The following is a 54,288-nucleotide window of genomic DNA, read 5'->3' as shown; positions in this document are numbered from 1 at the left end:
CCTTCGGCGACTGAGATCGGACGGCCCGGGCGGCCAGGCCAGAGCTCCGCGACGCCTCAGCGCACCGCCACCGTCGCGCGGTCGCGGCCGGTGAGGTCGGTGGTGCGGGTGGTCTTGGTGGTGTCGACGAGGGTGCTGCCGAGGATGGGGCCGAGGGCGGGGCGGTTGGTGAAGGTGAGTCCCTTCTCGGTCCAGGTGGTGGGGGTGTCGTGGAAGTCGAGGAGGACGGGGGATCCGTTGTCGGTGATGGCGGCGGTGGTGGTGAGGGTGGCGCCGGTGACGGTGCGGCCCTGGAGGGCGCTGAGGTCGAAGCGGAGGTAGCCGACGCGGGTGTAGCTCTGGTCGGTGGTGGTGGAGGCGCTGGTCTTGACGAGCATTCCGGTGATGGCGCCGTAGTTGGTGCCCGCTGATGCTCCGCCCTGGACGTAGGAGTCGGCGGTCGGGTAGAGACGGACCTTCGTCCTGTCGACCACCGTCACCGGAACGCTCGCCGAGCGGATGACGCCGCCCGATTCGACGAGCACGCCGATCATGGCGGTCCCCGCGGTGCGCCCGGTGACCGAACCCGACCGGTCGACCGAGGCGACGGCGGGATCGGAGGAGCCCCAGGTGAGCCTCACCGAGGACGCGGGGAGCGTCCGCCCGTCCGGCCCGGTACCCGTCGCCGAGGCCGCGGCCGTTGCGCCGGCCTGCACCTCGGACGCGGAGATCGCGGCCGTCGCGAACGAGAGGCTCTTGTCCGGCACGTGCACGTGCGCGTCCTCGGTGAAACTGTAGATCCTGACCTCCCGCAGCGCCGTCCAGACGTCCTTCGTGCCGTCCCCGTGACCGACCAGGCGGACGAACCGGGTATCGGAGGGCATCGCCGCAGCGACGGAGGCCCATCCGCCGGTCCCGAGGTAGGACCCGGAGGTACGAGCGGTCCACGTCCGGCCGTCGGGGGAGCTGAGGAGATCGAACTTCGACAGTCGACTGGAGTTGGCGACCCAGGAGAGGTCGAGGCGCTCGACCGCCGTGGCGCGCGCGAGCTGCCACGTGATCGAGTTGTCGCCCCACGTGGACCAGTACGCTCCCTCGGTCCCGTCGAAAGTCACCTCCGGTGACCCCGCCGTCGTCCGGGAGGCGACCGCGCTCTCGATCCGGATCGGCCCCGGTGTGAGGAGGACGCGGTAGGTGGTCGGAGTCCTGCCGGGCTCTGTGATGGTGGTCGAGGCCCAGCCGGGAACGGCGGCGGGCGAGGTCGAGGTGACGACCGATCCGGCCGCGGCCTGCGCGGCGACCACGGGCACCGGGCCGGTCGGGTCGACTGCTGCTGTGTAGGCGACGTCGTCGCCCGCGAAGGACGGGAGGGGGGTGCCGCCCACCGTCACGCCGGTGGCCCGGCTCGTCCCGACCGCATCCAGTGACCACGATGACAGGCCGACGACCGGGGCTGCCGCTGCCACGGGGGCGTCGCCGTGGAGCGGGGAGAACTGCACGGCGATCCGGACGCTGTCGGTCCCGGAGGCCGCGATGGTCAGCTTCCTGTCGGCGAGGTTCGAGCTCTGACCGGCCGGTCGCGGTGAGGTGGCCAGGGGAGCGGCGTCCATGACGGAGAACCGGAAGGAGTCGTCGGTGACGATGCGGGCCAGCATCCGTTGGCCGTCGCGGTAGAGGGTGGCGCTGCGGCCGTCGTCCGAGACGTCGATCAGGGCCTCGGTGTTCATGGACCAGAGCGCCTCGACGGGGCCGGACCGCTCGACCTCGTCCTGCACGAGGAACTGGTCGCGTCCGTCGAAGAGCTTCACGCCCCGCTGCCAGGTGGTGCCGCCCGGGAGAAGGGCGGACAGGTCGCTGACCGCCAGCGACGAGGAGGCGTTGGCGTCCGAGCGGACCATCGTCGACCGCCCGGTCGCGTAGGCGGTCGAGCTTCTGAAGGGGTCGACGAGGAGGGTGCTGTGCGCCTCCTGCCTGTTCCGGTAGTAGGTCCACCGGGACTCGCCCTCGAAGTAGCCGGCGAGGCTGTAGTCGTCCCGTCCGAGGTCGGAGGACCACCTCTCGCCCAGAGCGTCGAGGATGAAGGAGCCGGAGTCCTGGTGCTGGTGCCCGCTCGTGGGGCTGCTGGCCGAGCGGAAGCCGACGGAGGTGCCGTCCGCGTCCCAGGACGATCTCATCGTGCTCACGCCGGCGGCTGCGGAGAAGGAGTCCCTCGACGCCCCGGGGCCGGCCGCGGCGGTCGTGGCGGCTTGGTACCAGATGAGCCGCTGCGCATCGCTGCCGGTCTGCTTGCCGCCGACGGAGAGGAAGTCGGCGTTGTCGAACTTCTTCGCCAGGTACAGCTGCGACGGCGGGTTGAGCTGCGTCGAGTCGCTGTCGCCGAAGTCGTACATCTCCTTCGACGCCCCGAGCATCTGCACGGGGAAGTAGCCCGTCGTGCTGACGCCGGGCGAGGCTGCCAGGCCCCAGTCCGTCCCGGTTGCGACATCGAGTGTGCTCAACGCAGAGGCGAGATACCGCGTCGCGTACTCCCAGTACGTCGGCCCCTCGGCGTACCCGCCGTCGGGCCCGAACTGCGCGAGGCCCCGGCGGAGACTGGGGGTCGCGTAGCCGAGGATCCGATCGGAGAGGCCCGCATTGTCCTGCGCCGTCGCGACTGCACCGGCGATCATCCCTCCGTTCGCCACGATGTTCCAGTTGTTGGTGACGACGGCCCAATTGCCGCCGTACGCATAGGGGCCGGAGGTGTTCGCCGGCGCGGAGTAGACGGGCACGGACGGCTGGAGGCCGAGCCGTTGGATGGCGGAGCTCAGTGTGCTCCGCTGGGAGGGTGTCCAGCGGGCGTAGAGCCAGTCGTAGCCGATGGCCATCCCCTGCGTCATCTCGGCGGTGTCGAGGAAGTGATCCGGATTCCAATCGGCGAACTTCGATGCCGCGTCGAGATCGAGCCAGAGCCGGTCCGCGTAGGCGGGGGACCCGGTCACCAAATAGCTGATGCCCAGAGTCCGGGCGCGCTGGACGAGGGTCTGCGACGTCTCCAGGATGCGGATGCCGTCCGGAGAGCTCCGCTTCAGAACCGGTTCAGTGAGCATCCGGTCGGCCTCCGCGCGGACGCGGTTCCATACGGCGGTGACGGCGGGATCGGACGACACCGACGCTCGCAGATCGACGACCGACTGCTGGTCGAGCTCGAGCCTCGGGTGCGCCGTCGTGACGTCGGCGGCCGTGGGGCCGCTGCCCGCGGCGGCTGCGCTGCCGGCCGGTGACACCGCGCCGAGAACGGCCAGAAGAGCGATGACGGAGGACACCGCGAGCGCCTTGCCGAAGCGGAGGAACCGCCGGCGCGAGGAGGAGGACCGGTTCGGCCGTCGGTGAGAGCGGTCGTGCAGGGGAGTCGCTTCAGGGGCGTCGAGCATGATGGCGCGTCCTCCCGGGATTGCCGATGCGGTGCGCTTGCGACGGTATCCACGGTGAGGAGCGATCGGGCCGGACTGACGAAGCCTCGAGGCCGGTGACCCTCGAAAGGGTAGGAGGAGACGCGGATCGTCCGCTCCGGGGTGCGGGCTCAGCGCTTCCGAGCGCGGAGCAGGAAGACGATCTGGACGATGAGGACGGTGAGCTCGGTGACGACCTCGGCGGCCAGACCCCCGGGCGCGCCGAACGTCCGGGACAGCAGCCAGATGAGCACCGGCCCCGTCGCCGCTCCGACGAGCGCGCTGTTGCGCAGCGCCTTCAGGCGACGGAGAGCGACCAGGCCGAGACCGCCGGTAGCCCGCGACACGCAGGTGATGGCGATGACCCCTCCGCAGAGAGCGGTGATGGGGAGCGGGAGGGTGATCTCGCCGCTGAACAGGATCTGCGACGCGAAGCCCCCGAAGAAGGCGAAGCCGGTTCCGGCGACGAGCCCGAGGACGGCGTTGGCGCCGACGGCGCGCGCGATGCGGCGGAAGCGGTCGGTATCGGATCCGGGCGCCCCGACCCATGCCTGCAGCGCGTTGGGAAAGGCGGCGAGCAGCGCCAGCACCAGGCGCTGGAGCCGCTCCGCGGCGGAGAAGACGACGAGAGCTCCCGGCGAGGCCGCTCCGACGATCGCCACCGGCAGGGCGATGTAGGCCGCGCTGGCCAGTCGTCCCTGGAGGGCGACGTTCTGCGCGCGGACGGCACGGAGGATCCGGCGCGGGCCCAGAGAGCGCAGGAACCCGAGTCGGCTCCCTGCAGCGGACCAGCCGAGGACCGGAGGCACGATCGTACCGACGGCGAGTAGCAGCGGGTAGACCGCCAGCGGCGCTCCCGCGGCACTGATCAGGAGCACGGTGAGCCCGTTGGCGGCCAGTCTGGGCAGAGCGTCGAAAAGCAGGATGTTCCGCGGCTGGCCTGCGCCGATGAAGAACCACGCCGGCGACAGCGTGCTCAGAGCGATTGCGACGGCGATCCACGCGGCCGCGACCGGATCCGCCGGCGCGAGCAGGCCGGTGACGATCACCACGGGGACGACCAGCGGCAGGAAGACGAGGACTTTCGTCGCCGTGGCCAGAGCATAGGTCTGCGATCGAGCCCGCCGCCCCATCCGGGCGATCCGCTGGGGGCCGTTCAGGCCCCAGCCGAGTTCGACGACGACCGCTGCGGCGGACCCGATGGACTGGGCGACGGCGACGGACGCCCACGCCGTCGCTCCGAAGGAGCTGGTGATGGAGGGGATGACGATCAGCGGGCTCAGGGCGCTGATCAGAGGGATCAGGACGAAACCGAGGAGGCGCAGGATCGGCTTCGAGCGCCGCGGACCGTTCGGAGCGGCTCCCCGCATCTACTTCTCCACGAGACCGTGGAGACCCACGATCATCGCGGCGACGTGGGGTCGGCGGCGGGACAGCTCCGCGACCGAGGCGGCGACTCCGCGCGGATCGCGGGCGCTGAGGGCGCCCCGCAGCATCTGCGTGGCGACGAAGTCTCCGTAGGCGCGGGAGTCCAGGGCGTCGCCGTGGCGGGCGAGCCAGGCGGCACTCGCGCGCCAGTCCGCCGTCTTCGAGATCGAGGCGGCGGAACCCTGCTGGACGTGCACGAGAGCGAGGGGGACGTAGGTCATCCGCGCGTCGGCCGCAGCCCACCGCGCGACGAGGTCCCAGTCCTGATGCTTCTTCATCGAGGGGTCCCACGGGTGCTCGTCCAGGAGGCGCCTGCTCGCGAGCAGGGAGCTCGTCTGGATGTACCCCGTGCCGTGCTTGAGGCTCGGACGGGCGACGAGATAGGACGCGACGGACTGACCCGCCGCGAGCTCGCGCGTCGGCAGTCGGCGCACGCCGTCGCCCGACTCGTGGAAGTAGGTGGCGGTGTAGCAGAGATCGGCCGAGGACTCGGAGAGCGCCTTCACCTGGCGAGCGAGCTTCTCCGGCTCCCACCAGTCGTCGTCGTCGAGGAACGCGACGTACGAGGTCTCGGCCGCTCGGGCTCCGGTGCTGCGGGCGTTCGCCCCGCCGGTTCTGCCCGCCGTCACCAGGAGGACCTCGTCCTCGAGAAGACTCCGTACGTGGTTCTCGCGGGAGGGGTCGTCGAGGACGACGACCGTCCGGCCTCCAGCGCCCGTCTGTCCGCGCACCGACTGCAGAGCGCGGGCGAGCGCAGGCCTGCCGAGGGTCGGGACGACGGTGGTCACGTCGCGGGTGGTGAGGCTCATCGGGTCCCCGCTCCGCGGAGCGTGTTGCGGAGGATCAGTCCGGCCAGCGCGAACGGCTCCACGAAGTACCGGGTGCAGAGGCGCCGCGGATCGTGCAGGAACCTCCACGCCCACTCCAGGCCGACCGAGCCGAGCCAGCGCGGACTCAGCTCGACAGCGCCTGCGATGTAGTCGACGGCCCCGCCCACGGTGGCGATGTACGCGTCGGGGAGGTCGTCCCAGTGCTCGTCCAGGAATCGCTCCTGCTTCGGCATCCCGAGGCCGACGATGAGGAGGGTCGGCGCGTGGCTGCGGATCGCGTCGACCACCGACTCCTCGTCCTCCCGTGCGAAGTACCCGGACATCCCGGCGACGTCGTCGACGGCACGCGCCCTGCTCCAGGCGCTGACGGCCGCGGCGTTGATCTCCTCGGTGCCGCCGAGGATGAAGACCCGGCGGCCGGGCGAGCGCGTGTCGGACCAGAGCGCGTGGATCCAATCGGTCGACCCGATGCGCTCCTCGGTCGTGACCCGGCGCTTCAGGGAGGCCAGGGCCAGGACGGGCCACCCGTCGATCACCGCGATGTCGCTGCGCTCGTAGAACCTGCGGAACCAGGCGTGCTTGAGGTGGAGGTAGCTGCTGTGCAGATTGTGGTTGAGGATCAGCGTCGGCCCGGAGGGCTCGCTCGACACGAGGTCGGCGACTCCCGCAGCGGTCATCGGAGTGACCTTCACGGAGAGAAGGGGGACCTGGACGGCTGCCGGTCGTTCATGCACGGTGGGTGCTCTTTCTGATCAGTGCCTTCTGGACAGCGGTGTCGAGAGTGTCGGCTGTTGCTTCGGGGGAGAGAAGAGTGGTGAACCTCGCCTGGAGCGCTGCTCCCAGCTGCTCCTTGTCGGCGGTTCTGATCGCTGCGAGGACGCCGACGGGATCCGACCAGTCGGTGACCGGCAGGAAGGCTCCGGCCGCGAACTCCTCGATCGGCGGGGTCGGCGTCGCCGCCACGGCAGTCCCGAACACGGCCGCGTCCACGAGCTTCGCGGGGAGCTGGTAGAGCGCTGCCGGGCTGCGGATGTCCATGGGGAGGACGAGCACGTCCACGTCCGCGTAGATCTCGGACAGCGGTGTCGTTGGAGGCCGCATGACCCACTGCGCCGCCACATCGGAGGGCGGCGTCCATGACTGGGCGAAGGTGACGATGCCGACGTCCGGATCGGCCCGCAGCAGGGCGTTCAGAGTGTCCGCGCCCTTGTAGCTGCGGACGGTCCCGATGAAGCCCAGAGTCAGACGGCCGTCGGTGGAGGGCCCGCGCGGCCGATCACGCGTCGTCGACACCCGGGTGTGGGGGATGACCGCGGACGCGTCACCGAGATCGAAGCGCTCGGCGTACACCCCGCGGAGTCCCGCGCTCGAGAAGGTGACGAGGCCGGCGTCGCGCGCGATCCTGGCCTGGCTCCGGCGGAGCCGGGACGGAGCCTTCCGGCGCAGCGGATTCGCCTTCGCCCGGTTGAGGAGGGACTCGGATCGGAAGGCCTCCATGATCGAGACGTCGTCGTCGTCGAAATCCGCGACCACGACGGTGTTCGGGATGCGGGAGAGGCGCCGAGCCAGACGCGGCAGGGGGTCCGTCCCCTTCGAGAACCAGACGATGGTCCTCCGCTCCGACGCTGACGCGCGGACGTCCCGCTCGATGCGCGCCAGATCCCTCCGACCGAAAGGAACGACCTCCGCAGGGAACTGTCCCGCTCCGGCCCAGAGCTCCCCGTCCTCGAAGGCGAGAACCCGCACGCGTCCGAGCTCAGCCGCGGTGAGCGCCATGCTCAGCGCACGGCCCAGGGAGTTCGTCTTCGTCGAATCGCCGATGACGAAGGTCTCGGTGTCGATGATCTCAGGCATGTGAGCTCCGATCGGCTGGTCTGGTGCGGTCTGGTCGGGCAAGGGGGAGCGTGCTGTCACCGCGAGGAGCGGGGGAAGGTCCTCACGCGGGTGCGGTCCCCTCCGCGCTGAGGACTCGGCGTCCCCCGCCGCGTCGGAGGCGGTTCCGCTTCGCGGGGCGGAGCCGGGCGGGCGAGCGCGATCAGGTCCGGCGGCAGCGTCAGCGAGATCACGAAGACGCTCACTGAGACGACCCACGTCATCAGGTCGAAGGAGAAGGCCATCGCGAGCATCACGGCGACCTGGGCCCGGCCGAGGCGGTCGGAGCCGATCCACGCGCCCCCCATCGCCAGCACCATGAGGGCGAGCCCGATGCCACCGCTGATCGCGAGCGTCCAGATGAAGTGGTTGTCGATGACCAGGAAGCCGTCCTGCTGCAGCAGGCCCTGCGCGAAGATGCTCAGCTCCGAGAAGAAGCCGCTGCCGATCGCTCCGGTGGGAGAGCCGCGGTGCAGGAGCTGATCCGCGCTCGCCCATCCTTCGAGGCGGTGGCCGAAGGAGTCCGAGGTGGCCGCCTGAGTCGCGACGGCCGAGAGCCCGAAGTCGCCGAGGAAGATCGCGACTCCCGCTCCCATGACGATCAGGACGTTCTTCACCCGCGTCCGGGTGTTGGGAGCGAAGAAGAGGTAGACGACGAAGCCGATGGCCGCTGCGACGAATGCACTGCGCGTCCCCGAGAGGACGAGGCCGGCGACCGCCGCACCGAGCGAGACGAGCCGGACCGTTCGGGACAGCTTCGACCCGAGAGCGAGGATCAGGAAGAAGCCGAACATCACGATGAGCGAGAAGATGATCGGGTGGCCGGTCGTGCCCTGGATCCGGATCAGGCCGGGGAGGAACGGGTTGTACCGGATGACGGGAAGACCCGCCGTGGTGAGGTTGCGGTAGCCCCAGACCGGCTCGGGCAGGACGGTGAGCTCGGCGATGCCGACGGCGACCTGCACGAGGACGGTGAGCGCCGTCCAGCGCAGCAGCGGCACCAGGTCCTGCTCGCCGAGGCGGGACACGACTGGGAACAGCAGCAGCGGCACCGCGATGAGGGCGAGGACGGTCGCCGGGGAGCTCGAGGAGATCAGGAGGCTCACCCCGGTCGTCCACACGAACCAGGCGAGCAGGAGGAGCCGCGTGCGTTTCCTCGGCCGCGTCCGCTCGCCGAACGCCCAGGCCAGGATGAGGAACACCGCGGCGACGCCCGTCGAGGCGTAGCGGACGGCGTCCGGAGCGGAGGTGCTCGCGCCGAGGCCGAGGACGAAGATCGAGAGGCCGACGGCGTAGCCGCGGAGACCGACGGCGCGCCGCGGGAATGTGACGACAAGGAACAGCAGAGCGAGGGCGGCGGCGACGATCAGCATGCGGCACGCCCCGTCCCCCGGAGTCCGGCGGCGCGCGGATTCCGGTGACGGAGGCAGGGCGATCCGGCCGAGGCCACTGGTCCCCGGTTCCGCGCAGCGGCCGACCTCGAGTACGGTCCGGTCACGCTGTCCGCACCGCGTACTTCTCCTCGGTGGCGGCCTTTGCGGGGCGCCACCAGTCCTCGTTGGCGCGGTACCAGTCGATGGTGGCGGCGAGTCCGGCGTCGAAGTCGGTGTAGCGGGGGCGCCAGTCGAGTTCGGTGCGCAGGCGGGTGGAGTCGATGGCGTAGCGGAGGTCGTGTCCGGCGCGGTCGGTGACGTGGTCGAAGGCGTCCTCGGGTTGTCCGAAGGCGGTGAGGATGCGGGTGACGACGTCGAGGTTGCTCTTCTCGCCGTCGGCGCCGATGAGGTAGGTCTCGCCGATCTCGCCGCGGTCGATGATGGCCCAGACGCCGGTGTTGTGGTCGTCGACGTGGATCCAGTCGCGGACGTTGGCGCCGGTGCCGTAGAGCTTGGGGCGGATGCCGTCGATGGCGTTGGTGATCTGGCGGGGGATGAACTTCTCGACGTGCTGGTAGGGGCCGTAGTTGTTGGAGCAGTTGGAGATCGTGGCGCGCACGCCGAAGGAGCGCACCCAGGCGCGCACGAGGAGGTCGCTGGCGGCTTTGGTCGAGGAGTAAGGGCTGGAGGGGTTGTAGGGGGTGTGCTCGGTGAAGCGCGCGGGGTCCTCGAGCTCGAGGTCGCCGTACACCTCGTCCGTCGAGATGTGGTGGTACCGCACGTCGTGCGCGCGCACCGCCTCGAGCAGGGCGGCGGTCCCGAGGATGTTCGTCGCCAGAAACGGCGCCGGATCCTCCAGCGAGTTGTCATTGTGCGACTCCGCGGCGAAGTGCACCACCAGGTCCGACTCCCGGACCAGCCGGTCGACGAGCGGGGCGTCGGCGACGTCGCCCTCGACGAAGGTGATCCGGTCCGACACCGGCGCCACCGAGCGGAGGTCGCCGGCGTAGGTGAGCTTGTCGAGCACGGTGATCCGGACGTCGGGGCGCTCGCGCAGGGTGAGGTGGACGAAGTTGCTGCCGATGAAGCCGGCACCGCCGGTGACGAGGATCCGCACGAGTGCTCCTACTGGTTCGAGGAAGGGACGAAAGGCGTCGGACGCCCGGGTCGCGGTCGACGACACGGGCGGACTCCGGTGGGCGCTCAGACGGAGGATGATCCCCGCGCGAGAGCGGGCAGCTGCTGGAGGTAGGCGCCGTATCCGCTCTTGACCAGCGGTGCGGCGAGCTCGGCGAGGCGGGTGTCGTCGATCCAGGAGTTGCGCCAGGCGATCTCCTCGATGCAGCCGATCTTGAACCCCTGCCTCTGCTCGATCACGCGCACGAACTCCGTCGCCTCGATCATGGAATCGAAGGTCCCGGTGTCGAGCCAGGCCGTTCCCCGATCGAGCACCTGGACAGTGAGAGCACCGGCCTCGAGATACCGCTCGTTGACCGTCGATATCTCCAGTTCGCCGCGCGCGGACGGCTTGATGCTCTTGGCTATCCCGATTACGGAGTTGTCGTAGAAGTAGAGGCCGGGAACAGCGAAGGTGCTCTTCGGAGAAGAGGGCTTCTCCTCGATGGAGACGGCTCGGAAGTGCTCGTCGAACTCGACGACTCCGTAGGCGCGCGGGTCGGCGACCTGGTAGGCGAAGATGACGGCGCCCTCGATCGTGGTGTTCGCCGCGAGGGCGGTGCCCAGGGCGGTGCCGTGGAAGATGTTGTCGCCCAGGACCAGGGCGACGGACTCGTCGCCGATGAACTCCTCGCCGATCAGGAACGCCTGCGCGAGCCCGTCGGGGGAGGGCTGCACGGCGTACTCGATCCGCATGCCCAGGCTCGACCCGTCGCCCAGCAGTGCGCGGAACTGGTCGTTGTACTCGGGGGTCGTGATCACGAGGACCTCGTCGATCCCGGCCATCATCAGCGTCGACAGCGGGTAGTAGATCATCGGCTTGTCGTAGATCGGCATCAACTGCTTCGAGATGCCCTTGGTGATCGGCCACAACCGCGACCCCGAACCACCCGCGAGGATGATGCCCCTCACAGATGAAGCCCTCTCGACACAGGAGCGGCGGACGCACGGAGCGGTTCCTGAGCGGAGCAGGTCCCGCCGGCGGCGGCGGCCGGAGGAGAGGAGATGAGCACGGGCGTAACCGTAGCAAGGTCACGTTTCGCCGAAATCACAGGAGGCCCCGTCAGGCCCTTTTTCGGCCTCTGGAGCGTCCCCCGGAGAGGGTAGCTGGAGAAGGAGAATGAGTCACCGACGGTTGCTCTGCCTCTCCGCGTCTCATTCCTGCTTCTGTGGGGAGTGCTTCTCCTCTCTCATTCCTGAGCGGAGTACTTCTCCTCGGTGGCGGCCTTCGCGGGGCGCCACCAGTCCTCGTTGGCGCGGTACCAGTCGATGGTGGCGGCGAGTCCGGCGTCGAAGTCGGTGTAGCGGGGGCGCCAGTCGAGTTCGGTGCGCAGGCGGGTGGAGTCGATGGCGTAGCGGAGGTCGTGTCCGGCGCGGTCGGTGACGTGGTCGAAGGCGTCCTCGGGTTGTCCGAAGGCGGTGAGGATGCGGGTGACGACGTCGAGGTTGCTCTTCTCGCCGTCGGCGCCGATGAGGTAGGTCTCGCCGATCTCGCCGCGGTCGATGATGGCCCAGACGCCGGTGTTGTGGTCGTCGACGTGGATCCAGTCGCGGACGTTGGCGCCGGTGCCGTAGAGCTTGGGGCGGATGCCGTCGATGGCGTTGGTGATCTGGCGGGGGATGAACTTCTCGACGTGCTGGTAGGGGCCGTAGTTGTTGGAGCAGTTGGAGATCGTGGCGCGCACGCCGAAGGAGCGCACCCAGGCGCGCACGAGGAGGTCGCTGGCGGCCTTGGTCGAGGAGTAGGGGCTGGAGGGGTTGTAGGGGGTGTGCTCGGTGAAGCGCGCGGGGTCCTCGAGCTCGAGGTCGCCGTACACCTCGTCCGTCGAGATGTGGTGGTACCGCACGTCGTGCGCGCGCACCGCCTGCAGGAGCGCGAAGGTGCCGATGACGTTCGTCGCGAGGAAGGGCGTCGGGTCGTGCAGCGAGTTGTCGTTGTGCGACTCCGCGGCGAAGTGGACCACCAGATCCGCATCGGCGACCAGCCGGTCCACCAGCTCGGAGTCTGCGACGTCGCCCTCGACCAGCCGCACGCGGTCGGCGACGGGGGCGAGGGAGTCGCGGCTGCCCGCATAGGTGAGCTTGTCGAGCACGGTGATCCGCGCGTCGGGACGCTCGCGCAGGGTCAGGTGGACGAAGTTGCTGCCGATGAAGCCGGCACCGCCGGTGACGAGGATCCGCACGGGTTCTCCTGGAGGTCGGGAAGGTCGGGGGAGGCCGGGCTCAGCGGCCCGCGTTCACGCCTTCGAGGCTGAGCAGGCGGTGGAGGTAGGCGCCGTAGCCGCTCTTGACCAGCGGTGCGGCGAGCTCGGCGAGGCGGGTGTCGTCGATCCAGGAGTTGCGCCAGGCGATCTCCTCGATGCAGCCGATCTTGAATCCCTGCCTCTGCTCGATCACGCGCACGAACTCGGTCGCCTCGATCATGGAATCGAAGGTCCCGGTGTCGAGCCAGGCCGTTCCCCGATCGAGCACCTGGACGTTCAGCCGCCCCGCCTCGAGGTAGCGCTCGTTGATCGTCGAGATCTCGAGCTCGCCGCGGGCCGAGGGCGTGATCGTCTTCGCGATCGCCACGACGTCGTTGTCGTAGAAGTAGAGGCCGGGCACGGCGTAGTTGCTCCGCGGCTGCTCGGGCTTCTCCTCGATGGAGACGGCTCGGAAGTGCTCGTCGAACTCGACGACTCCGTAGGCGCGCGGGTCGGCGACCTGGTAGGCGAAGATGACGGCGCCCTCGATCGTGGTGTTCGCCGCGAGGGCGGTGCCCAGGGCGGTGCCGTGGAAGATGTTGTCACCCAGGACCAGGGCGACCGACTCGTCGCCGATGAACTCCTCGCCGATCAGGAACGCCTGCGCGAGCCCGTCGGGGGAGGGCTGCACGGCGTACTCGATCCGCATGCCCAGGCTCGACCCGTCGCCCAGCAGGGCGCGGAACTGGTCGTTGTACTCGGGGGTCGTGATCACGAGGACCTCGTCGATCCCGGCCATCATCAGCGTCGACAGCGGGTAGTAGATCATCGGCTTGTCGTAGATCGGCATCAGCTGCTTCGAGATGCCCTTGGTGATCGGCCACAACCGCGACCCCGAACCACCCGCGAGGACGATGCCCCTCATCGGAGCAGCCCCGGGTGAGGAGCGGCGGCGGGGGTCCGCTGCACCGCCGAGGGGAGCGTGAAGATCTGCGGGGAGAGGGTCACGGAGCCGACTCTATCGGCGGCGCCTCGGTGCCTCCGCATGCCGGTGCAGCGGGCGCGGAACCCGTGGCGGGGACTGACGGTCGAGCGACCGCTGCCGACGCGATCCGACTCCGTGAGCGGCGCGCACGCCGCCTCCGCGTCCGTATCGCGCCTCCCACTCGGAGGCCGCCGGGCACGGGGATAACTTCTCCGACGTCCGCGGCTCCGCCTGCCGCGACGGAGAGAGGTACCGCCCTGTGCACGAGGTCATCGACCAGCGGGACTCCGCGCTCCTTACGTCTCCCGGTCCCTGCCGCCGATTCCCCCTGACGGGGGGAGTCCGCCCGTGCTGACCATCGGGATCGTCGCCCTCGATGCCTGGCACGCGGCTCCGCTCGAGCGCGCCTGGCGCCGCCAGGGACACCGCGTGGTCGTGGTGACCGGTGACCCGGAGGGGTTCAGCGGGGCGGAGCTCCGCACCAGCGTGCTCGCCCGCTTCCTCGAGCCCGCCGGCCGGAGGGGCGCCGGGTCCGTCGGGCTCGCCGTCGTCACGCGCCGGGCCCGCCGACTGCTCGCCCCGGAGCGGCCCGACCTCGTGGTGGCTCTCCCGGGGACGGCCGTGGAGCTCGCCGGGCTCGCTCCGACGACCGTCCTCCTGGCCGACGACCTCCCGGCGCTCCCGCGCCTCCGGTTCGAGGAGGAGCGCCGCGGTGCTGTCGTCGTCACCCCGACGGAGCGGCTCGCGTCCGCCCTCGCGGGAACGGTCGTGCCCCTGGGCCTGCCGGACGCGTCGTTCCCGACACCGTCCGCCCCCGACGGGCCCCTCCGCTTCGCCGCCGTGGGAGCATTCGGTCTCGACCGGGGCGCCGAGCGGCTCGATCTCCTCGCCCGGCTGGACGGCACCGAGTACGTCACCGTGATCGACGACGGCGGCGGCATCGCCGACGACCTCGCGTCGGGGCTGCGCTCCGTCGGCGAGCAGGACCGCGACGGCGTCGTCGAGGTGCTCCGCCACTCCCACGTGTACGCCCACCTGACGCCGTCGACGACCGGCGCGGCCGCCGGACTCGACGCGCTGGCGAGCGGGCTGCCGGTCCTCGCGATCGAGTCGAGCGTCCTGGCCGATCTCTGCGCGGCGGGGGCGGGCGTGGTCCTCTCCGACGACGCGACGCGCGAGGAGTACGAGGACGCCCTCCATCGGCTCCGGCGCGAGTGGACGGCTCTCTCCCGGGGAGCCGCCGAGCTCGCGCGGGAGCGCCCGTGGTCCGTCGCGGCCGAGGAGATCCTCGCCCTCGCGGAGGGACGCGTCCGTGTCGCCTGAACCGGTCCCGGCTGTCGGCGCCTCCGCCGACGCGATGCTGCCGAACGCCGTCGCCCTGCGCCTGGCCGCCGTGCTGGTGCAGTACACCCTGCGGACGCACGGCGTCCGCAGCCTCGTGGTGAAGGGCGAGGGTCTGCACCGCCAGGGGATCCGCGCGCCGATGACGTCGGCCGACGTCGACCTCTGGGTCGACCCCGAGCGCTTCGACGAGGCTCTCGGGCTGCTCGCCTCGATGGGCTGGCGCCGCCGCGCCGAGGCTCTCAGCTGGACGCTCTTCGTCGACCACTCGATCACGCTCGTCCACCCCTCGTGGCCGTGCGACGTCGACGTCCACCGCTCCTTCCCGGGTGCCTTCGACGAGGAGCGGATCGTCTTCGACCGCCTCTGGGCGGCCGCCGAGGATCTGCCGCTGAGCGACGAGACCCTGCGGATCCCCGGACGCGCGCACCACCTCGTGCTGCACGCCCTGCATCAGCTGCGCAGCGCGCGCTCCGCTTCGGCGACCACGGCGCTGGCGGTTCTGAAGGCGCACGGCGCCGGCCTTCCGAGCGAGGAGCGCGAGGCGATCCGCGACGCGGCCGTCGAGCTCGGCGCGCAGACGCCGATGACGGAGCTCCTCACCTCCTGGGGAGTCCCCTCCGCGCCCGAGGAGCGCTACCGGCACGCCCAGACTCTCTGGGACGTGCGCCGAAGCTCCGACCGGCACACCTTCAACTGGCTGCACGCCGTGGCGTCCGCTCCCTGGCGCCTGAAGGGGGGCCTGCTGCTGAGAGCCGCCTTCCCCACCCGCGCGGATCTCGAGGCGAGCCATCCCGAGGCGACGACGGTCCGGCGTCGGCTCCGGCTCAGGGGGGAGCGGACCCTGCGGGCGCTCCGAGGCCTCCCCTCCGCCCTCACCGGTTTCGCCCGGGTGGCGCTGAGCGGCCGCAGCGAGGAGCAGGGCCCGGCGTCCTCGTTCGAGGCGATCGCGGAGGCCACGGCGCCGGCGAGCGACCTCCCGGCCTCGTCCGACCCCGCGGCGAGCGCCGTGCATCCGGTGGAGGCCTCCGCGGAGGCGCAGGGGGGCAGCGCGCCGCCGGCCCAGCGCTTCGCCGTCGAGCGCACGGACGGTCAGGTCTACGTGCTCGACCTGTCCCGCCCGTCGGTGCCCCCGATCGTGCTCTCGCTGAGCGCCGCCTCGGTCTTCGAGGCCGTGATCAGGCAGCGCCGGCCCCGGGACGAGGTCGTCGACCTCCTCGCCGATCACTACGACGTCGACCCCGGGACGATGGGCCGCGACGTCGACGCCGTCCTGGCCGAACTCGACGTCCGCTTCCCGGGCGCGGTTCCCGACGGGGCGCTCTCATGAGGGCAGCCCGTTCCCGTTCCCTGCGGATCCTGCACGTCCTCGACTCCTTCGAGGACGGGGGCGCGCAGCGTGTGGCCCTCTCCCTGGGTGCGTGGAGCCGCGAGCACGGCTGCGAGACCGCCTACTGGGGGCGTCCCGGGCCGCTCAGCGACCGCGCCGCGCAGGAGTCGCCCGTCTTCGTGGTGCCGAGACCCGGACAGGGCTTCGCGGCCGATCTGCGCGAGCTCGCACTCGCCGTCCGCCGGTTCCGCCCGCACGTCCTGCACGCCCACCAGCGCCGCGAGGCTCTGCTGGCCCTCCTCGTCGGCGCCGCGCTCGGTGTCCCCGTGGTCGAGCATGCGCACACCGAGCTGCCCGGGATCGACAGGCGAGCGCTCTCCTTCCGCTCCCGGCGGGTGTTCGCCGTCTCCGCCTCCGTGGGGCGGATGGTCGTCGAGGGCTACGGCCGCCCGCAGGAGCGCGTCGTGGTCACCGGCAACGCCCCGGCGAACGTCACCGCGGAGCCCGCGAGCGCGCCGGAACTCGCCGAGCCGGTCGTCCGCGTCCTCGGCATCGGGCGGCTCGCGGAGCAGAAGGACCCGGTCCGCTTCCTCGCGGTCGTCGAGGCCCTCGCCCGGGTCCGCCCCGTCACCGGCACCTGGCTCGGCGACGGTCCGATGCTGCCGGTGCTGCGCGAGCGAGCCCGGGGAGCCGGAGTGGTCGACTTCGCCGGTCCGTCGGCGGACGTGACCGGAGCGCTGGACGCGGCGCACCTCCTCCTGTCCACCTCGCGGTGGGAGGGGACTCCGCTCGTGATGCTGGAGGCGATGGCCCGCCGTCGCCCGGTCGTGGCGACCGACGTCGGCGGTGTGGGCGAGCTGCTCGCCGACGGCCGGGGCCTCCTGCTCCTCGCCGACGCCGACGGGGAGCGGATCGCCGAGCTCCTCGCCGCCGCTCTGGAGCGACCCGAGGGGCTCCTGATGCAGGCTGACCGCGCGAAGGCGTGGGTGGACGAGGCCGCCTCGCCCGACGCCGTCTTCGGACCCGTCGTCGCCGCCTACCGCGAGCTCGGGGGCCGACGGTGAGCGGGGGCGTGCACTCGGTGACCGTCGTGGCTCCCTGCTACAACGCGATCGCCCGGCTCGACGGCTTCCTCGCGCGGCTCGCACTCACTCTCGGACCGGGGATGCGGGTCGTCCTCGTCGACGACGCGTCCTCGGACGGCACGGCGGAGGTGCTCGAGAAGTGGGCCGAGGGACGCGAGGACGCCCGGGTCCTGCTCCTCGAGCAGAACGGCGGCGTCGCTGCCGCCCGGAACCGCGCCCTCGACGGCATCGACTCCGAGTTCGTCTGGTTCGTGGACGTCGACGACGAATGGGACACGGAGATCCTCCGGACCCTCACCGCCGAGGCCGAGCGGACGGCGGCCGACGTCGTCGTCTGCCGGGCGCTCTACCGCACCCGGCAGTCGACCTCCGGACGCGTGATCGACGGGCTCGACCGGCGCGAACTGGTCTCGTCCGAACTCGCTCTCGAGCGGATGGCGTCCGGGCGCCTGCACGGCTTCCTCTGGAACAAGCTCTTCCGCCGCGCCGTCCTGCAGGAGGAGCTCTTCCCGCGCTTGAGCTCCCAGTCCGACTTCGTCGGTGTGCTGCGGGCGGTCCAGGCGTCGGAACGGGTGCTCTTCGTGCCGGAGATCCTCTACTCCTACATCCACACGGCGTCCTCGATCACCCGTCGGCGCGACCCGGACCTCCGGAACCTCCTGGTCTGTGCCGAGGAGATGCGCGCGGCGCTCGCCCGTACGTTCGAGGAGGTGCCGCGCCCGCTGTCGGACTGGTTCACGACCTGGTTCTACGCCGTCCCCGTCGCGCTCACCCCGATCCGCCAGAACTCCGACCCGGCGCTCGTCGAGACCGGCGTCCGGCTCGGGTCCGAGGCGCTGCGCGACGTCCGCGTGCTCCGCTCCGCGCGGTCGCCGCGGCTGCTCGTCCTGGGGCTGGTGCTCAAGCACGTCCCCGCCGCCTTCACGGCGCTCAGCCGGATCCTCTACGCCGTGCACGACACCCGCCGCCGGCTCTCCGATCGGAGGAGCACCCGGTGGACGACGTGACCGTCCCCGTGCAGGCGGCCGCGACCGGACCCTTCCGCACACCAGCTCCGTTCCCTCCCTCCCGCGCCTACCCCCGAGGAGCACCGGCATGACCTCCTACATCACCGGCCGCATCGAGCGGATGCCGGCCAGCATCACCACGCTCGACGAGGCGGCGGAGGCCGTGCTCGAGCTGTCCCGGAGAGGCCGCGACGAGCTGGTCGTCACGCCGAACACCGACCACTTCGTGCGCTGGAAGCACTCCGGCGAGTTCCGGCGGTACTACGGCCGGGCGTCCCTCGTGGTGCTCGACGGGGCGCCTCTGGTCTGGCTGGCCCGCTCGTACGGCCACCGCACGGCGAGCCGCGTGACGGGCATCGACCTCTTCACCGAGGTCTGCCGCCGCGCGGCGCTCGAGGGTGCGCCGGTCGCTCTCATCGGCGGACGCCCCGGAGTCGGCGATCGCGCAGCCGCCGAGCTGCAGCAGCGCTTCGCCGGGCTCCAGGTTCCGGTCGTCGTCTCGCCGGAGCCGGCCGAGCTCGCGGACGACGCCTACCTCGCCCGCCTCTCCTCGACTCTGCGCACGGCCGACGTCCGCATCGTCGCGCTCTGCCTCGGCTCCCCCAAGCAGGAGGAGGTTCGCGAGCGCCTGCTCGCCGTCGGCGGCACGGGAGCGGTGTGCCTCGGCGTCGGCGCCGCCGTGGACTTCCTCGCCGGCGAGATCCCGCGGGCGCCGCTCGTGGTGCAGCGCCTCGGCCTCGAGTGGGCGCACCGGCTCAGCCGGGAGCCCGGCAGGCTCTGGCGGCGCTATCTGGGCGACGCCGTGCGGGTGCTGCCGAGCGTGGTCGCGGCCCTCCGCTACCGGGTGCGCCGTGCCGTCCGCTGAGCACGCGGGCGGCGTCGCCGGCGAGAGGCCGCTGGTCCTGGTCTGGAAGCGCGCGTGGCTGCAGGACTCCGAGACGTTCGTCCGCAATCAGATGCACGGACTCGAGCGCTGGCGCGCCCTCGGAGTGGGCCTCGAGCGCATCGGCTCGGGCGTCCTCCACGACCGCACGGACATCGTCCTGCACGATCCGATCACCCCTCGCGGGCGGCGGTCCCTCCTCCTGCGGTGGTTCGGAGTATCACGACGGCTCGACGCGATCGTCGATGAGCACCGGCCCGCCCTCATCCATGCGCACTTCCTCATCGACGCCGTCTCCATCGCGCGGTACGCACGGAGGAGGCGCCTCCCGCTCGTCGTGACGGGGCACGGCTACGACGTGACCAGCTGGCCGCTCGCGACCGGAGCTCCGCGCCTGCTCCGACCCCTCGCCCGAGCTCACCGCGCCCTCGAGGCCCGCACCGTCTTCCGTACCGCGCACGCGGTGATCGGCGTGTCCCGCTTCATCACCGACGGGCTCCTGCGCCTGGGGGCGGACCCGCGGCGCACCGGAGTGGGCTACATCGGCGTCCCGACCTCCCGCCCCGAGGCCGCACCGGCTGCGGAGCGCGCGGGAATCGTCTTCGTCGGACGCCTCACCGACAAGAAGGGCGTTCCGGATCTGCTCGAGGCGGTCGCCGCCCTCCCCGGACCGATCCGCGACGTCCCCCTGACCGTCGTCGGCGACGGCCACCTGCGGGAGGCGCTCGTCGAGCAGGCGGCGCGGCTGGGCCTGCAGGTGACCTTCACCGGCTCCCTGCCCCCCGCCGAGGTCGCCCGCATCCTCGCCGGCGCCGCTGTCTTCTGCGCACCGTCTCGGACCGCGGCGACAGGCGACTCCGAGGGCTTCGGCATGGTCTTCCTCGAGGCCGCGCTCGCAGGCGTCCCTGTCGTCTCGTACCGCCACGGCGGCGTCCCGGAGGCGGTCCAGGACGGCGTCACCGGGCTGCTCGTCCCGGAGGGGGACGTGCCCGGCCTGACCGGGGCGCTCGCCGCCCTGCTCCGGGACCCGGACCGCGCGACGCGGATGGGCGCGGAGGGGCGGGAGCGCGTGCTCGCCTCGTTCGACCTCGCCGAGCGGATCCGCGACCTCGAGGACCTCTACGACCGGGCGGCCGGCCGATCGATGCCGACGACGACGGACGGAGATCGCGGATGAGCCGCGCCGAGCACCGCGCCGACGATCCGCGACCGGGCCTCCGTCCGGCCTCCGCCGGGCGGGAGAGGTGAGCCTGCGCCGGAGCACCGTCGACGCGACCGCCTGGACGGCGGTCTCGTTCGCCGTCGCGCTCGTCGTGCAGCTCGGGCAGTTCGCGCTCCTGGCGAGACTGCTGGACCCCTCCGAGATGGGGATCATCGCGATCGTCGCCCTGCTCAACGCGTTCGTCGACATCTTCCTCGGCATGGGGGTCGCCCAGGCGATCATCCAGCGCCGGCGGGCGACCAGCTTCGAGCTCTCGTCGGTCTTCTGGCTCAACCTCTCCGTCGGGCTCCTGGTCACCGTCGCCGTCCTCCTGGGCGCCGCACCGATCGCCTCCCTGCTCGGGTCCGCCGCCGCGGCGCCGGTCCTCACCGTCGCCTCGCTCGTGTTCGTGGGCAGCGCAGCCGGGCAGGTGCCGAGAGCGGTGCTCGAGAAGGGGATCCGGTTCCGAGCGGTCGCCGTGTCCGAGACGATCGCTCTCGTCGGCGGCTTCGCCGTGACGGTCTGCCTCGCGGTCTCTGGAGCAGGGGCGCTCTCCTACGCGTGGGGGCTCGTCGCGACCGCGGCTCTGCGCTCCGTGCTCGCCCTCGTGCAGGCTCGGCGCTGGTTCCGACTGCGATTCCGGTTCCGGATCCGCGAGACCGCCCGCTTCCTCTCCTTCGGCGTCTTCCAGACCCTCGACGGCATCGTCAACTACCTGGGCTCGAACGCCGGCTCGCTCGCGATCGGCCGCCTGCTCGGACCGGCCCAGCTGGGCGGGTACACCCTGGGATACAACCTCGCCGTGAACCTCCCCGCGAGGGTCAACCCGATCGTGACGCGGGTGATGTTCCCGGTGTTCTCCTCGATCCAGCACGACCGTGAGCGCGTCGCGCGGAACCACCTCCGCGTCACCGCGGTGCTCAGCATGGCGAGCATCCCGCCGCTGATGCTGGTGGCGCTGCGCTCCGAGGAGATCGTGCGACTGTTCTACGGACCCGGCTGGGGCTGGATCGCGGGCATGACGAGCGCACTGACGGTGGTGGGCGCGGTGCGGGCGATCGGCAATCCGGTCGGCTTCATCCTGATGGCGATGGACCGGGTGCGGTTCGGGCTGGTCGTGAACATCGTGAAGACCGCGATCACGGTCCCGATGATCGTCGGCGGGGGAGTGCTGTTCGGACTCGACGGCTTGATCGGCGGGCTGCTGCTCTCGAGCGCTCTCGGCTTCGCCGTCACCTGCGCCGTGCTGCGGGTGGTGCTCGGAGTGCGCCTCGGTGCGTTCCTGCGCGCGTGCGCGGCGGGGCCGCTGCTCGCCGCGCCGATGGCGATCGTGCTGCTTCTGCTCCGCATCCTCCCCGAGGGCGCGCCCCTGCGGCTGCTCCCGGTGGAGCTGGCGCTCGCGGGCCTCGTGCTGGGAGCGACCGCCCTCCTGGCGCCGGGGCGCGACATCGCCGAGGCGCGATCGCTCGTCCTGTCACGACTGCCCGCCCGGTTCCGGCCCGGCGCCGCCGCCCCGGTCGAGGTCGCCGTGGTGCTGGCCGCCGAGGAGCGCTTCGACGGCAGCGGGGGAGCCGTGGCGACCTGGGTCCGCGAGACGGTGTCCCGGTCCTCGCTCCGGATCGCCGTGCACGCGCCGTGGTCGTCGGCGTCACCGGGCGTGGACGTCAGGCCCCATCGTCTGTACCGGCGGATCTACGCGGTCCAGCGGCGCGCGGCACTCCTCCTGGCGCATAGGCGCGACAGCGACCCGGGCTCCGAGCTGCGCCGGCTGTCCTTCGGCGGGCGCTTCTGGCTGCTGGTGCTCGCTCCGTCGCTGCGCCGTGTCCCGACGGTCTGGATCCACAACCGCCCCCGCTACGCCGTGCGCCTGCGCCGCCTGGGCTACCGGGGGCGGATCGTCACACACCTGCACAACGACCTGCTCGATCACCTGCCGCCCGATCCCGCCGCGGCCCGGCGCTACCTCGACGCGGTCGACGAGTGGATCTTCTGCAGCGAGTTCCTGCGCGCCCGAGCGGTCGACCGGTACGGCCTGATCACCACAACCGTCCTGTACAACGGGGTCGTCCCTCCGCCCGAGGTCCCGCCGGAGCCGCTCGGCGGGACTGCGGAGGCGGTCTTCGCCGGGCGACTGGTGGCCGAGAAGGGAGCCCGCGAGGCCGTCGAGATCGTGAGGCGGATGCGGACCGAGCACGGCGCCGATCTGCGACTGGTCATCGCCGGCGCATCGGGCCTCGGGGACGACGCGACGCCCACCCCGTACGTCCGAGCGCTCGACGAGGCGGTCGCCACCCTGCCCGGCGCCGTGCGCCGGCTCCCGTTCCTCCGGCACGAGGACCTGCTGGAGCTGTTCGGCTCCTCGGCACTCCTGCTCTACCCCTGCCGCTGGAACGAGCCGTTCGGGATGGTGGTGGTGGAGGCGCTCTCGCGGGGGATCCCCGTCGTGACGGTCGAGCGCGGAGGCCTCCCCGAGATCCTGCGCACCTCCGACGGAGTGGTCGACGGATCCGTCCTCGTCCCGCCGGGCACGGAGGAGGAGGTCGCGGACGCCGTCCTCGCGGAGCTCCCCGCCCTCATCGCCTCGCTGCGCGATCCCCGGCGACGCGCGGAGGTCGCTGCGGCGTCGCGGCGCCGAGCGGCGGACTTCGGCTGGCCGGGCATCGCCCGCCGCGCGGACGAGCTGCTGGCAGACCCCCGTGGCTGAGGCGCGGGGCCGCCGCGCGCACGCGGATCGACGTTCCGCGCCAAGCCCGTCGAGGCTCGTGCCGCGCGATTAGTGTCGGCGCGACATGCCACCTGCATCCCCTCTCCCGCCCGCGTCCGCCGACGCCACCGCCTCTCCCGTGCTGCTCGATCCGCCTCCCGCCTCGGACCGGCGCCCGCGGACGACCCTCCCGCCGCGAGAGGTCGGCCCGTCGTCCCGGAATCGGCGCGCCGCTCCTCCGCTCCGCCAGACGGAGGCCGCCACCGGCACCTCCGCGGAACGGCTCTGACATGGGCCGCCACGCCGACGACGCCCTCCTCCGCCGCCGGACCGCCTCTCATCCCTCCGTCATCGCCGCGACCCGCGTCACCGACGCTCCGAAGACCCGCGGGCTGCCGTCGCGCGCGTCGGCGGATCCCGCTCAGCGGCGGCACGAGCGGATCGTCCTCGTCTTCCTCGCGGTGCTCCTGGCGCTGAGCGTCGTGCAGCTCTACACCCTGGGCCCCGTCACCGCTCCGGTCGCCTGGAGCCTGCTCTTCCTCCCGTACTCCGTCGCGCGGCTGCGCGGCGGGCGGATCGACCGGTTCGTGGTCGTGGTCCTCCTCGTGATCGCCGGCACCCTCTTCGCGCTCACCTACTCCGGAGCACGCGCGGCCGCGCTGCGCGACGTGGTCTCCGTCGTCTCCTTCCTCACTCCGTACCTGGCCGTCCGCGGGCTCGGCGACGGCGCCTGGCGTGTCGTCGGCCGCGCCCTCGGCTGGGCGGCGCCCGTGTTCCTCCTCCAGGTGACGCTCACGATCCTCTTCCAGCTCGATCCCGTGCAGGAGACCGCCTACCTCCGGTGGCCGGACGCGGTGCTGTTCTCCGACATCTACGTGCGGGACATCTTCACGACGTCCTTCAACAACGTCCTGCAGGAGAAGTCGGGAGGGTTCTTCCTCAACGGCAACATCGCCTCGATGTACATGGCCACGACCGGCGCGCTGGCCTTCGCCGTCTGGAGACGGCAGCGGGGGAGGCTCCTCCTGCTCGTCGCCGTCGCCGGGCTGGTCGGCGCCCTCTTCACGCTGTCCAAGACCGCGATCGTCCTCGCGATCGTCCTGCCCCTGCTGGTCGCCGCGATCCGCGGACTCAAGGGACGCAGCCTCGGTCCGGTCGCCTGGATGATCACCATCCCCTCCGGGATCACGGCCGTGTACGCCGTCGCCGTGTCCTTTCCGCAGCTGGCGGAGGCGGGCCTGCTCACGCTCGGGGCCCGCGGCGACTTCCTGCGCCTGGCTGCGAGTGCGTTCCCCGACAACTGGCTGCTGGGGCTGGGGTACGGCGGATGGCAGGAGCTGTGGCTGGCGCGCGGGTCGCAGTTCACCCAGCACAGCGAGCCGCGCCCGCCTCACAACCTCCTCGTCACCGCGTGGACCAACGGCGGGCTCCTGATCGCGCTCCCCGTCCTCGCGTTCCTCCTCCTCGCCACCGTCGCCGTCGTGCGCCTGCTCCTCCGGGTCGCCCGGAACGAGGCCGTCGCCGTCGGGGCGCTCGCCGTCGCCGTCCTCTGGACGTTCCTGCACGGGATGGCCGACAACACCACCTGGTTCGGCGATCAGCACTCGCTCGCGACGCTCGCCGTCTCCGTGGCGCTCGTGGGCGTCCTGTCGGCGGAGGTCCCCGCGCCGGGCCGAGTGCCTCACGGAAGCGCTCCGGCGGCCTCGGCCGGCACGGGTCGGGCGCCGCTGCGACGGCCGCCGAGCCCCGGCCTCGGGCGGCGCTGACGCGACCGCCGCGCCGCAGCCGGTCCGGACACGGACCGCGCCGGTATCATCGACCCGTTATGGCACGCATCTACGACTGCTCCGTCGACACGGACCTCCTGACCGGCACCCGTCTCGCGCGGACGGCCATCGGCCGCGGCGAGCTCGTGGTGATCCCCACCGACACCGTCTACGGCGTCGCAGCCAACGCGTTCGACGCCGCCGCGGTCCAGCGCCTGCTCGACGCGAAGGGACGGACGAGGCAGTCGCCGCCGCCCGTCCTGATCGGGGACGTGGCCGCCCTCGACGCCCTCGCCGAGAACGTGCCGGAGGCGGTGCGCGACCTCGCGCGAGAGTTCTGGCCCGGCGGGCTCACCATCGTCCTGCACGCCCAGCCCTCCCTGGTCTGGGACCTGGGCGAGACGCGCGGGACCGTGGCGCTGCGCATGCCGGACAACCCGGTGACGATCGAGCTCCTCGCCGAGACCGGTCCGCTGGCGGTCTCCTCCGCCAACCGCACGGGGCAGCCCTCGGCCACGACCGCACAGGAGGCGTTCGACCAGCTCGGCGACTCCGTCGACGTCTATCTCGACGCCGGCGCCGCCGGATCGCGCTACAGCGACCGCCCCGCGGGCGCCAGCGAGTCCTCGACGATCGTCGATGCGACAGCGCTGAGCTTCGAGGGCGGCACCCTGCGCATCCTGCGCCAGGGAGTCGTGTCGGCCGAGCGGATCCGCGAGGTCGTCGGCGACCTGCTGCCGGATCCGGACGCGCCCCGCGCCGAGACGTCGGAGCCCGACGCCTCCACGGTCGGCGCGGCGCAGGCCGGGGACCAGCAGGAGCCCGCCGAGACCGCGACCGGCAGCGACCCGTACGCCTTCGAGCGGACCCCGACAGCGCGCCCCGACTGGGCCTCCGGTGCCCGCCTGCAGGACGACTCCGCTCCCGTCGATTCCGCCGATGCGCCGGACACGGGTTCGTCGAGCACGAACGCGCCGACGCCCAACACCGGCACCGGCGCCGCCCGCACCGACTCCGCTCCGGGTGAGTAACCGGTGATCACCTTCGCCCTCGTCTCGCTCGCGGTCGCGCTCGTGACCGGAGCGCTGTCGTGGGTCATCTGGAAGCTGAGCCTGAAGTACCGGCTCTACCCGAAGATCCGCGTCAGGGACATGCACACGCGGCCGACCCCCCGCCTGGGCGGCATCGCGATGTTCATCGGGATCCTCGTCGGCTTCGGCATCGCCTCCCAGCTGCCCTACTTCCGGCTGGTGTTCGCCAATCCCGAGCCGATCCTCGCGATCCTCGGCGCGAGCCTGCTCATCGTCCTCATCGGCGTCGCCGACGACATCTGGGACCTGGACTGGACCACGAAGCTGGCCGGTCAGCTGATCGCCGCCGGCCTGATCGCCTGGAAGGGCGTGCAGATCGTCTCCCTGCCGATCGGCGGCCTGACCGTCGGCTCGCCGTGGATGTCGCTGATCATCACCGTGCTCGCGATCGTCCTGGTCACCAACGCTCTCAACTTCATCGACGGCCTCGACGGCCTCGTGGCGGGCGTCGCCCTGATCTCCAACGGGGTCTTCTTCCTCTACAGCTACCTGCTGGTGCAGCAGACCTCGCCCACCGACTACTTCAACCTGGCCTCGCTCATCGCGGTCCTGCTCGTCGGCGCCTGCGCCGGATTCCTCCCCATCAACTGGCGTCCGGCGCGGATGTTCATGGGCGACAGCGGCGCACTGCTGATCGGGATGCTGATGGCCACCTCCGCGATCGCGGTCACCGGCCAGATCGACCCGGCCCAGCTCGCGGCGAAGGAGCTCCTGCCCGCGTTCATCCCGATCATCCTGCCGTTCGCGATCCTCGTGGTGCCGCTGATGGACTTCGGCCTCGCCGTGATCAGGCGCCTGCGCGCGGGAAAGTCGCCGTTCAGCGCCGACCGGAAGCACCTGCACCACCGCCTGCTCGACATGGGGCACTCCCACCTGCACGCCGTGCTGATCTTCTACGCGTGGACCGCCGTCGTCGCCGTCAGCTGCCTGCTGATGTTCGTGGTCGACGTGCTGTGGGTCCCGCTCGTCTTCCTCGGAGCCGGTCTGCTGGTCTGCACCGTCGTGACGCTCGCCCCGCTCAGCCGCCGCAAGCGGCTCGAGGCGGCGGCGCAGTCCGCGGAGGCCTCACCCGTCCTCGACCCCCTCGACCGCGCGTCCTCGACGGAGCTGCTCCGTCCGCCGGCCGGACTCCCGATCGACCGGGACACGACAGCGCCAACCACGGCGCGGAAGGAAGCATCATGACCGGAGCCTCCCCGGCCACCCCCCGTCCGCAGCCCGCGTCCGTACCCGTCCTGCGCCGCGCGCTGGTCGTGGGCGGCCTCTTCGTGCTCGCCCTGGCCGTTCTCGGCACCGTCGTCGGCGGGATCGCCGCCGGGGGAGAGGGCGCCATCGGAGCCCTCCTCGGCGCGATCGTCGGCGGCGTGATGGTGCTCCTCACCGCCGCGAGCATCCTCGTCGCCAACCGCCTCGACATCGGCGGGTTCTTCGCCGTCGTCCTCGGCACGTGGCTCGCCAAGTTCGTGCTGTTCGTGATCGCCGCCCTGGTCCTACGCGACCAGCCGTGGCTGAACAGCACCGCGATGTTCGTCACGATCATCGTCGCCGTCCTGGGGTCCCTGGTGATCGACGTCCTGGTCGTCTCGCGCTCGCGCATGCCGAACGTCAGCGACATCGCCCGATGAGGACGAGCCGAACGGTTCCTGAGAGGACCACGATTCGGCTCTCAGGCCGTTCTGTTGCTACAGTAGGGACGAATCCCGCAGGCGAACGTGTCCTCAGATCGTCTCATCGTTGATGGAGGTCGTCGAGCACGATCGCCGTCCGAGCGGAAAACCCCACCTTTCGTCGTCGCGAGAGCGTTGCGTCCGAATGATTCGATTCGGTCGGCTGCAACGTGCCACGCCCCGAATTCCAGGAGCTAGCGCTGTTTGCTAACGCTGTGACCCTGTTGGTCTCGTCCTCGACCGGTGAGAGTGACTTCCACACCCCGTCGATCTCCGAGTTCTTCCCGCCCGGTTTCCTCTTCGAGGGAACCCCTTTCGAGATCAACCGCGTCATGCTGGTCCGCTTCATCGCGGTCATCGCACTGATGCTGTTCTTCTGGCTCGGGACGCGCAAGCTGCGTCTCGTCCCCGGCCGCTTCCAGAACGTCGTCGAGCTCGCGTTCGACTTCGTCCGCGTCACCATCGCCAAGGACATCCTCGGCGAGAAGGACGCGCGCCGGTTCCTCCCGATCCTCGTGACGATCTTCTTCGCGATCATCTCGATGAACCTGACCGGCATCGTCCCGTTCCTGAACATCGCGGGGACCTCCGTGGTGGGCATGCCGCTCTTCCTCGGCCTGGTCGCCTACGTGACGTTCATCTACGCGGGCATCAAGGACCGGGGGATGGGCTTCTTCAAGAACGCCCTGTTCCCGCCCGGAGCGCCGTTCCTGATCTACTTCATCCTCACGCCGATCGAGCTGCTGCAGACGTTCATCATCCGTCCGCTCTCGCTCGCACTGCGGCTCGTGATGAACATGATCGTCGGCCACCTCCTGCTGGTGCTGTGCTTCTCGGCCACGCAGTTCTTCCTCTTCAGCTCCCAGATCGACCCGGGCTTCAAGCTCTTCGGCGTCGTGACCTTCGCCTTCGGCGGTGCGTTCACGCTCTTCGAGCTCCTCGTCGCCGTGCTGCAGGCCTACATCTTCACCCTCCTCGCTGCGGTCTACATCCAGTTGGCCGTCGCCGAGGAGCACTGACCCCACTACTCACGGGCTCCCGCCCGTTCTCACGATCACCCCACTGAAAGGACCCACTCGTGGACTCAGTCACCGTTCTCGCCGAACTCACCGGCAACATCGCGACGGTCGGTTACGGCCTCGCAGCGATCGGCCCCGGCATCGGTGTCGGCATCGTCGCGGGCAAGACCGTCGAGGCCATGGCGCGCCAGCCCGAGATGGCCGGCCGCCTCCAGACCACGATGTTCCTCGGCATCGCGTTCACCGAGGTGCTCGCGCTCATCGGCCTCGCCACCTACTTCATCTTCGCGGCGTAGTCGTGTTCAGCACCGCTGTGAACATCGCTGCGGAAGAAGGTGACGTCCCCGCGGTCATTCTGATCCCGGAGTTCTACGACTTCTTCTGGTCGGGGGTGATCTTCCTCATCCTGCTGTTCTTCTTCTGGAGGCTGGTCCTGCCGCGCCTGCAGAAGATGCTCGACGCGCGCTCCGCCGCGATCGAGGGGAACATCGCGAAGGCCGACGAGGCCCAGCGACAGGCCGAGGCCGCCCTCGAGAAGTACACCGCCCAGCTGGCCGAGGCCCGCGCCGAGGCCGGAGTGATCCGTGAGAAGGCGAACGCCGACGGCAACGCGATCGTGGCGGCGAAGAAGGAGCAGGCGCAGGTCGAGGCCGAGCGCATCCTCCACAACGCGCACGCTCAGATCGAGGCGGACCGTCAGGCCGCCGTGGTCTCGCTCCGCTCCGAAGTCGGAACCCTCGCCATCGACCTCGCCTCCGGCGTGATCGGCGAGAGCCTCAACGACGACGCGAAGGCGTCCGCGATCGTGGACCGCTTCCTCGCCGACCTCGAGGCCTCGGAGAAGGCGAACAACTGATGGGCAGCGCGTCCAGGCAGGCACTCGCATCGGCGAAGGCGGAGCTCTCCGCCCTCGCCGGTCAGGCGTCCCTCGACACGGCCCAGCAGCTCTTCGAGGCCGCACGGGTCATCGACGGCCAGGCGCAGCTGCGCGCGGCCCTCGCCGACCCGAGCGCCGACTCGAGCAGCAAGCAGGCTCTCGTCGCCCGCGTGTTCGGTCCCTTCGGCGAGCCGGCCAAGCGCCTGCTCACCGTGATCGTCGGCCACCGCTGGTCGAGCCCGAGCGACATGGTCGCCGGGGTCGAGGAGGTCGGGGTCCGCGCGATCGCGTCGTCCGCTCCGGAGGGCGTCAACCTCGAGAAGGAGCTCCACTCCTTCGGCGAGGTCGTCGCCTCCGACGCCCAGCTCGAGCTCGCGCTCGGCAGCAAGCTCGCCGCCGCCGACTCGAAGGTCGCGCTCGTGCAGCGCCTCCTCGAGGGCAAGGCCGCGGCCGAGACGCTGGCGATCCTCCGGCAGCTGATCGTGCACCCGCGCGGTCGCCGCATCCCGGAGCTCGTCCGCTTCGCAGCAGGCGTGGTCGCCGACCAGGGCGGGTTCATCCTCGCCACGGTCTCGGTCGCCGCACCGATCGCCCCCGAGCAGCTCGACCGGCTCCGCTCGGCGCTCACGCGCCAGTACAGCCGACCGGTCTCCGTCAACGTCGTGGTCGATCCCTCCCTCCTGGGCGGGATGCGCCTGCACGTCGGCGACGAGGTCATCGACGGAACCGTCTCCGCACGGCTGTCCGACCTGAAGCTCCAGCTCGCGTCCTGACGGGCGCACGTATCCTCAGAGGGCACTGCCCTCGACCCCCGCACCATCCAGGTCAGGCCCCGACGACCTCTTCGGCTCGCACGGACCCAACGAATAGGAATTCCCATGGCAGATATCACCATCAGCCCGGATGAGATCCGCGACGCGCTGAAGGACTTCGTCTCGTCGTACGAGCCGGGCAAGGCCTCCACCACCGAGGTCGGCTACGTCATCGACGCCGCCGACGGCATCGCCCACGTCGAGGGCCTCCCCGGCGTCATGGCCAACGAGCTCATCCGCTTCTCCAACGGTGTCCTGGGCCTGGCCCAGAACCTCGACGAGAACGAGATCGGCGTCGTCGTCCTCGGCGAGTTCTCCGGCATCGAGGAGGGCATGGAGGTCACCCGCACCGGCGAGGTCCTCTCGGTCCCCGTCGGCGACGGCTACCTCGGCCGCGTCGTCGACCCGCTCGGCAACCCGATCGACGGACTCGGCGAGATCGTCTCCGAGGGCCGCCGCGCCCTCGAGCTCCAGGCTCCCGGCGTCATGTCGCGCAAGTCGGTCCACGAGCCGCTGCAGACCGGCATCAAGGCCATCGACGCGATGATCCCGGTCGGCCGCGGCCAGCGCCAGCTCATCATCGGCGACCGCCAGACCGGCAAGACGGCCATCGCGATCGACACGATCATCAATCAGAAGGCCAACTGGGAGTCGGGCGACACGAACAAGCAGGTCCGCTGCATCTACGTCGCCATCGGCCAGAAGGGCTCGACCATCGCCTCGGTGAAGGGCGCGCTCGAGGACGCCGGAGCGATGGAGTACACGACCATCGTCGCGTCCCCCGCCTCCGACCCCGCCGGCTTCAAGTACCTCGCCCCCTACACCGGCTCGGCCATCGGCCAGCACTGGATGTACGGCGGCAAGCACGTCCTGATCATCTTCGACGACCTGTCGAAGCAGGCCGAGGCCTACCGCGCCGTGTCGCTCCTCCTGCGCCGCCCGCCGGGCCGCGAGGCGTACCCGGGTGACGTCTTCTACCTGCACTCCCGTCTGCTGGAGCGCTGCGCGAAGCTGTCCGACGAGCTCGGCGCCGGCTCGATGACCGGTCTCCCGATCATCGAGACCAAGGCCAACGACGTCTCGGCCTACATCCCGACCAACGTGATCTCGATCACCGACGGCCAGATCTTCCTCCAGTCCGACCTCTTCAACGCCAACCAGCGTCCCGCGGTCGACGTGGGCATCTCGGTCTCGCGGGTCGGCGGCGACGCGCAGGTCAAGTCGATCAAGAAGGTCTCCGGCACGCTGAAGCTCGAGCTGGCGCAGTACCGCTCGCTCGAGGCCTTCGCGATGTTCGCCTCCGACCTCGACGCCGCCTCGCGCCGTCAGCTCGCCCGCGGCGCCCGCCTGACCGAGCTGCTCAAGCAGCCGCAGTACTCGCCGTACCCCGTCGAGGAGCAGGTCGTCTCGATCTGGGCCGGAACGAACGGCAAGCTCGACGAGGTCCCGGTCCCCGACGTGCTGCGCTTCGAGCGCGAGCTCCTGGACTACCTGGGCCGCAACACCCAGGTGCTGAACACCCTCCGCGACACCAACGTGCTCTCCGACGACACCGTCGCCGAGCTCAACCGTGCCGTCGACGGCTTCAAGCTGGAGTTCCAGACCGGTGAGGGCAAGCCGCTCGCCTCGGTCGGGCGCGAGGAGCACCAGGCCATCGCGGCCGACGAGGTCGGCCAGGAGAAGATCGTCAAGGGCCGTCGCTGACCAGCGGCACCCCGTCGATTCGCCACTTTTAGGACAACAGGAGACACATGGGAGCGCAACTCCGGGTCTACCGGTCGAAGATCCGCTCGGCCCAGACGACCAAGAAGATCACTCGGGCCATGGAGCTGATCTCGGCCTCGCGCATCCAGAAGGCGCAGAACCGCGTCGCTGCCGCGGCGCCGTACTCGAACGCGATCACGCGCGCCGTGTCCGCTGTCGCGACCTACTCGAACGTGGAGCACCCGCTCACGACCGAGCGCGAGAAGCTGGACACGGCCGCGATCGTGATCTTCACCTCCGACCGCGGCCTCGCCGGCGCGTTCTCCTCGAGCGTGCTCAAGGAGGCCGAGGAGCTGGCCGCGCTGCTGCGCAGCGAGGGCAAGGAGGTCGTCTTCTACCTGGTCGGCCGCAAGGCGAACGCGTACTTCTCGTTCCGGAAGCGGGCCAGCGTCCGCGTCTGGACGGGCGGCACCGACCAGCCCGTGTTCGAGACGGCGAAGGAGATCGCGGACGCGGTCGTCGAGTCGTACAACCTCGATGACGAGGAGGGCGGCGTGGACGAGATCCACCTCGTCTACAACCGCTTCGTCAGCATGGTCACCCAGCAGCCGACCGTCGTCCGGCTGCTGCCGCTCGAGGTCGTCGAGGGCGCCGAGGAGCAGAACAGCGAGCTGTACCCGCTCTACGAGTTCGAGCCCGACCCCGAGACGGTCCTCGACCGCCTCCTGCCCGTGTATGTCGAGAGCCGCATCTTCAACGCGATGCTGCAGTCGGCGGCCTCGGAGCACGCGGCACGCCAGAAGGCCATGAAGTCGGCGAGCGACAACGCGGACACGCTGATCAAGACCTACACGCGTCTCGCCAACAACGCCCGCCAGACCGAGATCACGCAGCAGATCGCCGAGATCGTCGGCGGCGCCGACGCCCTGTCCTCCTCCAAGTAAGAGGGCTCCGCTCCACACAGTTTCGACTCCGCCCTCCGGGAGCGGTGAGACCACAGAAGGAAGTAGCAATGACACTGACCGCACCTGAGGCGGCGACCGGGACGTCGGGCGGGGCCATCGGCCGCATCGCCCGCGTCACCGGCCCCGTCGTTGACATCGAGTTCCCCCACGACGCGATCCCCGAGGTCTATAACGCGCTCTACACGCACGTCGAGGTCGAGGGCGTCTCGAGCAAGCTGACCTTCGAGGTCGCGCAGCACCTGGGCGACGACCTCGTCCGGGCCATCTCCCTGAACCCCACCGACGGACTCGTCCGCGGCCAGGAGGTCCACGACACCGGCCTGCCGATCTCGGTCCCGGTCGGCGACGTGACCAAGGGCAAGGTCTTCAACGTGATCGGCGAGGTGCTCAACGCCGACGCCGACGGGAAGATCAACGGAGAGTCGTTCGAGATCACCGAGCGCTGGCCGATCCACCGCAAGCCCCCGCAGTTCGACCAGCTCGAGTCCAAGACCGAGCTGTTCGAGACCGGCATCAAGGTCATCGACCTGCTCACTCCGTACGTGCAGGGCGGCAAGATCGGCCTGTTCGGCGGCGCGGGCGTCGGCAAGACCGTCCTCATCCAGGAGATGATCCAGCGCGTCGCGCAGGACCACGGTGGAGTGTCCGTGTTCGCCGGTGTCGGCGAGCGCACCCGTGAGGGCAACGACCTCATCGCCGAGATGGAGGAGGCGGGCGTCTTCGACAAGACCGCTCTCGTCTTCGGCCAGATGGACGAGCCGCCGGGAACGCGTCTGCGCGTCGCCCTGTCGGCCCTGACCATGGCGGAGTACTTCCGCGATGTGCAGAAGCAGGACGTGCTGCTCTTCATCGACAACATCTTCCGCTTCACGCAGGCCGGCTCGGAGGTGTCGACCCTGCTGGGCCGCATGCCCTCCGCGGTGGGCTACCAGCCGAACCTCGCCGACGAGATGGGTGTGCTCCAGGAGCGCATCACCTCGACGCGCGGACACTCGATCACCTCGCTGCAGGCGATCTACGTCCCCGCCGACGACTACACCGACCCGGCGCCGGCGACCACCTTCGCCCACCTCGACGCGACCACCGAGCTCTCCCGTGAGATCGCGTCGAAGGGCCTCTACCCGGCCGTCGACCCGCTCACGTCCACCTCGCGCATCCTCGACCCCCGCTACCTGGGCGCCGACCACTACCGCGTGGCGACGAACGTGAAGCAGATCCTGCAGAAGAACAAGGAGCTGCAGGAGATCATCGCGATCCTCGGTGTCGACGAGCTGTCGGAGGAGGACAAGATCACGGTGTCGCGTGCGCGCCGGATCCAGCAGTTCCTCTCGCAGAACACCTACATGGCGAAGAAGTTCACCGGTGTCGAGGGATCGACCGTCCCGCTGAAGGACACGATCGAGTCGTTCGACGCGATCACCAAGGGCGAGTTCGACCACGTGGCCGAGCAGGCGTTCTTCAACGTCGGCTCGATCTCGGACGTCGAGGAGAAGTGGACCCAGATCCAGAAGGAGAACGGCTGATCATGGCCGGGACCCTGAAGGTCAGCGTCGTGTCCGCGAACGCCGAGGTGTGGTCCGGAGAGGCGAAGCAGCTCACGGCTCGCACGGTCGAGGGCGAGATCGGCATCCTCGCCGGCCACGAGCCGATGCTCGCGATCCTCGCCACCGGCGAGGTGCGCGTCACGGCCCTGGACGGCACGCGTCTCACCGCGCAGGCCGACGACGGCTTCCTGTCCGTCGAGAACGACGTGGTGACCGTGGTCGCCCGTCAGGCATCGCTGGTCTAGTACACCGCCGCTCACCGCGGCACGGAGGGGCCGGACGATCATCGCGATCGTCCGGCCCCTTCGTCGTGCCGCCCGTCCCTCTTCTCCGAAGGAGTCCTGTGCACGTCCTGCTGCCACCGTCCGAGACGAAGCGCGACGGCGGCGACGAGCCGTTCGTGCTCGAGTCGCTCGCCTTCCCCGAGCTCCACCCGAAGCGGCGCGAGCTGGCGGAGGCGCTGATCGCGCTGGCCGGGGACCGCGAGCTCTCTGCCCGGGCGCTGAAGCTCGGTCCGCGTCAGTTCGGCGAGATCGATCGCAACGCGGGGCTCGCGACCGCGGCAGGTCTCCCCGCGGTCGACCGCTTCGACGGGGTGCTCTTCGATGCGCTCGACGCGCGCAGCCTCGATTCCGGTGCACGGGAGGTGCTCGGTCGGACGGCGATCGTGCAGTCCGCGCTCTGGGGGCCGATCCGCGCCCTCGACCTGATCCCTGCATACCGTCTGTCCCACGACTCCCGTATGCCGGGGAGGCCGCTCAAGCGCTGGTGGGCGGCGGAGGCCGGGCGGGTGCTGAGCGCGCTCGACGGGCTTGTCCTCGATCTGCGGAGCGAGGCGTACGCGGCGCTCGGACCGGTTCCTGCGGGCGAGGGGCGGTTCTTCGTCCGCGTCCGCTCGCGCGGGGCCGACGGCGCCCTCCGGTCGCTGAACCACTTCAACAAGCAGGGCAAGGGGCGCTTCGTCAGGGCGCTGGCGGAGGACCGGGTGGCGACGGAGTCGCTCGGCGAGCTCTCGGCGTGGGCGGCCGGGCGCGGGTTCCTGCTCGCCGAAAATCGGCACACGGGAGAGCTCGACCTCGTCGTGCCGGAGTCGTAGGCGTCAGCGTCGGCGCCAGCAGCCGGTGAGGTGGTCATCGACGACTCCGGCCGACTGCATCAGCGCGTACGCGGTGGTCGGTCCGACGAAGCGGAGCCCGGCGGCCTTCAGCGCTCGCGCGAGCGCCGTCGACCCGGGCGTCGTCGCAGGGACGTCGGCGGCACGGACCACCCGGTCCTCGACGTCTGGATCGTGGAAGGACCACACGAGCTCGTCGAGCGCGCCCTCGCCTCTCTGCTCGAGGAGCGCGAGCACGGCCCGGGCGTTGTCCCGGGTGGCGATGATCTTCGCGCGGTTCCGGATGATGCCGCTGTCCTCCATCAGCCGCTCGACATCGGTGTCGTCGTACCGGGCGACCCGGGCCGGATCGAAGCCGTCGAAGGCCTCGCGGAACCTCGGCCGCTTGCGGAGGATCGTGATCCAGGAGAGGCCGGACTGGAACGCCTCGAGGGAGATCTTCTCGAACAGCAGACGATCTCCGTGCAGCGGGCTGCCCCATTCCTCGTCGTGGTAGCGGCGGTACTCCGGATCCGCGCCGCTCCAGGCGCAGCGGACCAGGCCGTCCTCTCCTTCCACGAGTCCGTCGGCCGTGCTCATCGGTGGGGGATCCCCTCGTGATCGAGAAGCCAGGCTTTCGTGGCGACGCCCTCGCCCGCGCTGAAGCCGGTGATCCGTCCGTCGCTCGCGAGGACGCGGTGGCAGCCCACGATGATCGGCACCGGGTTCGCACCGACCGCTCCGCCGATCGGCCGGCCCGCTCGGGGGCGACCGGCGGCCGTGCCCAGTGCGCCGTAGGAGGTGATCTCCCCGAAGCCCAGAGCCTGGAGCCGCTGCCAGATCTCGAGCTGGAAGGGCGTGCCGCGCAGAGCGACCGGCAGATCGAAAGAGCGGCGGGTCCCGTCGAAGTACTCGTCCAGCTGCTCGACGGCCCGCAGGAGTACCGGGAGGTCCGACTCCGGGAGGTGCTCGTGCGGGAGCAGACCGGCCTGCTCGATGGCGAGCGAGACGATCGCATCGCCGTCGCTGCCCACCTCGATGCGGCCGAGGGGGCTCGTCGTCCGTCGGACGTGAAGGGGAGTCGTTCTCATGCGTCGAGAGTATCCGCGGGACTCCCCACCGACCGGCGGGAATCGGACACCGGTGCAGAACTCGGCCGATCGGTCCCCGTGGAGGGATTCCTGGCCGGAGGGCGCCATCCGTGCGACTGCGATTCGGTGTCGATGGGATCTCTCCCTCCACAGGCGGCGGTCTCGAGATCCTTCCGATGATCCCGGAGGACCGTCGCTCCCGCCGGGTGCGGTGGTCGGCAGGATCGCAGCATGACCTCCTCAGCGCTCTTCCCCTACCCCGCTCCCGCCTCGCGTGTCCCGGCCTCTCCCGACGACGCCGCACTGTTCCATGCCGCTCACGGGTCCCGGCGGGGCGCGGCCGAGGCGAGCCTCGTGCTCGTCCCGTTCCGGGCCGGCGCGCCGAGCGGCTCGCTCCGCTTCGAGCTGTCGGGGGCGGATCCATCCCTGGTTGCGCGGGCCTGCCTCGGTGCGCTCGGGCGGTTCGGGCGGGTGCAGCGAGCACTCGCGCTGGTGCATCCCGGCGAGGCGGGTCCGGAGTCGTGCGAGGGACTCGTCGCCGCCCTCGAGGAGCGTGCGCGACGGCTCCCCGGCCTCGCCCTCCGCGTCGCCGTGCTCCCGTCGTCCGGCCGCGACGACGGGCTCGAGGCCGGCGACCGGGACGACCCGCGAGCGGTGGCCGCCGCGGTCGACCGTCTCCTCGACCGCCACCCGCGGGCCGAACTGCCCGACGTGCTGTTGCACGGCGTCGACGACCTCGTCCGGCGAGCTCTCACCGGTCCCGATCCCGAGGTCCGGCCTGCGGGCCTGGCTGCGCTCGTCGTGGCCGTGCAGCGCAGCCGCGGTGCGGACCGCGTGCTGCGGTCGGCGCGGAGCGGTGACCCCGGCGCTGCGGAAGCGCTCGCTCCGCTGCTCCGCCGTGCCGCCGTCGTCGCACCCGCGAGTGAGCGAGCCGGAGTGCTCGTCCTCCTCGCCCGGATCCTGGCCGGTGAGGGCCGTGCCGACGAGGCCGGACGGCTCGCCGACGAGGCCGTCGCTCTCGATCCGCACCACGCAGGTGCGCGCCGAGTCGCGGCCGCACTCGCCGCCGATCGGCGGGAGCGCGCCGCGTGAGGGCGCTAGAGCCGCGACCAGGCCTCGGTGAGAACGCTCCGGAGGATCTGCTCGATCTCGTCGAACTCGCGCGGGCCGATGGTGAGCGGCGGCGCGAGCTGGACGACGGGATCGCCGCGGTCGTCCGCCCGGCAGTACAGCCCCGCGTCGAAGAGCCCCTTCGAGAGGAATCCGCGCAGCAGCCGCTCCGACTCGTCCCCGTCGAACGTCTCCTTCGTCGCCTTGTCCTTCACCAGCTCGATGCCGAAGAAGTAGCCGTCGCCCCGGACGTCGCCGACGATCGGCAGGTCGAGCAGCTTCTCGAGCGTGGACCGGAAGACGGGCGAGTTCTCGCGCACGCGCTCGTTCAGGCCCTCCTCCTCGAAGATGTCGAGGTTCTCGAGCGCGACCGCGGCCGAGACGGGGTGGCCGCCGAAGGTGTAGCCGTGCGGGAAGACGACCTGACCGTGGCGGAAGGGCTCGTAGATCCGATCGCTGACGATCGTCGCGCCGATGGGGGAGTAGCCGCTGGTCATCCCCTTCGCGCAGGTGATCATGTCCGGCACGTAGCCGTACTCGTCGCAGGCGAACATGTGCCCGATGCGGCCGAACGCGCAGATCACCTCATCGGACACCAGCAGCACGTCGTGCTTGTCGCAGATCTCGCGGACCCTCTGGAAGTACCCGCGAGGGGGCGGGAAGCAGCCGCCCGAGTTCTGCACGGGCTCCAGGAACACGGCGGCCACCGTGTCCGGCCCCTCGAACTCGATCATCTCCTCAATGCGGTTCGCCGCCCACAGGCCGAACGCCTCCAGGTCGTCGCCGTGCTCGGGAGCCCGGTAGAAGTTGGTGTTGGGGACGCGGAAGCCGCCCGGCACCAGCGGCTCGAACATCGACTTCATCCCGGGGATGCCCGTGATCGCGAGCGCTCCCTGGGGAGTGCCGTGATACGCGACCGAGCGCGAGACGACCTTGTGCTTGCCCGGCTTGCCCTGCAGCTTCCAGTAGTGCTTGGCGAGCTTGAAAGCCGTCTCCACCGCCTCGCCGCCGCCGGTCGAGAAGAAGACCCGGTTGAGGTCGCCCGGCGCGTGGTCGGCGAGCCGGTCGGCCAGCTCGATCGCCGAGGGGGTCGCGTAGGACCAGAGCGGGAAGAAGGAGAGCTCGGACGCCTGCTTCGCCGCGGCCTCCGCCAGTCGGCGCCGCCCGTGTCCCGCATTGACGACGAAGAGGCCGGACAGGCCGTCGAAGTACTTGCGCCCGGTGCTGTCCCAGATGTGGTGTCCCTCGCCGCGAGTGATGATCGGCACGCCTGCGCCGGAGTCCATCGTCGACTGACGGGTGAAGTGCATCCAGAGGTGGTCCTTCGCCTTCTTCTGCAGGGAGGCGTCGTCGATCCCCCCTGGCGCGTCGGTCCCGCGGACGGGATCGCCCGACTCGAGACCGGAGGTCGAGAAGGCTGTCTCGGTGGTCATCTTTTACCGCGTTCCCCAGTTGTAGAACTGCTTGTGGAGCTTCAGATAGACGAAGGTCTCGGTCGAGAGCACGCCGGGAAGCGACCGGATCTCCTGGTTGAGCAGGGCGATCAGATCGTCATCGTTCTCGCACACGACCTCGGCGAGGATGTCGAAGGAGCCGGCCGTCAGCACGACGTAGTCGACGGCGGGGATGGAGGCGAGCCGGTCCGCGACGTCGCGGGTGTCGCCGGTGACGCGCACACCGATCATCGCCTGGCGGTAGAAGCCGAGCTGCATCGGATCCGTCACCGCGACGATCTGCATGACGCCCGACTCGGTGAGCTTCTGCACCCGCTGCCGGACGGCCGCCTCGCTCAGGCCCACGGCCTTGCCGATCTCGGCGTACGAGCGCCGACCGTCGGCCTGCAGCTGCTCGATGATCGCCTTCGACACCTCGTCGAGCTGGACAGGACGCTGAGAGGGTGGGCGAGTCGGGGCCATGCGGCGATTCTGGCAGTCCACGAGTGCCCGGGCAAGTGGATCCGCACGTCGGAGCTCGCTCCGGCATCGGATCCGGTGGTCGGAGCGTCGACCCGTCTGCGCGACGGACATCGGGCGACAGCGATGGCGGCCGGCTCGGCGGAGGGCCGTCAGCGACTACCATCGGGGGGCGGCAGGGCACCCCTGGAGCCGGCGGTCACGGGCCGACGGACCGGACGGCCGCGGGCCACGGGGATGCGAGGAGCAGCGATGACGCAGATCGGCCGCAGCCGCGCGTCCGTCACCGTCCCCGTCTCCGCCTGGAGCTCCGACGCGCCCTCGGCCGAAGTCACCCTCGGGTGGGCCGCGCGCACCGAGACCGGCCACGTGCGCAGCGCGAACGAGGACAGCTACCTCGCCAAGAGCCCGCTCTTCGCTGTCGCCGACGGGATGGGCGGGCACGCGGCAGGAGAGGTCGCCAGCGACGCGGTCGTGTCGCGCCTGTCCACCGCGGCGCTCGGCGCGACCGTCGGAGCGGAGGAGATCGACCGGGCGCTTCGGGAGGCGGTCGGGGACATCGCCCGGCAGTCGCACACGGCCGACGTCGGCACCGGGACCACGGTCACCGGGATCGCGCTCACGGTGGTCGGGGGAGAGCCCTACTGGTCCGTCTTCAACATCGGCGACTCGCGCGTGTACCTGAGCGTCGCCGGGACCCTCGTGCAGCTCACCGTGGACCACTCCATCGTCCAGGAGCTGGTCGACGCGGGCCTGATCTCCCGCGACGAGGCCGACGTGCATCCGCACAGCAACGTGATCACTCGCGCGGTCGGCTTCCACGAGGCGCCCGTCCCCGACTACCGGCTCGTGCCCGTCCTCGCCGGATCGCGTCTGCTGATCTGCTCGGACGGACTCACGAAGGAGCTGACCGATGCCGGCGTCGGCCACCTGCTCACCGGCACCGGCTCCGCTCAGGAGGCGGCCGACGCCCTGGTCGACGCCGCACTGGACAACGGCGGGCGCGACAACGTCACCGTGATCGTCGTCGACGTCCTCGCGGTCACCGGCGACGAGGAGGCCGGCGCACCGGTCTGACGAGCAGCGCTCCGGCACGGGACGGCCGCGGTGGCGGTGCCGCCGGACCGCCCGCACGCGCCGAACGGCCGTACGACGGTCCTGCGCCTGCCGGTTCGCGTCGGGTTCGGCCGGCTCGGGGCTCCCCGCGCCGGCGCTGGGTACGATGGTGAGCGGAAGGGCGTTCTCGGTGATCTGCAGCACGTGTGGCTCCAACCTCGCTCCCGGGGCGATCCTCTGCGGCGAGTGCGGTTCGTCGGTGGCGGCGCATGCCACGACGGGTGCGTCCCGCCCCTCGTCCTCCGGCGACACGACGGTCCTCGACCCGTCCCGCCGTGCCTGGCTGCCGGGCCTGGCCCCCGGCCGGCACCGGCGTCCCGCCCCCGGCGCACCGATGGCGCCGCCCTCGCAGGGGCTCGTGCGCCTCAGCTTCGCGACCGGGCAGCACGCGATCGTGACCGGCAACGGCCTGATCGGACGCCAGCCGCTCCCGGACCCCAACGAGACGTTCCGGCACATCCTCGCGATCCCGGATCCGTCGCGATCCCTCTCCAAGACCCACCTCGAGTTCGGCTTCGACGAGGGCGGGCTCTGGGTCAGGGACCGCTGGTCGGCCAACGGGTCCGTGCTGGTCGCACCGACCCAGGCGCCGCTCCCGCTCGAGGCCGGCCGCCGCTACCGCGCGAAGCTCGGCAGCCGGATCCTGCTCTCCTCGGTCGAGATGGCGGTCGAGCGCGTCGACGGGTCCGCCGGCGGCTCGGGACGCCCGCCCCTCACCCGCTGACGGCACGGCCTCCGGGGACCGAATCGGCGGTCGACACGGCCTCCGGGTGCGGAATTCGTGACGATCATGTTTCCGGATGAGCGTTCTCCTCCGTTCGCCGTGACAGGCGGATGAGCGCTGTGCCAGTATTTCCCCACGTTCGGCCCCCGAGGCACGAGCCCCGACGCAGTCAGGAGCCCCCGCCATGACCCGTCCCCTCCCGAGGGATCCCGTCCTCCGCCGGGCCGTCGCCGCGGCACGCTCGCACGAGCGCGAGCGCCGGGCGGTCCTCTCGCGTCGGGCGGTCCTCGGCGGGATCGGCCTCGGAGCGGGTGCCCTCGCCCTGGCCGCCTGCGCCCCGCAGACCCGTGCCGCTCCGACCGCCGCCGCCGACGGATCGGCCGGCGACCCGCGCCTGGTGTGGGACAACTGGCCCGCCTACATGGACGAGGACGACGACGGGAACCACCCCACGCTCCAGGGCTTCGAGGAGCAGACGGGCATCGCGGTGACCTACAACGTCGCCGTCGACGACAACAACTCGTACTACGGCAAGGTGAAGGATCAGCTCGCGCTCGGGCAGTACATCGGCGCCGACACGGTCTGCCTGACGGAGTGGATGGTCTCGCGCCTGGTGCGCCGCGGCTACGTGCAGGAGCTCGACCACGCGAACATCCCGAACATCGCCAACCTCACCCCCTCGCTGGCGAACCCCGACTTCGATCCGGGCCGCCGGCTCTCCCTCCCGTACCAGGCGGGGTTCTCGGGCATCTGCTGGAACAGGGAGAAGCTGCCGAAGGGCCTCTCGAGCATCGAGGATCTGTGGGATCCGTCGCTCCGCGGCCGCGTCGGCGTGCTGAGCGAGATGCGCGACACGATCGGGCTCATCATGCTCGCTCAGGGGACGGACATCGCCGGCTCCTGGGGCGACGACGAGTACATGAACGCGATCGACGTCTTCCGCGAGCAGGTCGACGCCGGACAGATCCGCAACATCAAGGGGAACGCGTACCTCAACGACCTGCAGAACGAGGACACCCTCGCAGCGATCTGCTGGTCCGGCGACATCACCCTGATCAACGCCGAGGCCGGCGACAAGTGGGAGTTCGCCTTCCCCGACTCGGGCGGCGCACTCTGGAACGACACCTTCGTGGTCCCGATGGGCTCCGAGCGCAAGGCCAACGCCGAAGCCCTGATGAATTACTACTACGAGCCCGAGGTCGCCGCCGAGGTGGCCGCCTGGGTCAACTACATCACCCCCGTGGATGGAGCGAAGGACGTCATGGAGAGCATCGATCCGGAGCTGGCCGAGAACCAGCTGATCTTCCCCGACGAGGACACGCTCGCGCAGGCGCACGTGTTCCGGACCCTGACCGCCGCGGAGGAGAAGGAGTACCAGGCCGAGTTCCAGAAGGTGCTCCTGGGCATCTGATGGCGATCGGGACCTTCGCCGAGAGCGGCGCCGACCTCCAGCTGGTCGGGATCAGCAAGCAGTACCCGGGCTTCACGGCCATCGACTCCCTGGACCTCACCATCCCGGCGGGCTCCTTCTTCGCCCTGCTGGGCCCCTCGGGCTGCGGCAAGACGACGACGCTGCGCCTGGTCGCCGGGCTCGAGGAGCCCTCCGCCGGCCGGATCCTCATCGGCGGGCGGGACGTCACCGAGACGAAGACGTACCAGCGGCCCGTCAACACCGTGTTCCAGTCGTACGCGCTGTTCCCGCACATGTCGATCCTCGAGAACGTCGCCTTCGGCCTGAAGCGGCGGAGGATCGCCGACCCCGTCGGCAAGGCGCACGAGGCGCTCCGCCTGGTCGAGCTCGACCACCTCGCCCAGCGCCGCCCCGCGCAGCTCTCCGGTGGTCAGCAGCAGCGGGTCGCCCTCGCGCGCGCCCTCGTCAACCGGCCCGCCCTGCTCCTGCTCGACGAGCCGCTCGGCGCCCTCGACCTCAAGCTCCGCCGGCAGATGCAGCTGGAGCTCAAGTCGATCCAGGAGGAGGTGGGCCTCACCTTCCTCCACGTCACGCACGACCAGGAGGAGGCCATGACGATGGCCGACACCGTCGCGGTGATGAACAAGGGCAGGATCGAGCAGATGGGCGCGCCGGAGGAGCTCTACGAGCTCCCGCGCACCGCGTTCGTCGCGAACTTCCTCGGCCAGTCCAACCTCTTCACGGGTGAGGTGGTCGGCAGCACCGACCGCGCACTCACCGTCGACGCGGGCGGGCACCGGATCGTCGTGCCTGTCGCCCGCTGCGCCCGCACGAGCGGGGAGATCACGGTCGGCGTCCGCCCCGAGAAGCTCCTGCTGCTGACGCAGGAGCCGCCGGCGGACTCCGGCCGGAACGTGCTCGGGCCCGGTCGCGTGGTCGACGTCTCCTTCAGCGGGGTCAGCACCCAGTACACGATCCGGATGCCGGGCCTGGGCCCGGTGGTCGTCTTCGCGCAGAACATGGTCTTCGGGCCGGTCGTCGGCGAGGGAGCGGAGGTGTGGGTCGGCTTCAGCACCGAGCACGGCTTCGGACTCGCGGACGAACCGGGCTCGGTCCCGCGCTTCGAGGCGGACGACTCCACCAGCGCCATCGCCGTGCAGCGCCGGGGGCTCCTGGCCGGTCGCAGCGGGGGAGCGTAGGCATGGCCTTCGCCGCCTTCGCCACGGGGCAGGCGGATCCTCAGGACGCTCCGGTCCGCCGGCGGTCGACGATCGCGCTGGTCCTGCTGCTGCCGGGCATCGCCTACATGCTGCTGTTCTTCCTGGCACCGCTGATCTCGCTCGTGCTCACCTCGTTCCAGGCCGAGGTGCCGGACGGGGACATCGGCGAGTACGCCCCCGGGTTCGCCTGGCAGAACTACCTCGTGGTGATGGGCGACTACTGGCCGCACGTGCTCCGCTCCTTCGGCTACGCGCTGATCGCGACGGTGCTCGCGCTGGTGATCAGCTACCCGCTGGCCTACTTCATCGGAGTGAAGGCGCGGCCCTGGCCGCTGCTGCAGAACCTGCTCCTCACGCTGGTGATCGCGCCCTTCTTCATCAGCTTCCTGCTCCGGACGCTGGCGTGGAAGCAGATCCTCGCGGACGAGAGCCCGCTCGTGCAGGCGCTCAAGGCCGTGGCGGTCCTGCCGAGCGACGGCCACCTCACGGGGACGCCGATCGCCGTGATCTTCGGCATCACCTACAACTTCATCCCGTTCATGACGCTGCCGCTGTACACGACGCTCGAGCGCCTCGACGTGCGCTTCCTGGAGGCGGGGTCGGATCTCTACGCGCACCCCGCCTCCGTGTTCTGGAGCGTGACGGTCCCCCTGTCGATGCCGGGCATCGTCTCGGGCACGCTGCTGACGTTCATCCCCGCGGCGGGCGACTACATCAACGCGAGCCGGGACTTCCTCGGCTCGTCGCAGACCTCGATGGTGGGCAACGCGATCGAGGCGAACTTCCTCACGCTCGAGAACTACCCGGCGGCCGCCGCGCTCTCGATCGTGCTGATGGCCGTGATCCTGGTCATCGTCGGCTTCTACGTGAAGCGCAGTGGAACGGAGGACCTCCTGTGACCGCGACGGCCGACCGTCCGCTCGCGAGCGCCCAGGAGGCGCTCGGCGCGCCGCCCCCCGCCCCGGTCCGGGGCCGCCGCCGCTTCCGCGGCCTCGGGCTCGGCGTCTACACGGCGCTGGCGCTGCTCTTCCTGCTCATCCCGATCGGGTACACCTTCGTCTTCTCCTTCAACGACTCGGGGAAGAGCAACCTCGCCTGGCGCGGTTTCACCCTCGACAAGTGGGTGTCGGCCTGGACCAGTGAAGAGGTGATGACCGCCTTCGGGAACAGCCTGCTGGTCGGTGTGATCGCCACCGTGCTGGCCACTGCGCTCGGCACCATGATCGCGATCGCGCTCGTGCGGTTCCGCTTCCGGTTCCGGTCGGCGATCAGCCTGCTGCTGTTCCTCCCCATGGCGACTCCGGAGGTGGTGCTCGGAGCCGGCCTCGCCGCCCAGTTCCTCAGCGTGGGCGCCGAGAAGGGGCTGGTCACGATCGTGCTGGCGCACACGATGTTCTGCATCAGCTTCGTCGTGGTCACCGTGAAGGCGCGGGTGGCGAGCCTGGACCCGAAGCTGGAAGAGGCGGGACGCGACCTCTACGCGTCGCCGAACCAGGTCTTCTGGCGGATCACCTTCCCGCTGCTGCTGCCCGGCATCCTCGCCGCGGCGCTGCTCTCGTTCGCGCTGAGCTTCGACGACTTCATCATCACGAACTTCAACTCCGGATCGGTCACCACGTTCCCGAAGTACATCTACATCGCGGCGGCGCGCGGCATCCCGGCGGAGGCGAACGTCATCGCGTCGGCGGTGTTCGTCCTGGCGATCCTCGTGGTGGTGATCACGCAGGTCTCCGCGGCGGCCCGGGCGAAGCGCCTCGCGCGCGAGCAGTAGCTCAGGGCGTGCCGGGAGGTGCGGTCAGACGTAGGAGGCACGGATCGCGCCGACCGGGCGGCCGCCGCCCGACACGACCGGGTTCAGCCGCACCAGCACGTCGTTCGCCGCGGTCCGGTCCACCGCGTCCGCCTCGACCAGGAGCTTCAGCGCGACCACTGTCGCGGCGCGGAGGCTCCCGTCGAGGATCTTCAGGGCGACGGTGGTGCCGTCGGGCGAGGCCATCACGAGCACGCCCTCGGCGCCGAGCTTGGCGACCAGGCCCAGGCGCTCGATCACGACGGTGTTGTCCCGGCCCGGGCCGTCGATCGCCCACGCGTTCTCGAGGATCGCGGCCGTGAGGACGCCGGCCTGGCGGTAGAGGCCGAACGGTGAGGCGGGGGAGGAGGACACGATCCGCGAGACGCCCTTCGCCAGCGCGGTCAGAGGAAGGGCGTGCACGGGAGCTCCGCAGCCGTCGATCCCCGAGGCCACGACGCGCTCGCCGGTGAGGCGCTCGATCGTGTCGACGATGTGCTGCTGCAGCGGGTGCGTCCGCTCGAGGTAGTCCTCGGTGCTCCAGCCGTTCTGCACGCAGGCCAGCAGCATCGCCGCGTGCTTGCCCGAGCAGTTCATGTAGAGCGGGTCCGGAGTCGCGCCCGCCCGCAGCAGCTGAGCGCGGGTCCCGGAGTCGCCGGGCCAGTCGGCCGGGCACTGCAGGGCGGTGTGGTCCAGGCCGGCGCGGAAGAGCAGGTTCTGCACCAGCGCCACGTGCTGGGGGATGCCGGCGTGGCTCGCGGTGGCGATGACCGCCTCCGCGCCGTTCAGCTCGACTCCGGCGGTCATCACCGCGAGGGCCTGGAACGGCTTGAGGCAGGAGCGGGGGAAGACGGGAGCCGTCGGGGTGCCGAGGCTGCGGGCGACGCGGCCCTCGGAGTCGAGGAGGACGGCGGAGCCGGCGTGGCGCGACTCGACGAACCCGGATCGCTCGACGACGGCCAGCTCGACGGACTCGGCGACGGTGAAGGTTCCTGCTGGCATCCCCCCATCCTGCCCGATGCGCCGACCGGTCCCGCGCTCCCGGAGACGCCGAAGGCCACCGGGGAGCGCCTCGGCGCCCGCGGTGGCCTTCGGAGGATCGCGCTTAGAGGGTGGCGAACGCGTCAGCGATGACCGACACGGCGTCGTCGAGCAGCTCGTCGGTGAGGGCGAGGCTCGGCAGGAAGCGGACCACGTTGCCGTAGGTGCCGGCGCTCAGCACGAGGACCCCGTGCTGGGCGGCGTAGTCGATGATCGCCTGGACCGCGACGGCGTTCGGCTCCTTCGTGGTGCCGGCGGTGCCGGGCTGCACGAGCTCCATCGCCATCATCGCGCCGATGCCGCGGACGTCGCCGATGATGTCGTAGCGCTCCTGCAGGCCTCGCAGCGCCGCGCCCAGGCGTGCGCCGATCCGGTCGGCCTCGGCGAGGAGGCCCTCGCGCTCGATGCGCTCGAAGACCGCGACGGCGGCGGCGGCGGCGACGGGGTTCCCGCCGAAGGTGCCGCCCAGTCCGCCGGCCTGCGCCGAGTCCATGATCTCGGCGCGGCCCGTCACGCCCGCGAGCGGCAGGCCGCCGGCGATGCCCTTGGCCGAGAGGACGAGGTCGGGGACGAGGCCGAGGTGCTCGCTGGCGAACCAGGCGCCGGTGCGGGCCATGCCCGACTGGATCTCGTCGGCGACGAAGACGATGCCGTTGGCCGTGCACCACTCCTGCAGTGCCGGGAGGAAGCCGTCGGCGGGGACCATGAAGCCGCCCTCGCCCTGGATGGGCTCGGCGACGAGGCAGGCCAGGGCGGACGCGCCGACGGTCTTCTCGAGGTACGAGATCGCGCGCTGGGCGGCCTCGGCTCCCGACAGGCCGTCGTGGTACGGGTACGAGCTCGGCGCACGGTGGACGTCGCTGGCGAAGGGTCCGAAGCCCAGGCCGTAGGGCAGCGCCTTGAAGTTCATGGCCATCGTGAGGTTCGTGCGTCCGTGGTACGCGTGGTCGAGCACCGCGACGCCGGGGCGGCCGGTGTGCTTGCGCGCGATCTTGACGGCGTTCTCGACCGCCTCGGCACCGGAGTTGACCAGGACGGTCTTCTTGGCGAAGTCGCCGGGGGTGTGCTGGGCCAGCAGCTCCGCGACGCGGATGTAGGGCTCGTACGGAGTGACGGTGAAGAGGGTGTGCGTGAGGCGCGCGAGCTGCTCCGCGGCGGCCGCGACGACGGAGTCGTCGGTGTGCCCGATCGTCGTGACGCCGATGCCGGCTCCGAGGTCGATGAAGCTGTTGCCGTCGACGTCGACCAGGATCGCGCCGTGCGCGCGGTCGATGTAGACGGGGAGCGCGGTGCCGACGCCGGTGGGCACGACGGCGAGGCGGCGCTCGTGCAGGGCCCGGGATCGCGGCCCGGGGATCTCGGTCGCGACGCGCCGCTCCTGGGGGACTGCGGACGTGGGAACCTGGGGGGCGAGCGTGTCTGTCATGGTCCTCGGAGTCTACCCGCGGGGGTTCCGCGTCCAGAGGTCCAGACCGGCGCGACCGGCCTGATCCACCGCCGTCGAGGAGGAGCCCGATGAAGTCCGAGCACGAGTACGCGGTGTCCGTCGTCTGGGAGGGCGACCGGGGCACCGGCACGAGCGGCTACCGCGAGTACGGGCGCCAGCTGACCGTCACGGCGGAGGGCCCGGCGCCCATCCTCGCCTCGGCCGACACGCCCTTCCGGGGCGACGCCGACCGCTGGAACCCGGAGCAGCTGCTCCTCGCGGCGCTCGCGCAGTGCCACCTCCTCTCCTACCTGCACGTGGCGGTCAAGAACGGAGTCGTCGTCACCGGCTACACGGACGACGCGGTGGGCTCGATGCTGCAGGAGGGGGAGAGCGGCCGCTTCACCTCGGTGACCCTCCGGCCGCGCGTCACTGTCGCCGAGGAGTCGATGGTGGCGATCGCCCAGACGCTGCACGCCGAGGCCTCCCGGCTCTGCTTCATCGCCAACTCGGTGAACTTCCCCGTCGCCCACGAGCCGGAGGCGTCCGCGCGCTGAGGCTCAGCGGCGCTCGTGCGGGAGCGCCCGGCGGATGCGCTCGACCGTGGTCGTCGGCGGCGACTCGTTGTACGCACCGGCGAGCTCCTGCCCGGAGAGCGCGTGGACGGCCGCCATCACCTCGTCGGTGGCGTGGCGTCGGGCGCGGCCGGAGTCGGCGGAGCCGTGCCGCGAGAGGTCCAGCGGAGCCCCGAAGCGGACCGTGATCCGGTGCAGGCGCGGCACCCTCGTGCCCACCGGCTGGAGCTCCTGCGTGCCGATCATGCCGACGGGGACCACCGGCGCGCCCGTGGTGAGGGCGAGCCATGCCACTCCGGTGCGGCCCTTGTAGAGGCGCCCATCGCGGGAGCGGGTGCCCTCGGGGTAGACGGCGAACGCCTCGTCCCGCTCGAGGATCGCCCGGCCGAGGTCCAGCGCCTCCTGAGCGGCCTGGCCGGCGCCGCGCTCGACCGCGACGGCTCCGACGCTCGTGAAGAACGCGCGCGAGAGGGCGCCCCGCACGCCGGTCCCCGTGAAGTAGTCCGACTTGGCCAGGAACTGCACCGGCCGCGGGGCGAGCAGCGTCAGCACCGGGGAGTCGATGAACGAGAGGTGGTTGGCCGCCAGGATCACGCGTCCCTCGGCCGGGACGTTGTCGCGCCCCTCCACGATCGGCCGGTAGACCAGCCGGCCGACGCCGCCGATGGACAGGCGCGCCAGACGCGCGGAGAGGCCGATCCCCGGGGGAGTCGGCCTCTCGTGGTCGTCGTCGATCCGCATTCCGACGAAGCTACCGGGGCGTCCATGCCGCTCCGGTCATGCGGCGGATCAGCCGAACTGGGCGAGCGCCTCCTCGATGACCGTCGCGGCGTCGTCGATGAGCTCCTCGCTGATGACCACGCTCGGCATGATCCGCAGCACGCTGTCCCAGCTGCCCGCGTCGAGGACGATCACGCCGTTCGTGGTGGCGTGCTTCAGGATCGCCGTGAGCGCCTCCGGGTACTGCTTCTTCGTGCCCGGGTGGACGAGCTCGACGCCCCACATCGCGCCCTTGCCGCGGACCTCGCCCACGACCGCGAAGCGCTCGGCCCAGTCGCCGATCCGCGCCTGCAGCAGGCGCTCGACCCGCTGCGCCTCCTCCAGCAGGCCCTCGGACTCGATCGCCTCGAACGTCGCGAGCGCCGCGGCGGTGGAGACGGGGTTGCCGCCGAACGTGCCGCCGATGCCGCCGGGCTGCACGGCGTCCATGATCTCGGCGCGGCCGGTGACGGCGGCGAGCGGGAAGCCGCCGGCGATGCCCTTGGCCGTCGTGATGAGGTCCGGGACCACGCCGTGGTGCTCGATGGAGTACCAGGTGCCGGTGCGGGCGATGCCGGCCTGGATCTCGTCCGCGACGAAGACGATGCCGTTCTCGGTGCAGAACTCGGACAGGCGGCGGAAGTAGCCCGGCGCCGGGATGATGATGCCGCCGTCGCCCTGGATCGGCTCGACGAAGAGCGCGGCCAGCTCCTGCGCGCCGATGTGGGTGGTGATGTAGTCGATGGTGCGCTCGGCCGCCTCCTCGCCCGTCATGCCCTCGGGGTCGCGGAACGGGTAGCTGATCGGGAGGCTGTAGATCTCTCCCGGGAAGGGGCCCATGCCCGCGCGCTCCGGCCAGGGGCGGTAGGTCATCGCCATCGTGAGGTTGGTGCGGCCGTGGAAGGCGTGGTCGAGCGTCGCGATGGCGCGGCGGCCGGTGAACTTCCGCGCGATCTTGACGGCGTTCTCGACCGCCTCCGCGCCGGAGTTGACCAGGATCGAGTGCTTCTCGAAGTCCCCGGGGGTGATCTCGGCGAGCTTCTCGGCGACCCGGACGTAGTTCTCGTACGGAGTGACGGTGAAGAGGGTGTGCGTCAGCTTCTCGGCCTGCGCGGCGGCCGCCGCGGCGACCGCGGGGTGCGCGTGGCCGATGGTGGTCACTCCGATGCCGCAGCCGAGGTCGATCAGGCGGTTGCCGTCGACGTCGACCAGGACCGCGCCCGACGCGTGGTCCATGTAGATGTTCGCGAGCGTCCCGGCGCCGCGGGAGACGCTGGCGACGCGGCGCTCCTGGAGGGCGACGGAGCGCGGGCCGGGGAGCTCGGTGACGAGCTCTCGGGACTGGGGGACCGAGAATTCACGCATGCCCCGATGGTAGGCCTGGGACCGTTCGAGGACCCGCACCCAGCGCGTTGCGAGGCGCGCCGTGCAGGATGGAGGCGATCCCCGAACGTCCACCGGCCGCCGCCGGTCACGAAAGGTGCCCCTGTGCGCAGAACCCTCGCGATCCTCGCCGTCCTCGGCGCCTCCCTGAGCCTGGCGGCCTGCACGCCCGGGGAGCCGGATGCAGCGCCGTCCGCCTCCGCGACTCCGCTCGGCTGCGCGACCGAGGGCGACGCGAGCGCCGCGGTGCAGACCAGCGGCGACTTCGCCACCAAGCCGGTCACCGTGTTCCCCAGCCCGGTCAGCGTGGACGCCACCGAGCGCTCGGTCGCGATCGAGGGCACCGGCGAGGACGTCGCCGAGGGCGACACCGTGCTGGTCGACTACACGCTCTACAACGGGACGAGCGGTGCCGAGTTCTCGGCGAGCAGCTACGCGTCCGGTGGCCGCGCGGCCTTCGAGGTCGACACCGACCAGTACCTCGCCGGCCTCGTGAAGGCCGTCAACTGCGCGACCGTCGGCTCGCGCGTCGTCGCCGTCGTTCCCCCGGCCGACGCGTTCGGCGACGCCGGGCAGAGCCAGTTCGGCATCGCCGCGACCGACTCGATCGTCATGGTGATCGACGTCGAGCAGATCGTGCCGACCGCCGCCGACGGCGAGCCGCAGCCCCCGGTCGACGGCCTGCCGACGGTGGCGCTCGCCGAGGACGGGGCGCCCACCGTCACCATCCCCTCGACCGACCCGCCCGCCGACCTGCAGCTCGCCGTCCTCAAGAAGGGGAGCGGCGCGACCGTGGCCGACGGCGACCAGCTGATCGTGCAGTACCAGGGCGTGGTCTGGGGCACCGGCGAGGTGTTCGACCAGAGCTGGGGGAAGCCCGCTCCCGCCGCCTTCGGCACCGGCGACGTGATCGAGGGCTTCAAGGAGGCCGTGGTCGGCCAGACCGTCGGCTCGCAGGTGCTGGTCACCATCCCGCCGTCGAAGGGCTACGGCGACCAGGGCAACCAGAACGCGGGGATCAGCGGGACCGACACCCTCGTCTTCGTGGTCGACATCCTCGCCATCAGCTGACCGGGAGGCGTTGGGTGCTCCGTGCCAGGATGGGCGGATGCGCAGGGTCATCATCCTCGGCTCGACCGGGTCCATCGGCACGCAGGCTCTCGACGTCATCGGCGCGAACCGCGAGCGGTTCGAGGTCGTCGGCCTCGCCGCCGGCTCGAACCGGACGGCGGTCGCCGAGCAGGCGTCCGCGTTCGGCGTCGAGCACACGGCGTTCGGCGCGGAGGAGGCCGAGCAGCTGATCCGCTCGGTCGACGCGGACGTCGTGCTGAACGGGATCACCGGCTCGGTGGGGCTCGGCCCGACGCTCGCGGCGCTCGAGGAGGGCAGGACGCTCGCCCTCGCCAACAAGGAGTCGCTGATCGTCGGCGGCGAGCTCGTCACCTCGCTCGCCGGTCCCGGCCAGATCGTGCCGGTCGACTCCGAGCACTCCGCGATCGCCCAGGCACTCCTCGCGGGCGAGCACCGCGAGGTCCGCCGCCTCGTGCTGACCGCGTCCGGCGGGCCGTTCCGGGGACGCGACCGCGCCTCCCTCCGCGACGTCACCCCGGCGCAGGCGCTCGCGCACCCGACCTGGGACATGGGCCTGGTCGTCACGACCAACTCCTCCACTCTGGTCAACAAGGGGCTCGAGGTGATCGAGGCGCACCTGCTCTTCGACGTCCCCTACGACCGGATCGACGTCACCGTGCACCCGCAGTCGGTGATCCACTCGATGGTCGAGTACGTCGACGGCTCGACGATCGCCCAGGCCTCGCCGCCGGACATGCGGCTCCCGATCTCGCTCGGCCTCGACTGGCCGCACCGCGTCGCCGGGGTCGGCGTCCCGCTCGACTGGACCCGCTCCCACTCCTGGACGTTCGAGCCGCTGGACGAGGAGGCGTTCCCCTCGGTCCGGCTCGCGAAGCGCGTCGGGGAGGCGGGCGCCTCCTACCCGGCCGTGTTCAACGCGGCGAACGAGCAGGCCGTGCAGGCGTTCCACGCCGGGCGGATCGGCTACCTCGACATCCTCGAGACGGTGGAGGCGGTGGTCGACGCGCACAGCGTCGACGGCGCGCTGACCCGCGAGTCGCTGGCCGCGGCGGAGGAGTGGGCGCGCCGCACGGCGGACGAGCGGATCGTCGGAGTCTGACCAGGGGTCATCCGGACGGGCTCCGTCTCCGCGGATCCGTGTCGGCGGACGTCGCGCCGCTGATCCTCTCGGCCGCGGAGTTCATCGGATCCGTGCAGGCGCACCCCAGCGTGGACGGGCGGGCCCGGCCTACAGTGTGTCGGTGGAATCCGTGCTGCTCTTCGTCCTCGGCGTCGTCATCATCGCCGTCGGCGTCGCCCTCTCCATCGCCCTGCACGAGGTCGGGCACCTCCTCCCCGCCAAGCTGTTCGGGGTCAAGGTCACGCAGTACATGATCGGGTTCGGGCCGACCCTCTTCTCCCGGCGACGCGGCGAGACGGAGTACGGCGTCAAGGCGATCCCGCTCGGCGGCTACATCGCCATGATCGGCATGTACCCGCCGAAGCACCCGGGGGACCGGCCCACGGAGTCGAGCACCGGCTTCTTCAACGGCCTGGCGTCCTCCGAGGCCCAGCTCGAGGAGCCCCGGCGCGGCGCCTACGCCACGATGATCGACGAGGCCCGCGCCGCCAGCGCCGAGACGATCGGCGACGGCGAGGACCACCGCGCGTTCTACCGGCTCCCCGTGTGGAAGCGCGTGATCGTCATGGCCGGCGGCCCCTTCATGAACCTCGTGATCGCCACGGTCCTCTTCACCGTCCTCCTCTGCGGCATCGGGATCCCGCAGAGCACCAGCACCCTCGCCGCGGTCTCGCAGTGCGTGGTCCCTGAGTCGCAGCGCGCGACCGCGACCTGCACCGCCGACGACCCGCTGGCACCCGGAGCCGCGGCCGGCCTCCTGCCGGGCGACACGATCACGGCGATCGACGGCACTCCGGTGAGCACCTGGAACGACCTGACCCCGATCATCCAGCGCTCCGCGGGCGTCCCGCTCAGCGTGTCCGTCCAGCGCGACGGCGCCCCGCTGACCCTCAGGATCACCCCCGCCGAGAACGAGGTCGCGGTGACCGACGCGAACGGCGCCCCCGTCACCGACGCCTCCGGTGCGATCGAGACGCAGACGGTCGGCTTCATCGGCATTTCGCCCACGTCGGCCCTCGCGCAGCAGCCGGTCACCACGGTGCCCGAGACGGTCTGGTCGAACATCACCAGCGTCGCCCATGTGATCCTCAACCTGCCGCAGCGCCTCATCGACGTCGCCCAGGCGGCGTTCGGCTCGGAGGCGCGCGACGCCAACGGCCCGATCAGCGTCG

General features: G+C 71.1%; 49 protein-coding genes (1 of these 49 cut by a window edge). 31 read left to right on the top strand and 18 right to left on the bottom strand.

All coding sequences use genetic code 11. The features are described from left to right. Nucleotides 1-56: 56 nt before the first annotated feature. The 10 genes from C5C49_RS10110 to rfbA (C5C49_RS10065) all read right to left on the bottom strand — a co-directional run bounded on the left by C5C49_RS10110 (nucleotide 57) and on the right by rfbA (C5C49_RS10065) (nucleotide 13,197). A complete protein-coding gene (locus tag C5C49_RS10110) occupies nucleotides 57-3,392 on the bottom strand; it encodes a heparinase II/III family protein (protein WP_104346088.1) in 3,336 nt (1,111 codons plus the stop codon). Between the two features lie 149 nt (nucleotides 3,393-3,541). Further along, complete coding sequence (locus C5C49_RS10105; protein ID WP_104255067.1) at nucleotides 3,542-4,780, bottom strand: hypothetical protein; 1,239 nt, start codon at nucleotides 4,778-4,780, stop codon at nucleotides 3,542-3,544. Next, entirely contained in the window at nucleotides 4,781-5,647 is an 867-nt protein-coding gene (locus tag C5C49_RS10100; RefSeq protein ID WP_104346087.1) for a glycosyltransferase family 2 protein, read from the bottom strand. It abuts the gene before it with no gap. Next, nucleotides 5,644-6,402 (bottom strand): WecB/TagA/CpsF family glycosyltransferase, encoded by a 759-nt coding sequence (locus tag C5C49_RS10095; protein WP_146078400.1) that lies wholly within the window; start codon nucleotides 6,400-6,402, stop codon nucleotides 5,644-5,646. Before C5C49_RS10095 ends, C5C49_RS10100 begins: the two co-directional genes overlap by 4 nt. Continuing rightward, a complete protein-coding gene (locus tag C5C49_RS10090) occupies nucleotides 6,395-7,522 on the bottom strand; it encodes a hypothetical protein (RefSeq protein ID WP_104283968.1) in 1,128 nt (375 codons plus the stop codon). Before C5C49_RS10090 ends, C5C49_RS10095 begins: the two co-directional genes overlap by 8 nt. A gap of 56 nt (nucleotides 7,523-7,578) precedes the next feature. After that, complete coding sequence (locus tag C5C49_RS10085; protein WP_104346086.1) at nucleotides 7,579-8,913, bottom strand: O-antigen ligase; 1,335 nt, start codon at nucleotides 8,911-8,913, stop codon at nucleotides 7,579-7,581. Nucleotides 8,914-9,034: 121 nt separating this feature from the next. After that, nucleotides 9,035-10,030 (bottom strand): dTDP-glucose 4,6-dehydratase, encoded by a 996-nt coding sequence (rfbB, locus tag C5C49_RS10080; RefSeq protein WP_104346085.1) that lies wholly within the window; start codon nucleotides 10,028-10,030, stop codon nucleotides 9,035-9,037. Between the two features lie 86 nt (nucleotides 10,031-10,116). Beyond that, the gene (rfbA, locus tag C5C49_RS10075) at nucleotides 10,117-11,001 is read right to left on the bottom strand and encodes a glucose-1-phosphate thymidylyltransferase RfbA (RefSeq protein ID WP_104232715.1); all 885 of its coding nucleotides are present in this window, start codon (nucleotides 10,999-11,001) and stop codon (nucleotides 10,117-10,119) included. Nucleotides 11,002-11,279: 278 nt separating this feature from the next. Beyond that, nucleotides 11,280-12,272, bottom strand: coding sequence for a dTDP-glucose 4,6-dehydratase (gene rfbB / locus C5C49_RS10070; protein WP_104346084.1), 993 nt, complete (start codon nucleotides 12,270-12,272; stop codon nucleotides 11,280-11,282). A gap of 40 nt (nucleotides 12,273-12,312) precedes the next feature. Next, the gene (gene rfbA / locus C5C49_RS10065; protein WP_104232713.1) at nucleotides 12,313-13,197 is read right to left on the bottom strand and encodes a glucose-1-phosphate thymidylyltransferase RfbA; all 885 of its coding nucleotides are present in this window, start codon (nucleotides 13,195-13,197) and stop codon (nucleotides 12,313-12,315) included. Between the two features lie 408 nt (nucleotides 13,198-13,605). Between rfbA (C5C49_RS10065) and C5C49_RS10060 the strand changes: the two genes are divergently transcribed. From C5C49_RS10060 to C5C49_RS09965, 20 genes are all read left to right on the top strand, one after another. Next, on the top strand, nucleotides 13,606-14,580 hold the full coding sequence (locus C5C49_RS10060) for a hypothetical protein (protein ID WP_104346083.1): 975 nt from the start codon (nucleotides 13,606-13,608) through the stop codon (nucleotides 14,578-14,580). Then, nucleotides 14,570-15,928, top strand: a complete 1,359-nt coding sequence (locus tag C5C49_RS10055) for a PqqD family peptide modification chaperone (RefSeq protein ID WP_104346082.1) — start codon at nucleotides 14,570-14,572, stop codon at nucleotides 15,926-15,928. Before C5C49_RS10060 ends, C5C49_RS10055 begins: the two co-directional genes overlap by 11 nt. After that, nucleotides 15,925-16,992: a glycosyltransferase family 4 protein gene (locus tag C5C49_RS10050; RefSeq protein ID WP_104346081.1), complete on the top strand. Its 1,068-nt coding sequence runs from the start codon at nucleotides 15,925-15,927 to the stop codon at nucleotides 16,990-16,992. Before C5C49_RS10055 ends, C5C49_RS10050 begins: the two co-directional genes overlap by 4 nt. A gap of 8 nt (nucleotides 16,993-17,000) precedes the next feature. Further along, on the top strand, nucleotides 17,001-18,020 hold the full coding sequence (locus C5C49_RS10045; protein ID WP_181135750.1) for a glycosyltransferase family 2 protein: 1,020 nt from the start codon (nucleotides 17,001-17,003) through the stop codon (nucleotides 18,018-18,020). Nucleotides 18,021-18,108: 88 nt separating this feature from the next. Then, nucleotides 18,109-18,885, top strand: coding sequence for a WecB/TagA/CpsF family glycosyltransferase (locus C5C49_RS10040; protein WP_104346079.1), 777 nt, complete (start codon nucleotides 18,109-18,111; stop codon nucleotides 18,883-18,885). Beyond that, nucleotides 18,872-20,080: a glycosyltransferase gene (locus C5C49_RS10035; RefSeq protein ID WP_104346078.1), complete on the top strand. Its 1,209-nt coding sequence runs from the start codon at nucleotides 18,872-18,874 to the stop codon at nucleotides 20,078-20,080. The genes C5C49_RS10040 and C5C49_RS10035 overlap by 14 nt, the downstream gene beginning before the upstream one ends. Before the next feature lie 67 nt (nucleotides 20,081-20,147). Beyond that, nucleotides 20,148-22,808 (top strand): MOP flippase family protein, encoded by a 2,661-nt coding sequence (locus C5C49_RS10030; RefSeq protein ID WP_104346077.1) that lies wholly within the window; start codon nucleotides 20,148-20,150, stop codon nucleotides 22,806-22,808. Nucleotides 22,809-23,098: 290 nt separating this feature from the next. Beyond that, a complete protein-coding gene (locus C5C49_RS10025) occupies nucleotides 23,099-24,574 on the top strand; it encodes an O-antigen ligase (RefSeq protein ID WP_104225575.1) in 1,476 nt (491 codons plus the stop codon). 59 nt (nucleotides 24,575-24,633) lie between these two features. Next, nucleotides 24,634-25,605, top strand: a complete 972-nt coding sequence (locus C5C49_RS10020) for an L-threonylcarbamoyladenylate synthase (RefSeq protein ID WP_104323882.1) — start codon at nucleotides 24,634-24,636, stop codon at nucleotides 25,603-25,605. 3 nt (nucleotides 25,606-25,608) lie between these two features. Continuing rightward, complete coding sequence (locus C5C49_RS10015; protein ID WP_181135749.1) at nucleotides 25,609-26,850, top strand: MraY family glycosyltransferase; 1,242 nt, start codon at nucleotides 25,609-25,611, stop codon at nucleotides 26,848-26,850. After that, entirely contained in the window at nucleotides 26,847-27,290 is a 444-nt protein-coding gene (locus C5C49_RS10010; protein ID WP_104223021.1) for a hypothetical protein, read from the top strand. Before C5C49_RS10015 ends, C5C49_RS10010 begins: the two co-directional genes overlap by 4 nt. A gap of 257 nt (nucleotides 27,291-27,547) precedes the next feature. Continuing rightward, entirely contained in the window at nucleotides 27,548-28,351 is an 804-nt protein-coding gene (gene atpB / locus C5C49_RS10005) for a F0F1 ATP synthase subunit A (RefSeq protein WP_068254016.1), read from the top strand. A 59-nt stretch (nucleotides 28,352-28,410) separates the two neighbouring features. Then, complete coding sequence (locus C5C49_RS10000; RefSeq protein WP_055794702.1) at nucleotides 28,411-28,647, top strand: ATP synthase F0 subunit C; 237 nt, start codon at nucleotides 28,411-28,413, stop codon at nucleotides 28,645-28,647. A 2-nt stretch (nucleotides 28,648-28,649) separates the two neighbouring features. After that, nucleotides 28,650-29,207 carry a F0F1 ATP synthase subunit B gene (locus C5C49_RS09995; protein ID WP_244229449.1) on the top strand — a complete coding sequence of 186 codons (558 nt, stop codon included), beginning with the start codon at nucleotides 28,650-28,652 and terminating at the stop codon, nucleotides 29,205-29,207. Then, complete coding sequence (locus C5C49_RS09990; protein ID WP_104346076.1) at nucleotides 29,207-30,001, top strand: F0F1 ATP synthase subunit delta; 795 nt, start codon at nucleotides 29,207-29,209, stop codon at nucleotides 29,999-30,001. Before C5C49_RS09995 ends, C5C49_RS09990 begins: the two co-directional genes overlap by 1 nt. 105 nt (nucleotides 30,002-30,106) lie before the next feature. Next, complete coding sequence (gene atpA / locus C5C49_RS09985; protein ID WP_104346075.1) at nucleotides 30,107-31,744, top strand: F0F1 ATP synthase subunit alpha; 1,638 nt, start codon at nucleotides 30,107-30,109, stop codon at nucleotides 31,742-31,744. Between the two features lie 47 nt (nucleotides 31,745-31,791). Then, nucleotides 31,792-32,688 carry a F0F1 ATP synthase subunit gamma gene (locus C5C49_RS09980; protein ID WP_104223024.1) on the top strand — a complete coding sequence of 299 codons (897 nt, stop codon included), beginning with the start codon at nucleotides 31,792-31,794 and terminating at the stop codon, nucleotides 32,686-32,688. Nucleotides 32,689-32,756: 68 nt separating this feature from the next. Continuing rightward, a complete protein-coding gene (gene atpD, locus C5C49_RS09975; protein WP_104223025.1) occupies nucleotides 32,757-34,232 on the top strand; it encodes a F0F1 ATP synthase subunit beta in 1,476 nt (491 codons plus the stop codon). A gap of 2 nt (nucleotides 34,233-34,234) precedes the next feature. Further along, nucleotides 34,235-34,498 (top strand): F0F1 ATP synthase subunit epsilon, encoded by a 264-nt coding sequence (locus tag C5C49_RS09970; protein WP_104223026.1) that lies wholly within the window; start codon nucleotides 34,235-34,237, stop codon nucleotides 34,496-34,498. Between the two features lie 98 nt (nucleotides 34,499-34,596). Beyond that, complete coding sequence (locus C5C49_RS09965) at nucleotides 34,597-35,349, top strand: YaaA family protein (protein ID WP_104346074.1); 753 nt, start codon at nucleotides 34,597-34,599, stop codon at nucleotides 35,347-35,349. Between the two features lie 3 nt (nucleotides 35,350-35,352). On the opposite strand, the gene C5C49_RS09960 is transcribed toward C5C49_RS09965, so the two are convergent. After that, nucleotides 35,353-35,946, bottom strand: a complete 594-nt coding sequence (locus C5C49_RS09960) for a DNA-3-methyladenine glycosylase I (protein WP_104346073.1) — start codon at nucleotides 35,944-35,946, stop codon at nucleotides 35,353-35,355. After that, the gene (locus C5C49_RS09955; RefSeq protein WP_104223029.1) at nucleotides 35,943-36,437 is read right to left on the bottom strand and encodes a methylated-DNA--[protein]-cysteine S-methyltransferase; all 495 of its coding nucleotides are present in this window, start codon (nucleotides 36,435-36,437) and stop codon (nucleotides 35,943-35,945) included. Before C5C49_RS09955 ends, C5C49_RS09960 begins: the two co-directional genes overlap by 4 nt. A 231-nt stretch (nucleotides 36,438-36,668) precedes the next feature. Here C5C49_RS09955 and C5C49_RS09950 point away from each other — a divergent pair, with 231 nt between their 5' ends. Continuing rightward, nucleotides 36,669-37,529: a hypothetical protein gene (locus tag C5C49_RS09950; protein ID WP_104346072.1), complete on the top strand. Its 861-nt coding sequence runs from the start codon at nucleotides 36,669-36,671 to the stop codon at nucleotides 37,527-37,529. Between the two features lie 5 nt (nucleotides 37,530-37,534). Here the strand turns inward: C5C49_RS09950 and C5C49_RS09945 are convergent, their stop codons facing one another. After that, nucleotides 37,535-38,980 (bottom strand): aspartate aminotransferase family protein, encoded by a 1,446-nt coding sequence (locus C5C49_RS09945; protein WP_104346071.1) that lies wholly within the window; start codon nucleotides 38,978-38,980, stop codon nucleotides 37,535-37,537. A gap of 3 nt (nucleotides 38,981-38,983) precedes the next feature. Continuing rightward, on the bottom strand, nucleotides 38,984-39,463 hold the full coding sequence (locus C5C49_RS09940; protein WP_104346070.1) for an Lrp/AsnC family transcriptional regulator: 480 nt from the start codon (nucleotides 39,461-39,463) through the stop codon (nucleotides 38,984-38,986). 249 nt (nucleotides 39,464-39,712) lie between these two features. Here C5C49_RS09940 and C5C49_RS09935 point away from each other — a divergent pair, with 249 nt between their 5' ends. The 6 genes from C5C49_RS09935 to C5C49_RS09910 all read left to right on the top strand — a co-directional run bounded on the left by C5C49_RS09935 (nucleotide 39,713) and on the right by C5C49_RS09910 (nucleotide 45,702). Continuing rightward, nucleotides 39,713-40,537, top strand: coding sequence for a PP2C family serine/threonine-protein phosphatase (locus tag C5C49_RS09935; protein ID WP_104272666.1), 825 nt, complete (start codon nucleotides 39,713-39,715; stop codon nucleotides 40,535-40,537). Nucleotides 40,538-40,775: 238 nt separating this feature from the next. Then, nucleotides 40,776-41,300 (top strand): hypothetical protein, encoded by a 525-nt coding sequence (locus C5C49_RS09930; RefSeq protein WP_104223034.1) that lies wholly within the window; start codon nucleotides 40,776-40,778, stop codon nucleotides 41,298-41,300. Between the two features lie 184 nt (nucleotides 41,301-41,484). Beyond that, nucleotides 41,485-42,711, top strand: a complete 1,227-nt coding sequence (locus C5C49_RS09925) for a PotD/PotF family extracellular solute-binding protein (RefSeq protein WP_104223035.1) — start codon at nucleotides 41,485-41,487, stop codon at nucleotides 42,709-42,711. After that, the gene (locus C5C49_RS09920) at nucleotides 42,711-43,910 is read left to right on the top strand and encodes an ABC transporter ATP-binding protein (protein ID WP_104223036.1); all 1,200 of its coding nucleotides are present in this window, start codon (nucleotides 42,711-42,713) and stop codon (nucleotides 43,908-43,910) included. The genes C5C49_RS09925 and C5C49_RS09920 overlap by 1 nt, the downstream gene beginning before the upstream one ends. Before the next feature lie 2 nt (nucleotides 43,911-43,912). Continuing rightward, entirely contained in the window at nucleotides 43,913-44,830 is a 918-nt protein-coding gene (locus C5C49_RS09915) for an ABC transporter permease (protein WP_104223037.1), read from the top strand. 116 nt (nucleotides 44,831-44,946) lie between these two features. Then, complete coding sequence (locus C5C49_RS09910; RefSeq protein ID WP_258060352.1) at nucleotides 44,947-45,702, top strand: ABC transporter permease; 756 nt, start codon at nucleotides 44,947-44,949, stop codon at nucleotides 45,700-45,702. A 24-nt stretch (nucleotides 45,703-45,726) separates the two neighbouring features. Here the strand turns inward: C5C49_RS09910 and C5C49_RS09905 are convergent, their stop codons facing one another. Both C5C49_RS09905 and gabT read right to left on the bottom strand, forming a co-directional pair. Next, on the bottom strand, nucleotides 45,727-46,722 hold the full coding sequence (locus C5C49_RS09905) for an asparaginase (RefSeq protein ID WP_104223039.1): 996 nt from the start codon (nucleotides 46,720-46,722) through the stop codon (nucleotides 45,727-45,729). Nucleotides 46,723-46,825: 103 nt separating this feature from the next. Next, entirely contained in the window at nucleotides 46,826-48,187 is a 1,362-nt protein-coding gene (gene gabT / locus C5C49_RS09900) for a 4-aminobutyrate--2-oxoglutarate transaminase (protein WP_104223040.1), read from the bottom strand. 89 nt (nucleotides 48,188-48,276) lie between these two features. Here gabT and C5C49_RS09895 point away from each other — a divergent pair, with 89 nt between their 5' ends. Then, nucleotides 48,277-48,744: an OsmC family protein gene (locus C5C49_RS09895; protein WP_104223041.1), complete on the top strand. Its 468-nt coding sequence runs from the start codon at nucleotides 48,277-48,279 to the stop codon at nucleotides 48,742-48,744. 3 nt (nucleotides 48,745-48,747) lie between these two features. Here the strand turns inward: C5C49_RS09895 and C5C49_RS09890 are convergent, their stop codons facing one another. Next, nucleotides 48,748-49,503 carry a 1-acyl-sn-glycerol-3-phosphate acyltransferase gene (locus C5C49_RS09890; RefSeq protein ID WP_104223042.1) on the bottom strand — a complete coding sequence of 252 codons (756 nt, stop codon included), beginning with the start codon at nucleotides 49,501-49,503 and terminating at the stop codon, nucleotides 48,748-48,750. A gap of 48 nt (nucleotides 49,504-49,551) precedes the next feature. Then, nucleotides 49,552-50,886: an aminotransferase class III-fold pyridoxal phosphate-dependent enzyme gene (locus C5C49_RS09885; protein ID WP_104223043.1), complete on the bottom strand. Its 1,335-nt coding sequence runs from the start codon at nucleotides 50,884-50,886 to the stop codon at nucleotides 49,552-49,554. A 123-nt stretch (nucleotides 50,887-51,009) separates the two neighbouring features. On the opposite strand from C5C49_RS09885, the gene C5C49_RS09880 reads away from it, so the two are divergent. The 3 genes from C5C49_RS09880 to C5C49_RS09870 all read left to right on the top strand — a co-directional run. Then, on the top strand, nucleotides 51,010-51,975 hold the full coding sequence (locus tag C5C49_RS09880) for an FKBP-type peptidyl-prolyl cis-trans isomerase (protein WP_181135748.1): 966 nt from the start codon (nucleotides 51,010-51,012) through the stop codon (nucleotides 51,973-51,975). A 37-nt stretch (nucleotides 51,976-52,012) separates the two neighbouring features. Further along, a complete protein-coding gene (locus C5C49_RS09875; protein WP_104346068.1) occupies nucleotides 52,013-53,095 on the top strand; it encodes a 1-deoxy-D-xylulose-5-phosphate reductoisomerase in 1,083 nt (360 codons plus the stop codon). Between the two features lie 142 nt (nucleotides 53,096-53,237). Next, nucleotides 53,238-54,288: the 5' portion of an RIP metalloprotease gene (locus C5C49_RS09870; protein ID WP_258068432.1), read on the top strand. It continues 335 nt past the right edge of the window; only the first 1,051 of its 1,386 coding nucleotides appear in the window; it begins with the start codon at nucleotides 53,238-53,240; its stop codon lies beyond the right edge, outside the window.

Source organism: Rathayibacter sp. AY1E2, from assembly GCF_002932325.1.
Taxonomy (GTDB): Bacteria; Actinomycetota; Actinomycetes; order Actinomycetales; family Microbacteriaceae; genus Rathayibacter.
Note: the sequence above shows the minus strand (reverse complement) of the source record. Positions and strands in the feature narration are given on the sequence as shown.

Bases quoted from the DNA above. Each gene is read 5' to 3' on its own strand.
- C5C49_RS10110 (WP_104346088.1), bottom strand. From the start codon at position 3,392: ATGCTCGACGCCCCTGAAGCGACTCCCCTGCACGACCGCTCTCACCGA.
- C5C49_RS10105 (WP_104255067.1), bottom strand. From the start codon at position 4,780: ATGCGGGGAGCCGCTCCGAACGGTCCGCGGCGCTCGAAGCCGATCCTG.
- C5C49_RS10100 (WP_104346087.1), bottom strand. From the start codon at position 5,647: ATGAGCCTCACCACCCGCGACGTGACCACCGTCGTCCCGACCCTCGGC.
- C5C49_RS10090 (WP_104283968.1), bottom strand. From the start codon at position 7,522: ATGCCTGAGATCATCGACACCGAGACCTTCGTCATCGGCGATTCGACG.
- C5C49_RS10085 (WP_104346086.1), bottom strand. From the start codon at position 8,913: ATGCTGATCGTCGCCGCCGCCCTCGCTCTGCTGTTCCTTGTCGTCACA.
- rfbA (WP_104232713.1), bottom strand. From the start codon at position 13,197: ATGAGGGGCATCGTCCTCGCGGGTGGTTCGGGGTCGCGGTTGTGGCCG.
- C5C49_RS10050 (WP_104346081.1), top strand. From the start codon at position 15,925: ATGAGGGCAGCCCGTTCCCGTTCCCTGCGGATCCTGCACGTCCTCGAC.
- C5C49_RS10040 (WP_104346079.1), top strand. From the start codon at position 18,109: ATGACCTCCTACATCACCGGCCGCATCGAGCGGATGCCGGCCAGCATC.
- C5C49_RS10025 (WP_104225575.1), top strand. From the start codon at position 23,099: ATGGGCCGCCACGCCGACGACGCCCTCCTCCGCCGCCGGACCGCCTCT.
- C5C49_RS10020 (WP_104323882.1), top strand. From the start codon at position 24,634: ATGGCACGCATCTACGACTGCTCCGTCGACACGGACCTCCTGACCGGC.
- C5C49_RS10010 (WP_104223021.1), top strand. From the start codon at position 26,847: ATGACCGGAGCCTCCCCGGCCACCCCCCGTCCGCAGCCCGCGTCCGTA.
- C5C49_RS09990 (WP_104346076.1), top strand. From the start codon at position 29,207: ATGGGCAGCGCGTCCAGGCAGGCACTCGCATCGGCGAAGGCGGAGCTC.
- atpA (WP_104346075.1), top strand. From the start codon at position 30,107: ATGGCAGATATCACCATCAGCCCGGATGAGATCCGCGACGCGCTGAAG.
- C5C49_RS09980 (WP_104223024.1), top strand. From the start codon at position 31,792: ATGGGAGCGCAACTCCGGGTCTACCGGTCGAAGATCCGCTCGGCCCAG.
- atpD (WP_104223025.1), top strand. From the start codon at position 32,757: ATGACACTGACCGCACCTGAGGCGGCGACCGGGACGTCGGGCGGGGCC.
- C5C49_RS09970 (WP_104223026.1), top strand. From the start codon at position 34,235: ATGGCCGGGACCCTGAAGGTCAGCGTCGTGTCCGCGAACGCCGAGGTG.
- C5C49_RS09960 (WP_104346073.1), bottom strand. From the start codon at position 35,946: ATGAGCACGGCCGACGGACTCGTGGAAGGAGAGGACGGCCTGGTCCGC.
- C5C49_RS09955 (WP_104223029.1), bottom strand. From the start codon at position 36,437: ATGAGAACGACTCCCCTTCACGTCCGACGGACGACGAGCCCCCTCGGC.
- C5C49_RS09950 (WP_104346072.1), top strand. From the start codon at position 36,669: ATGACCTCCTCAGCGCTCTTCCCCTACCCCGCTCCCGCCTCGCGTGTC.
- C5C49_RS09945 (WP_104346071.1), bottom strand. From the start codon at position 38,980: ATGACCACCGAGACAGCCTTCTCGACCTCCGGTCTCGAGTCGGGCGAT.
- C5C49_RS09940 (WP_104346070.1), bottom strand. From the start codon at position 39,463: ATGGCCCCGACTCGCCCACCCTCTCAGCGTCCTGTCCAGCTCGACGAG.
- C5C49_RS09935 (WP_104272666.1), top strand. From the start codon at position 39,713: ATGACGCAGATCGGCCGCAGCCGCGCGTCCGTCACCGTCCCCGTCTCC.
- C5C49_RS09925 (WP_104223035.1), top strand. From the start codon at position 41,485: ATGACCCGTCCCCTCCCGAGGGATCCCGTCCTCCGCCGGGCCGTCGCC.
- C5C49_RS09920 (WP_104223036.1), top strand. From the start codon at position 42,711: ATGGCGATCGGGACCTTCGCCGAGAGCGGCGCCGACCTCCAGCTGGTC.
- C5C49_RS09915 (WP_104223037.1), top strand. From the start codon at position 43,913: ATGGCCTTCGCCGCCTTCGCCACGGGGCAGGCGGATCCTCAGGACGCT.
- C5C49_RS09905 (WP_104223039.1), bottom strand. From the start codon at position 46,722: ATGCCAGCAGGAACCTTCACCGTCGCCGAGTCCGTCGAGCTGGCCGTC.
- gabT (WP_104223040.1), bottom strand. From the start codon at position 48,187: ATGACAGACACGCTCGCCCCCCAGGTTCCCACGTCCGCAGTCCCCCAG.
- C5C49_RS09895 (WP_104223041.1), top strand. From the start codon at position 48,277: ATGAAGTCCGAGCACGAGTACGCGGTGTCCGTCGTCTGGGAGGGCGAC.
- C5C49_RS09890 (WP_104223042.1), bottom strand. From the start codon at position 49,503: ATGCGGATCGACGACGACCACGAGAGGCCGACTCCCCCGGGGATCGGC.
- C5C49_RS09885 (WP_104223043.1), bottom strand. From the start codon at position 50,886: ATGCGTGAATTCTCGGTCCCCCAGTCCCGAGAGCTCGTCACCGAGCTC.
- C5C49_RS09875 (WP_104346068.1), top strand. From the start codon at position 52,013: ATGCGCAGGGTCATCATCCTCGGCTCGACCGGGTCCATCGGCACGCAG.